54 protein-coding genes, 1 tRNA gene and 1 other RNA gene (1 of these 56 cut by a window edge) are annotated in these 54,997 nt (G+C 66.9%); 24 read left to right on the top strand and 32 right to left on the bottom strand.

Going from position 1 to position 54,997, the window contains the following annotated elements; all coding sequences use genetic code 11:
• Positions 1 to 572, top strand: partial view of a hypothetical protein gene (locus AC1DC5_RS17565; RefSeq protein WP_441405684.1) — the 3' portion only. It extends 343 nt beyond the left edge of the window; only the last 572 of its 915 coding nucleotides appear in the window; the start codon falls outside the window, past its left edge; its stop codon occupies positions 570 to 572.
• Between the two features lie 121 nt (positions 573 to 693).
• The gene (locus tag AC1DC5_RS17560) at positions 694 to 2,328 is read left to right on the top strand and encodes a stealth family protein (RefSeq protein WP_441405685.1); all 1,635 of its coding nucleotides are present in this window, start codon (positions 694 to 696) and stop codon (positions 2,326 to 2,328) included.
• A 31-nt stretch (positions 2,329 to 2,359) separates the two neighbouring features.
• On the opposite strand, the gene AC1DC5_RS17555 is transcribed toward AC1DC5_RS17560, so the two are convergent.
• The 4 genes from AC1DC5_RS17555 to AC1DC5_RS17540 all read right to left on the bottom strand — a co-directional run bounded on the left by AC1DC5_RS17555 (position 2,360) and on the right by AC1DC5_RS17540 (position 6,700).
• The gene (locus AC1DC5_RS17555; protein WP_441405686.1) at positions 2,360 to 3,301 is read right to left on the bottom strand and encodes a phosphodiesterase; all 942 of its coding nucleotides are present in this window, start codon (positions 3,299 to 3,301) and stop codon (positions 2,360 to 2,362) included.
• Positions 3,302 to 3,497: 196 nt separating this feature from the next.
• Positions 3,498 to 4,709 (bottom strand): formaldehyde dehydrogenase, glutathione-independent, encoded by a 1,212-nt coding sequence (fdhA, locus tag AC1DC5_RS17550; RefSeq protein WP_476866001.1) that lies wholly within the window; start codon positions 4,707 to 4,709, stop codon positions 3,498 to 3,500.
• A gap of 224 nt (positions 4,710 to 4,933) precedes the next feature.
• Positions 4,934 to 5,419, bottom strand: a complete 486-nt coding sequence (locus AC1DC5_RS17545; protein ID WP_441405688.1) for a glutathione peroxidase — start codon at positions 5,417 to 5,419, stop codon at positions 4,934 to 4,936.
• A gap of 108 nt (positions 5,420 to 5,527) precedes the next feature.
• Positions 5,528 to 6,700, bottom strand: a complete 1,173-nt coding sequence (locus AC1DC5_RS17540) for a M23 family metallopeptidase (RefSeq protein WP_476866021.1) — start codon at positions 6,698 to 6,700, stop codon at positions 5,528 to 5,530.
• A 564-nt stretch (positions 6,701 to 7,264) separates the two neighbouring features.
• On the opposite strand from AC1DC5_RS17540, the gene AC1DC5_RS17535 reads away from it, so the two are divergent.
• A complete protein-coding gene (locus AC1DC5_RS17535) occupies positions 7,265 to 8,176 on the top strand; it encodes an oxygenase MpaB family protein (protein WP_441405689.1) in 912 nt (303 codons plus the stop codon).
• 106 nt (positions 8,177 to 8,282) lie between these two features.
• Here the strand turns inward: AC1DC5_RS17535 and AC1DC5_RS17530 are convergent.
• Positions 8,283 to 8,367, bottom strand: a tRNA-Ser gene (locus AC1DC5_RS17530).
• A gap of 226 nt (positions 8,368 to 8,593) precedes the next feature.
• Here AC1DC5_RS17530 and ffs point away from each other — a divergent pair.
• The 4 genes from ffs (at position 8,594) to AC1DC5_RS17510 (ending at position 14,253) form a co-directional block, all read left to right on the top strand.
• Positions 8,594 to 8,690: signal recognition particle sRNA small type (gene ffs, locus AC1DC5_RS17525), an RNA gene on the top strand.
• Positions 8,691 to 8,717: 27 nt separating this feature from the next.
• Entirely contained in the window at positions 8,718 to 11,918 is a 3,201-nt protein-coding gene (locus AC1DC5_RS17520; protein WP_476866000.1) for a DNA polymerase III subunit gamma and tau, read from the top strand.
• A 50-nt stretch (positions 11,919 to 11,968) separates the two neighbouring features.
• Positions 11,969 to 12,568, top strand: a complete 600-nt coding sequence (gene recR, locus AC1DC5_RS17515; protein ID WP_069950546.1) for a recombination mediator RecR — start codon at positions 11,969 to 11,971, stop codon at positions 12,566 to 12,568.
• Between the two features lie 326 nt (positions 12,569 to 12,894).
• Complete coding sequence (locus AC1DC5_RS17510; RefSeq protein WP_441405691.1) at positions 12,895 to 14,253, top strand: aspartate kinase; 1,359 nt, start codon at positions 12,895 to 12,897, stop codon at positions 14,251 to 14,253.
• Between the two features lie 121 nt (positions 14,254 to 14,374).
• Here the strand turns inward: AC1DC5_RS17510 and AC1DC5_RS17505 are convergent, their stop codons facing one another.
• Together AC1DC5_RS17505 and AC1DC5_RS17500 are read right to left on the bottom strand one after the other, a co-directional pair.
• The gene (locus AC1DC5_RS17505; RefSeq protein WP_441405692.1) at positions 14,375 to 14,500 is read right to left on the bottom strand and encodes a hypothetical protein; all 126 of its coding nucleotides are present in this window, start codon (positions 14,498 to 14,500) and stop codon (positions 14,375 to 14,377) included.
• Between the two features lie 236 nt (positions 14,501 to 14,736).
• Positions 14,737 to 14,970 (bottom strand): hypothetical protein, encoded by a 234-nt coding sequence (locus tag AC1DC5_RS17500; RefSeq protein WP_441405693.1) that lies wholly within the window; start codon positions 14,968 to 14,970, stop codon positions 14,737 to 14,739.
• An 80-nt stretch (positions 14,971 to 15,050) separates the two neighbouring features.
• On the opposite strand from AC1DC5_RS17500, the gene AC1DC5_RS17495 reads away from it, so the two are divergent.
• From AC1DC5_RS17495 to AC1DC5_RS17480, 4 genes are read left to right on the top strand one after another with little or no spacing between them, the layout of a single operon-like run.
• Positions 15,051 to 15,524 carry a MarR family winged helix-turn-helix transcriptional regulator gene (locus AC1DC5_RS17495; protein ID WP_441405694.1) on the top strand — a complete coding sequence of 158 codons (474 nt, stop codon included), beginning with the start codon at positions 15,051 to 15,053 and terminating at the stop codon, positions 15,522 to 15,524.
• Between the two features lie 27 nt (positions 15,525 to 15,551).
• A complete protein-coding gene (locus tag AC1DC5_RS17490) occupies positions 15,552 to 16,103 on the top strand; it encodes an SSI family serine proteinase inhibitor (RefSeq protein WP_476865999.1) in 552 nt (183 codons plus the stop codon).
• Positions 16,072 to 17,058: a 3-methyladenine DNA glycosylase gene (locus tag AC1DC5_RS17485; RefSeq protein WP_476865998.1), complete on the top strand. Its 987-nt coding sequence runs from the start codon at positions 16,072 to 16,074 to the stop codon at positions 17,056 to 17,058. Before AC1DC5_RS17490 ends, AC1DC5_RS17485 begins: the two co-directional genes overlap by 32 nt.
• The gene (locus AC1DC5_RS17480) at positions 17,055 to 17,435 is read left to right on the top strand and encodes a serine protease inhibitor (RefSeq protein ID WP_476865997.1); all 381 of its coding nucleotides are present in this window, start codon (positions 17,055 to 17,057) and stop codon (positions 17,433 to 17,435) included. Before AC1DC5_RS17485 ends, AC1DC5_RS17480 begins: the two co-directional genes overlap by 4 nt.
• 97 nt (positions 17,436 to 17,532) lie before the next feature.
• Here AC1DC5_RS17480 and AC1DC5_RS17475 read toward each other — a convergent pair whose 3' ends face one another.
• On the bottom strand, positions 17,533 to 20,730 hold the full coding sequence (locus tag AC1DC5_RS17475) for a S8 family serine peptidase (protein WP_476865996.1): 3,198 nt from the start codon (positions 20,728 to 20,730) through the stop codon (positions 17,533 to 17,535).
• A 362-nt stretch (positions 20,731 to 21,092) separates the two neighbouring features.
• The gene (locus tag AC1DC5_RS17470) at positions 21,093 to 21,278 is read right to left on the bottom strand and encodes a hypothetical protein (protein ID WP_441405699.1); all 186 of its coding nucleotides are present in this window, start codon (positions 21,276 to 21,278) and stop codon (positions 21,093 to 21,095) included.
• Positions 21,279 to 21,577: 299 nt separating this feature from the next.
• On the opposite strand from AC1DC5_RS17470, the gene purS reads away from it, so the two are divergent.
• The 3 genes from purS to purL are packed head-to-tail and all read left to right on the top strand — an operon-like array spanning position 21,578 to position 24,925.
• Positions 21,578 to 21,829, top strand: coding sequence for a phosphoribosylformylglycinamidine synthase subunit PurS (gene purS, locus AC1DC5_RS17465; RefSeq protein ID WP_056427643.1), 252 nt, complete (start codon positions 21,578 to 21,580; stop codon positions 21,827 to 21,829).
• A gap of 1 nt (position 21,830) precedes the next feature.
• A complete protein-coding gene (gene purQ / locus AC1DC5_RS17460) occupies positions 21,831 to 22,589 on the top strand; it encodes a phosphoribosylformylglycinamidine synthase subunit PurQ (protein WP_476865995.1) in 759 nt (252 codons plus the stop codon).
• Positions 22,586 to 24,925: a phosphoribosylformylglycinamidine synthase subunit PurL gene (purL, locus tag AC1DC5_RS17455; protein ID WP_476865994.1), complete on the top strand. Its 2,340-nt coding sequence runs from the start codon at positions 22,586 to 22,588 to the stop codon at positions 24,923 to 24,925. Before purQ ends, purL begins: the two co-directional genes overlap by 4 nt.
• Positions 24,926 to 25,008: 83 nt before the next feature.
• Here the strand turns inward: purL and AC1DC5_RS17450 are convergent, their stop codons facing one another.
• The 6 genes from AC1DC5_RS17450 to AC1DC5_RS17425 form a co-directional block, all read right to left on the bottom strand.
• Positions 25,009 to 25,302 (bottom strand): DUF503 domain-containing protein, encoded by a 294-nt coding sequence (locus tag AC1DC5_RS17450; RefSeq protein ID WP_476865993.1) that lies wholly within the window; start codon positions 25,300 to 25,302, stop codon positions 25,009 to 25,011.
• Between the two features lie 21 nt (positions 25,303 to 25,323).
• A complete protein-coding gene (locus AC1DC5_RS17445; RefSeq protein WP_476865992.1) occupies positions 25,324 to 25,641 on the bottom strand; it encodes a putative quinol monooxygenase in 318 nt (105 codons plus the stop codon).
• A 49-nt stretch (positions 25,642 to 25,690) separates the two neighbouring features.
• Positions 25,691 to 26,293, bottom strand: coding sequence for a hypothetical protein (locus tag AC1DC5_RS17440; protein ID WP_476865991.1), 603 nt, complete (start codon positions 26,291 to 26,293; stop codon positions 25,691 to 25,693).
• A gap of 11 nt (positions 26,294 to 26,304) precedes the next feature.
• Positions 26,305 to 26,850 carry a DUF1990 family protein gene (locus AC1DC5_RS17435; RefSeq protein ID WP_476865990.1) on the bottom strand — a complete coding sequence of 182 codons (546 nt, stop codon included), beginning with the start codon at positions 26,848 to 26,850 and terminating at the stop codon, positions 26,305 to 26,307.
• Positions 26,847 to 27,254, bottom strand: a complete 408-nt coding sequence (locus tag AC1DC5_RS17430) for an MmcQ/YjbR family DNA-binding protein (RefSeq protein WP_476865989.1) — start codon at positions 27,252 to 27,254, stop codon at positions 26,847 to 26,849. Before AC1DC5_RS17430 ends, AC1DC5_RS17435 begins: the two co-directional genes overlap by 4 nt.
• Positions 27,255 to 27,318: 64 nt before the next feature.
• Complete coding sequence (locus AC1DC5_RS17425) at positions 27,319 to 27,744, bottom strand: CoA-binding protein (protein ID WP_476865988.1); 426 nt, start codon at positions 27,742 to 27,744, stop codon at positions 27,319 to 27,321.
• Positions 27,745 to 28,129: 385 nt separating this feature from the next.
• Between AC1DC5_RS17425 and AC1DC5_RS17420 the strand changes: the two genes are divergently transcribed.
• From AC1DC5_RS17420 to AC1DC5_RS17390, 7 genes are all read left to right on the top strand, one after another.
• A complete protein-coding gene (locus tag AC1DC5_RS17420) occupies positions 28,130 to 28,990 on the top strand; it encodes an ABC transporter ATP-binding protein (protein ID WP_476865987.1) in 861 nt (286 codons plus the stop codon).
• 130 nt (positions 28,991 to 29,120) lie between these two features.
• Positions 29,121 to 30,164: an aliphatic sulfonate ABC transporter substrate-binding protein gene (locus tag AC1DC5_RS17415; protein WP_476865986.1), complete on the top strand. Its 1,044-nt coding sequence runs from the start codon at positions 29,121 to 29,123 to the stop codon at positions 30,162 to 30,164.
• Complete coding sequence (locus tag AC1DC5_RS17410; protein ID WP_476865985.1) at positions 30,164 to 31,075, top strand: ABC transporter permease; 912 nt, start codon at positions 30,164 to 30,166, stop codon at positions 31,073 to 31,075. Before AC1DC5_RS17415 ends, AC1DC5_RS17410 begins: the two co-directional genes overlap by 1 nt.
• Positions 31,066 to 33,057: an acetate--CoA ligase gene (gene acs, locus AC1DC5_RS17405; RefSeq protein ID WP_476865984.1), complete on the top strand. Its 1,992-nt coding sequence runs from the start codon at positions 31,066 to 31,068 to the stop codon at positions 33,055 to 33,057. Before AC1DC5_RS17410 ends, acs begins: the two co-directional genes overlap by 10 nt.
• Positions 33,054 to 34,241 (top strand): dimethylsulfone monooxygenase SfnG, encoded by a 1,188-nt coding sequence (gene sfnG / locus AC1DC5_RS17400; RefSeq protein WP_476865983.1) that lies wholly within the window; start codon positions 33,054 to 33,056, stop codon positions 34,239 to 34,241. The genes acs and sfnG overlap by 4 nt, the downstream gene beginning before the upstream one ends.
• A complete protein-coding gene (locus AC1DC5_RS17395) occupies positions 34,241 to 35,605 on the top strand; it encodes an O-acetylhomoserine aminocarboxypropyltransferase/cysteine synthase family protein (protein ID WP_476865982.1) in 1,365 nt (454 codons plus the stop codon). The genes sfnG and AC1DC5_RS17395 overlap by 1 nt, the downstream gene beginning before the upstream one ends.
• Positions 35,602 to 36,099, top strand: coding sequence for a CoA-binding protein (locus tag AC1DC5_RS17390; protein ID WP_441406990.1), 498 nt, complete (start codon positions 35,602 to 35,604; stop codon positions 36,097 to 36,099). Before AC1DC5_RS17395 ends, AC1DC5_RS17390 begins: the two co-directional genes overlap by 4 nt.
• An 18-nt stretch (positions 36,100 to 36,117) precedes the next feature.
• Here the strand turns inward: AC1DC5_RS17390 and AC1DC5_RS17385 are convergent, their stop codons facing one another.
• From AC1DC5_RS17385 to AC1DC5_RS17365, 5 genes are all read right to left on the bottom strand, one after another.
• Positions 36,118 to 36,303 carry a hypothetical protein gene (locus AC1DC5_RS17385; protein ID WP_476865981.1) on the bottom strand — a complete coding sequence of 62 codons (186 nt, stop codon included), beginning with the start codon at positions 36,301 to 36,303 and terminating at the stop codon, positions 36,118 to 36,120.
• A gap of 189 nt (positions 36,304 to 36,492) precedes the next feature.
• Positions 36,493 to 37,290 carry a hypothetical protein gene (locus AC1DC5_RS17380; RefSeq protein WP_476865980.1) on the bottom strand — a complete coding sequence of 266 codons (798 nt, stop codon included), beginning with the start codon at positions 37,288 to 37,290 and terminating at the stop codon, positions 36,493 to 36,495.
• Positions 37,287 to 37,835, bottom strand: coding sequence for an RNA polymerase sigma factor (locus AC1DC5_RS17375; protein ID WP_476865979.1), 549 nt, complete (start codon positions 37,833 to 37,835; stop codon positions 37,287 to 37,289). Before AC1DC5_RS17375 ends, AC1DC5_RS17380 begins: the two co-directional genes overlap by 4 nt.
• 87 nt (positions 37,836 to 37,922) lie before the next feature.
• On the bottom strand, positions 37,923 to 38,408 hold the full coding sequence (locus tag AC1DC5_RS17370) for a hypothetical protein (protein ID WP_476865978.1): 486 nt from the start codon (positions 38,406 to 38,408) through the stop codon (positions 37,923 to 37,925).
• Between the two features lie 324 nt (positions 38,409 to 38,732).
• Positions 38,733 to 39,743, bottom strand: coding sequence for a 1-aminocyclopropane-1-carboxylate deaminase (locus AC1DC5_RS17365; RefSeq protein WP_476865977.1), 1,011 nt, complete (start codon positions 39,741 to 39,743; stop codon positions 38,733 to 38,735).
• A gap of 111 nt (positions 39,744 to 39,854) precedes the next feature.
• Between AC1DC5_RS17365 and AC1DC5_RS17360 the strand changes: the two genes are divergently transcribed.
• Positions 39,855 to 40,508, top strand: a complete 654-nt coding sequence (locus AC1DC5_RS17360) for a GntR family transcriptional regulator (protein WP_476865976.1) — start codon at positions 39,855 to 39,857, stop codon at positions 40,506 to 40,508.
• An 84-nt stretch (positions 40,509 to 40,592) separates the two neighbouring features.
• Here the strand turns inward: AC1DC5_RS17360 and AC1DC5_RS17355 are convergent, their stop codons facing one another.
• On the bottom strand, positions 40,593 to 41,882 hold the full coding sequence (locus AC1DC5_RS17355; RefSeq protein ID WP_441406983.1) for an adenylosuccinate synthase: 1,290 nt from the start codon (positions 41,880 to 41,882) through the stop codon (positions 40,593 to 40,595).
• Positions 41,883 to 42,373: 491 nt separating this feature from the next.
• Here AC1DC5_RS17355 and AC1DC5_RS17350 point away from each other — a divergent pair, with 491 nt between their 5' ends.
• Positions 42,374 to 43,006: a uracil-DNA glycosylase family protein gene (locus tag AC1DC5_RS17350; RefSeq protein WP_441406982.1), complete on the top strand. Its 633-nt coding sequence runs from the start codon at positions 42,374 to 42,376 to the stop codon at positions 43,004 to 43,006.
• A gap of 103 nt (positions 43,007 to 43,109) precedes the next feature.
• Here AC1DC5_RS17350 and AC1DC5_RS17345 read toward each other — a convergent pair whose 3' ends face one another.
• The 4 genes from AC1DC5_RS17345 to AC1DC5_RS17330 all read right to left on the bottom strand — a co-directional run bounded on the left by AC1DC5_RS17345 (position 43,110) and on the right by AC1DC5_RS17330 (position 46,454).
• Positions 43,110 to 43,538: a DUF3151 domain-containing protein gene (locus AC1DC5_RS17345; RefSeq protein WP_441406981.1), complete on the bottom strand. Its 429-nt coding sequence runs from the start codon at positions 43,536 to 43,538 to the stop codon at positions 43,110 to 43,112.
• A gap of 2 nt (positions 43,539 to 43,540) precedes the next feature.
• A complete protein-coding gene (gene fbaA / locus AC1DC5_RS17340) occupies positions 43,541 to 44,560 on the bottom strand; it encodes a class II fructose-bisphosphate aldolase (protein WP_476865975.1) in 1,020 nt (339 codons plus the stop codon).
• Positions 44,561 to 44,773: 213 nt separating this feature from the next.
• Entirely contained in the window at positions 44,774 to 45,721 is a 948-nt protein-coding gene (locus tag AC1DC5_RS17335) for a hypothetical protein (RefSeq protein ID WP_476865974.1), read from the bottom strand.
• Positions 45,722 to 45,854: 133 nt separating this feature from the next.
• Complete coding sequence (locus AC1DC5_RS17330) at positions 45,855 to 46,454, bottom strand: TrmH family RNA methyltransferase (protein ID WP_476866020.1); 600 nt, start codon at positions 46,452 to 46,454, stop codon at positions 45,855 to 45,857.
• 151 nt (positions 46,455 to 46,605) lie between these two features.
• On the opposite strand from AC1DC5_RS17330, the gene AC1DC5_RS17325 reads away from it, so the two are divergent.
• The gene (locus tag AC1DC5_RS17325) at positions 46,606 to 47,460 is read left to right on the top strand and encodes an HAD-IIA family hydrolase (protein ID WP_476865973.1); all 855 of its coding nucleotides are present in this window, start codon (positions 46,606 to 46,608) and stop codon (positions 47,458 to 47,460) included.
• Positions 47,461 to 47,476: 16 nt separating this feature from the next.
• On the opposite strand, the gene AC1DC5_RS17320 is transcribed toward AC1DC5_RS17325, so the two are convergent.
• The 7 genes from AC1DC5_RS17320 to AC1DC5_RS17290 form a co-directional block, all read right to left on the bottom strand.
• Entirely contained in the window at positions 47,477 to 48,508 is a 1,032-nt protein-coding gene (locus AC1DC5_RS17320) for a thioesterase domain-containing protein (RefSeq protein WP_476865972.1), read from the bottom strand.
• A gap of 91 nt (positions 48,509 to 48,599) precedes the next feature.
• Complete coding sequence (locus AC1DC5_RS17315) at positions 48,600 to 49,151, bottom strand: hypothetical protein (protein ID WP_476865971.1); 552 nt, start codon at positions 49,149 to 49,151, stop codon at positions 48,600 to 48,602.
• Positions 49,152 to 49,248: 97 nt separating this feature from the next.
• On the bottom strand, positions 49,249 to 50,022 hold the full coding sequence (locus tag AC1DC5_RS17310; RefSeq protein ID WP_441406974.1) for a GAF and ANTAR domain-containing protein: 774 nt from the start codon (positions 50,020 to 50,022) through the stop codon (positions 49,249 to 49,251).
• A 97-nt stretch (positions 50,023 to 50,119) separates the two neighbouring features.
• Complete coding sequence (gene pyrE / locus AC1DC5_RS17305) at positions 50,120 to 50,704, bottom strand: orotate phosphoribosyltransferase (protein WP_476865970.1); 585 nt, start codon at positions 50,702 to 50,704, stop codon at positions 50,120 to 50,122.
• 72 nt (positions 50,705 to 50,776) lie between these two features.
• Complete coding sequence (locus AC1DC5_RS17300; protein ID WP_476865969.1) at positions 50,777 to 52,018, bottom strand: FAD-dependent oxidoreductase; 1,242 nt, start codon at positions 52,016 to 52,018, stop codon at positions 50,777 to 50,779.
• Positions 52,019 to 52,161: 143 nt separating this feature from the next.
• Positions 52,162 to 54,447 (bottom strand): gluconokinase, GntK/IdnK-type, encoded by a 2,286-nt coding sequence (locus tag AC1DC5_RS17295; protein WP_476866019.1) that lies wholly within the window; start codon positions 54,445 to 54,447, stop codon positions 52,162 to 52,164.
• Between the two features lie 67 nt (positions 54,448 to 54,514).
• Positions 54,515 to 54,997: enolase C-terminal domain-like protein (locus tag AC1DC5_RS17290; protein ID WP_476865968.1), on the bottom strand; the 483-nt coding region annotated here is incomplete at its 5' end.

The following is a 54,997-nucleotide window of genomic DNA, read 5'->3' as shown; positions in this document are numbered from 1 at the left end:
CGTTCGGCGACGACGTCCGCCGGCTCGTGGCCGAGGACTACGCCAGCCACATGTTCTTTGACGAGACCAAGCTGGCGATGGTCTCCGTGGAGCAGCACATCTCGGTCGAGAACTCCGACTACCGGGACGAGCAGCAGCTGTTCGACGCCGATGCCATGGAACTGATGGGCCGGCATGGCCTTGGAGTGGTGCGGCTGGACCACCATGCCCCCGATTCCGATGACCGGATCGACTACCGCGTGGATCCGACCATCATCTCCACCGACATCGAATCGGTCCGGCTCGGCAAGGACCTCGGCGCGAGCCGGGCTGTGGAACTGCTGGCGGCCCAGGGCGTCACCCCGCAGGCCTGGCGCACCGTGGGCGACTCCCGCACCGACTACGCCATGGCCGACTGGCTGCACCACAACGACCACCCGGTGAAACACGTCGACGTCCGTCCTGCCGACGGCGTCCCGGTGAAACCATACGAGGTGCTCACCGCGGCAGATCTGGGGCTGGGTGAGGACATCATCCACGACGACGCCGGGGCGGCCTTCCTGCGCGGCTGGCGCACTGCCCTCGCCGGCTGAACCGGCGGGCGGAACCACCCTGCGAACGCAGGGTGGCAGGGCAGGACGAAGGGCCGTTGCGGCCCACACCGGCGGCGTTTCAACCGCGGATTCTCACGGCGATTTTGGAGCGGGCGATATCATGCAAGCAGGGACACATCCACGCAAAGAATCACGGAGAAGCGACATTACAGACTCATTGGTCCAGGACGAGATCTACTACGGCAGCCAGGCATCGGTAGAAGCCCACGATGAGGTCACCTCCGCGGCCGCCGTCGCGAGGTTCCGGACCCGCCAGGACGTTGTGCGCCGGCGCGGCCGGTACGGCCTGATCAATGAGAACCGTACGCCGTACCAGGCCATGGTCGAGGACCTGATGTTCATCCGAGCACTGCTTGATGGCGCCGGCCTCGACTATCTCCTGGTCCGCGGGAACAACCACCGGCCGGTCATTGCCGTGGACTGGAAGGACCGGAAGGAACTCCGCGATGCGCTCGTGGCGGCCTGCCACGACGAGCCTTTCTACTCGATGAGCGTCGACGCGAAAAAGAAGTCCTCGGTGCTGGTGGCCGACGGGGAGCTTTCCCCCAACCGGCAGTCCCGGATCTTCCGGCTGTACCGCCCCCGGGTCGAACCGGAAGGCGGCTTTGAGTTCGGCGCCTCAGCCGGCGTGCAGCTGGAACTGTGGAGTTTCGAAGGCGACCAGCTGATCCTCCCGATCGAGAACTCGCTGACCCGCCGCACGCTCCTGGCCCAGGACGCCGTCCGCGGAACCGTGGAACGCTACGGCAGCACCTGGCCCACCATCGAGAACATGTTCGCGGACCACGCCAGTGACATCAGCTTCGATGTTGATCTCGTGTTCTCCTGGGTCGATGGCAGCTCCCCGGAATACATTGCGGCCCGCCGCGCGCGGATGGCCGGCGTCGTCGTGGGTGAAGGCGACGACCACGAAGCCCGGTTCCGGCAGATCGACGAGCTCAAGTACGCGCTGCGCTCGGTGTACATGTTCGCGCCCTGGATCCGCCGGATCTTCATCGCCACCGACTCCCCCACCCCCTCCTGGCTGGCCGACCACCCGGGCGTCACGATAGTCCGCAGCGAGGAGTTCTTCGCGGACCCCTCCGTGCTGCCCACCCACAACTCGCAGGCCGTGGAGTGCCAGCTCCACCACATCGACGGCCTGTCCGAGCACTTCCTGTACTCGAACGACGACATGTTCTTCGGCCGCGCGGTCGGACCGGACATGTTCTTCACCCCCGGCGGCATCACGAAGTTCATCGAGGCGGAAACCCGGATCGGGCTCGGCGACAACGACGCCGAGCGCAGCGGTTTCGAGAATGCAGCCCGGGTGAACCGCAAACTGCTGTGGAACCGCTTCGGCCGGATCACCACCCGGCACTTGGAACACACGGCCGCCCCGCTGCGCCGCAGCGTCGTGGCCAAGATGGAGCAGGAGTTCCCGGCGGAGTTCGCCAAGACGGCAGCCAGCACGTTCCGCGCGGCGGACAACATCTCGGTGACCAACTCGTTCTACCACTACTACGCGCTGCTGACCGGCCGGGCCGTCACCCAGACGGCGGCCAAGGTGCGTTATGTGGACACCACCGCCAGGGCAGGGCTCAACTACCTGCCCAAACTGCTCGCCAAGCGGAACATGGACTTCTTCTGCCTCAATGACGGCAGCTTCCCCGAGGTCGCGGCCGAGGAAAGGGCCGAGATCGTGACGGACTTCCTGGAGAAGTATTACCCGATCAAGGCGCCCTGGGAAAAGTAGCCTGACAGAGGCAGCCGCCAGCAGCCGGCGGTCAGTTGCTGGCGGTCAGCCGGCGGTTGCCCGGGGTCCTGGCCGGGTCCTCGAGCTTCGCCTTGGAAGGGATCCGGATTCCTGCCGCCGAGATCCTCCGCTGCGTCTCCGCTGCGGTGACGAGCTCGCCGACCGCCGGGGTGTCGCCGAGGAGAACCACGGAATGCACAACCGTGTGCTCGTAGACATGCACGAGGTTGAACGCCTGGCCGCCGTCGCGTCCGCGGGTTCCGCCTACCTCTACGTTAAGGTCCTGCGTGTAACAGGTGGCTGACGCGACGGAGACCGGGATCCCGGCGAAGGTCGCCGTCGTCGAGTAGTGCAGGTGGCCTCCCAGGATGGCCCGGACGTCGGAGTTCCGCAGGACTCCGGCCAGTGCCGACTGGTTTCGCAGCTCCACCAAGACGGCGAGGTCAAGGACCGAGGGTACCGGCGGGTGGTGCAGGGCAAGGATCGTTCCGTCCGGCGCGGGGGTGGCGAGTTCGGCCCCAAGCCACTCCAGCTGTTCAGGGCTCAGCTCGCCGTGGTGGAAGCCCGGGACAGAGGTGTCGAGGGTGATGATCCGCAGCCCGTTGATGAAGTACGTATGGTCCACGGGGGCATCGTCGGCCGGCAGATCCAGCAGGCCGGTGCGGAAGTTCTCCCGGTTGTCGTGGTTTCCCATCGCCCAGATGACCTTCGCGCCCAGCGCCTGGCAGGCGGGCTCCACGATGGCCCGCAGCTTCGCGTAGGCCTCGGGTTCCCCCCGGTCGGCGAGATCGCCGGTGAAGATCACAGCTTCGGGGCGCGCGCCGGAAGCCAGCACTTCGTCGAAGAGTTGTTGGAGCAGGGCGTCGCTGTCGACCACACCATGCAGCGGTGCCGTACCTCCCAGCAGATGGGGGTCACTCAGATGGAGTAGAAAATGACGTGGCCGGGGGTGCTCGGCCTCGATGGGCTCCATTGCTACCTTCCTGGTTGGGTGGGGGCGGTAGCCCCCTGCTTCCCTCTCAGTAATATCTATCCAATCAGACATTCGGCCAACAATGTGCAAACTCCAGTAGGCATGTTTGAAAAAACGGCAACAACGAGTAATCCGGCGGACACATACCTGCCTCGGTATGTGTCCGCCGGAAACTCCTTACTCAGGTACTTGGCGGCTAGTTCAGGTAGCCGTTCGGGTTCAGCACGTACTTCGTGGCCGCGCCGGCGTCGAATTCCGCGTAACCCTTCGGCGCATCCTCCAGCGTGATCGCCTTGGCGTTGACGTTCTTGGCGATGTGGACCTTGTCATGCAGGATGGCCATCATCAGCTGGCGGTTGTACTTCATCACCGGACACTGGCCGGTGGTGAAGCTCAGCGACTTGGCCCAGCCGGTGCCCAGGCTGAGTGAGAGGGCGCCCTTCTTGGCCGCCTCATCGATGCCGCCTGGATCCCCGGTGACGTAGAGCCCGGGGATGCCGAGCGCTCCGCCGGCCGCCGTGATCTCCATCAGCGAGTTGAGCACCGTTGCCGGAGCTTCCTTGGCGTCGTGGCCATGTCCCCTGGCTTCGAATCCGACGGCGTCGACGCCGCAGTCGACTTCCGGAACGCCCAGGATCTGCTCGATCTGCTCGGCGGGCCCGCCCTGGGAAAGGTCGATGGTTTCGCAGCCGAAGCTCCGCGCCTGCTTCAGCCGGTCCGCATTCATGTCGCCGACAATCACGACGGCGGCGCCCAGCAGCTGGGCACTGGTCGCCGCGGCCAGCCCGACCGGGCCGGCTCCCGCGATGTACACGGTGGAGCCGACTCCGATGCCGGCAGTGACGGCGCCGTGGAAGCCGGTCGGAAAGATATCTGACAGCATCGTCAGGTCCATCATCTTCTCGAGGGCCTGGTCCTTGTCCGGGAACTTCAGCAGGTTCCAGTCCGCGTATGGCACCAGGACGTAGTTGGCCTGGCCGCCGACCCACCCGCCCATGTCCACATATCCGTAGGCCGCACCGGGGCGGGCCGGGTTGACGTTCAGGCAAATGCCGGTCTTGCGCTCCTTGCAGTTCCGGCAGCGTCCGCAGGCGATGTTGAAGGGGACGGAACAGATGTCCCCCACCTTGATGAACTCGACGTCCGGCCCGACCTCCACCACTTCACCGGTGATTTCGTGACCGAGCACCAAGTCAGAAGGCGCGGTGGTGCGGCCACGGACCATGTGCTGGTCCGAGCCGCAGATGTTCGTGGCGACGGTTTTGAGGATCACTCCATGGCGCACCGGGCGCCCTACGTTCGCGGGGTTGACCCCCGGGCCGTCTTTAAGTTCGAAGGTGGGGTAGTCAATGTCGATCAGTTCGACCTTGCCCGGCCCCTTGTAGGCAACGGCTTTGTTCCCTGTCATCACTTTCCTCCTGGTTACACGGACCCCCAATAAGAGTGTCCAGTTGTGATTTCCGAAGCGTGCTGATGTACCTTCCCCGGGCGTTCGGCGGCAGTCCGGCCGGCGCGCTGACGCGCGTCGGGGACGTGGGCGTGCCCCATTTACTTGGAAGGTCCGGCCAGTCTAGGCGGGAAGCATGCTTAGGGATAGGGGCCCTTGTCCCCTTGCGGTCTGGGAGTCGGCTCTCAGCTGAGAGCCGACTCAACCGCCTCAATGACGTCCGGCGCGTCCGGCTCCACCGTCGGGGCGAAACGGGCCACTACGACGCCGTCGCGGTTCACGAGGAACTTCTCAAAGTTCCATTTCACCAATCCCGGCAGGACGCCGTTCCTGAATTTGGTGAGCTCGGCGTAGAGCGGGTGCTGCTTCCTGCCGCGGACATTCGCCTTGGTGGTAAGCGGGAAAGTGACGCCGAAGTTCCGTTCGCAGAATTCGGCGATCTCGGAGTCCGCGGCAGGCTCCTGGCCTGCGAACTGGTTGCACGGGACGCCGAGGACCTGGAAGCCCTGATCGCGGAATTTGTTGTGCAGGGCCTCAAGTCCTGCGTACTGCGGAGTGAACCCGCACTGGGACGCGACGTTCACCACCAGCACCACTTCGCCCTTGAAGCGGCCAAAGTCGGTGTCCGTTCCATCTATCAAAGTGAGCGGAATGCTGTGGAGAGAGGTCATGGGCGGGTTCCTCGCGAAGTCGGAGTGAAGATCATGTTCCGGACGGTGTCCGGGGTTAATTTCGATAGTCATTCGATACCAACGCGCGAGTGTATGGGTTTATGCCTGCTACGGTCCGGGTGTCAACGACGGGTCAATGGGCGCCGACGGTTCAGTGGACTGGGTGGGCGGTGCAGGTGCCGACGTGGGCACCGGCGGTGGCGGCGGTGGCGGCGCAGGTATCACGACGGGCGGAGGTGGCGGCGGAGGTATCACGACGGGCGGAGGCGGCGCGGGAATAACGACGGGCGGAGGCGGCGCAGGTATCACAACGGGCGGAGGTGGCGGCGGAGGCGCAGGATCGCCGGTGGGTGCCAACGTGGGCGGTGGCAGCACAGGTTCCTCAACGGGAGGCGGCGGCACGGGTTCCACAACGGACGGGGGCGGCACTGGCGGCGTGGTGGGCTCCGGGGACAGAGTCGGCGTCGGGGTTTCCGCGGGCGGCGGCGTTGTAGTGCCGGGCGGCGGCGTTGTAGTGCCGGGCGGCGGCGTTGTAGTGCCGGGCGGCGGGGGGTTGCTTGCGGAGGGGGTGTCACTCGGAAAATGGAAATCTCCCGGCGCTGTGGTTCCCCCTGGGGATCCGCTCGGCGGCTGGCTGGGTTCAGGCGTGGGCGTGTCCGATCGGGTCTTCGTCGGTGACAGGGCGTCCCCGGTCGGCGAAGTGGGCGCGGCCGCAGGCGAAGACGGCGTGCCAGACCACGCCGAGGCGGGCGATTCGTTGGCTCCGCCGGCCACCACGTGCGTCCTGTCTTCGGACACCGGAATGGCCCAGCCGAGGGACGTGTTGGACGGCTTGCCGGCGTCGGGGGCGTAGCTGATCATGTCGATGGTGCCCAGCTGGTCAGTCTGTGTGATCGGCAACAGCGTCCAGTCGTGGGGGTTCTTGTGGGAACCGTTCAGGATGGTCTCAAAATGCAGGTGGCAGCCGGTGGACGATCCCGTGGTCCCCACCCGGGCAATGACCTCGCCCACCCGAACCGAGTCCCCCTTCTGGACGGCGATCGCTTCCAGGTGATTGTAAGTGGTGATGAGCCCGTTGCCGTGGTCGATTTCTACGCGGTTTCCGCCACCCCACGGGTGCCAGCCGACTGCGCGCACAACTCCGGAGTCTGCTGAATATACCCGGGTGCCACAGGCCGCGGCGTAGTCCTGCCCCCAGTGAAATTCACCCGATGACCCTGTGATTGGGCTGGTCCGCAGCCCGAACGGCGAGGACTCGAAAAGCGATTCTAGGGGCGCCATAAGAAAGCCCTCTGCCGGCCGCCTCAGCCCGGCGGACGCTACGTTGAGTTCACCTGGAACGCCGTCTTTGGAGGTCGTCACGACCGTGGACCGGGTGTAGGCCACGAGCGCCAGGGCGTCTGCCGTGAAAGTTGACGGGGCCACGGCCTCAGCGCCCGGGCCGGTGGGAGCGCCGGTGGTTCCCGGGTCCAGGACGCCGGGTCCCACAACGCCGGAGGCCAGCGCCGGGGTCGGCGTAACCGCGGCTCCGGTGCCGGACAGGCCCTGGACTCCAAAGGTCAGGACCGCCAGCGAAAGGCAGAAACCCCCGGACAAACAGCGCACAGCAACGATGCGCGCTCTGACTGCCTGCTCACTCGATGAGTTTCCCCAGTGTTTTCCCACGACGTGACTCCTGCATTCTGTCCGCCAGTCCCCCTTTTCGCGGACTCACGTTCCTATGGGACCACAATCGGGTGGCACTGGGAACCGTAAAAGCTACCCCTTTCAAACACAAGTGGCGGCCCAGTAGCACTAGGTATCGTGGCAAGTACTGGGCATGGCAGCCGTGGGCGAGAATGGAGTATGCGCAACGTCCTTAGGGAATGGCAGGCCGAACTCAAGCAGACGTTTACCGGGACCCGGGACGCCGTGCCGGAGTGGGTGCCGCGGCTGGCGGAAGGCGACGATCCTGGTTTCCACCGGCCAGGTTCCGCGGTCTGGGCCGTGCATGGGGACATGCCGACGATTGTGGCGGGCATTCGGGCCCTGCTGATGCAGGCGCTCCATCCCGGCGCGCTGGCCGGCGTCCATGACCACTCCCGATTCCGCGAGGATCCGCTGGGCCGGCTTGCGGGAACCATCCGCTGGATCTTCACGGTGTCCTATGGCTCAACCGCCGCGGCCCGGGCAGCCTCCGACTGGGTGCTCCGGCTGCACGAATCGGTGCGCGGGGACTATGTGGACGGGCACGGGATTCCCCGGAGCTACATGGCGAATGATCCGGAACTGCTCCGCTGGGTCCATATCGCATTCACCGACGCGTTCCTCTCGGCGCACAAGATCTGGGGCCGGACGATCCCGGGCGGCCCCGATGCCTACGTGCGCGAGTGGGCGCAAGCCGGCGAATTGATGGGTGTGGAGTCCCCGCCGCGCAGCGAGGAGGCCATGCGCCGTCAGCTGGACCACTGGTACGACGCCGGTGAGCTCCGTTCCGACGCAAGAGTCGCCGAGACGGTGGCGTTCATCCGTAATCCGCCGCTCCACCCCGCGCTGAGGCCGGGCTACCGGGTACTGTTCGCGGCGGCCGTGTTGAGCCTCGAGCCCAAATACCGCGAGCTGCTGGGCCTCCGGACCGCGCGGCTGGGCCCGCTCCCCTTGCCTGTGCGCCTGGCCACCAGGGTGACACTCGGCGTCGTTCATCTTGCACTGGGCCGGATGGGACCGAGCGAGCAGGCTGCCCGGGCCCGGCTCCGCAGGCTGGGCTACCAGGCCTGAGGACTGAACGGTCCCGGTCCGGGGTCGGGCCGGGGTCGGGGAGGGGAGTCCCGGGAACTGCTAGGGGATGCAAAAAGGCCCCGGTCCAAGGGACCGGGGCCAACCGCGGAGAATGGGGGATTTGAACCCCCGAGGGCGTTAACCCAACACGCGTTCCAGGCGTGCGCCATAGGCCGCTAGGCGAATTCTCCAGTAGCTTCTGAATCAAAAGCAGATACTAGACTACCTGAACTTCCCGGCATCGCCCAATTGACCCTCGGCCCCCGCACCAACGGGACATGCCCCGCCCCAGCCGCGACCGACGGACATACTCCTGCCATGCCCACTCCCGGCAGCCAAAAATGGGCATGTCCGCCGGGATTTCCCGGGCCAAAAGTGCACGATTCGGGGCACACTCGATCGTCGGGTAAACTTGCTGACGGCCCCTCATGTGGCGTCATCCTGTTGAACTCCCCCAGGACCGGAAGGTAGCAAGGGTAAATGGGCTCTGGCGGGTGCATGAGGGGTCTTTTATGTCTGTGCCGATTGGTAGGGTTTAGCTGTGACTGTTACTACCGCTCTTTACCGTAGATACCGCCCCGATTCGTTCGCGGACGTTATCGGGCAGGAACACGTCACCGAGCCGTTGATGACGGCCCTGCGCAAGAACCGCGTGAACCACGCCTACCTCTTTTCGGGCCCGCGCGGTTGCGGAAAAACCACATCGGCCCGCATCCTCGCCCGCTGCCTGAACTGCGCCGAAGGCCCCACGGACACACCCTGCGGCAAGTGCCCCAGCTGCGTCGAGCTCGCCCGCGGCGGCTCCGGATCCCTGGACGTCATCGAAATCGACGCCGCCAGCCACGGCGGCGTGGACGACGCCCGCGACCTCCGCGAACGCGCCACCTACGCCCCCGTCCGGGACCGCTACAAAATCTTCATCATTGACGAGGCCCACATGGTCACGTCCGCCGGCTTCAACGCCCTGCTCAAGATCGTCGAAGAACCGCCGGAACACATCAAATTCATCTTCGCCACCACGGAGCCGGACAAGGTCATCGGAACCATCCGCTCCCGCACGCACCACTACCCGTTCCGGCTGGTGCCGCCCGAGCCGCTCATGGCTTACCTTGAGCTGCTCTGCACGCAGGAGAACGTCCCCGTCGCGCCCGGCGTGCTCTCGCTCGTCATCCGCGCCGGCGGCGGTTCCGTCCGTGACTCGCTCTCCGTACTGGACCAGCTCATGGCCGGCGCCGGACCAAACGGCCTGGACTACGAGCTCGCCGTCGCCCTGCTGGGCTACACCCATGCCTCCCTCCTCGACGACGTCGTGGAGGCCGTGGCTGCCTCCGACGCCGCCACCGTGTTCCGCGCAGTGGACCGCGTCATCCAGACCGGACATGATCCCCGCCGTTTCGTGGAGGACCTGCTCGAGCGCTTCCGGGACCTCATCATCGTCCAGGCCATGCCGGAAAGCGCCCAGTCGATCCTCCGCGGCATGCCCGCAGACCAGATCGCGCGCATGCAAAACCAGGCCCACAACCTCGGCGCGGCCGAGCTGTCCCGGGCAGCGGATGTCACCAACACCGCCCTGACCGAGATGACCGGCGCCACTTCCCCTCGGCTGCACCTCGAGCTGCTGTGTGCCCGCATCCTGCTGCCGTCCTCCGAGCAGACTGAGCGCGGAATTGCCGCCCGCATCGACCGCGTGGAACGGCGCCTGAATTACGCCGGGAACGACGTCGGGGCTCCCGCGGCTCCGACGGCTCCGGTCCCGGCGGCGGCAGCCCCGGCGGCTCCGGTTCCGGCAGCGGCAGCTCCGACGGCCGCAACTCCGGCGGCTTCGGTTCCGGCAGCGGCAGCCCCGGCGGCCGCCACCCCTGACTTGGCACCTGAGCGCAACGCCGAACCGGCCCGGGAAACGCTCACCCCGCCGCGTGTCAGCACCGGCGACTGGCCCGTCGATGAGTCCGCCGCAGCCAACCGCGCGGCTTCCGGGCGGCCCACAGCTCCCCAAGCTTCCGCGCCCGCTCCGCCGGCTCCGGCACCCGTTGCGTCACCCGCTCCGGCTCCCTCCGGCACGGCCCCGGCGGCACCTGCCCCGTCCGCGCCCGCCCCGTCCGCGCCCGCTCCGTCCGCGCCCGCTCCGTCCGCACTGGCACCTGCAGCACCGGTCCAGAACCAGCCGGCCCCTTCCGCTCCTGCGGCAGCGCCCGCCGCGGTGTCCGGTTCCGGATCCGGTCCCGACGTCGAGGTCCTCCGCCGTGCCTGGCCGGAGATCCTGCAGACGCTGACCAAGATCAAGCGGAGCACCTGGGCCCTCGTCGAACCGAATGCCCAGGTGGGCCACTTCGAGGACCACGTCCTGACGCTTGCCTTCACCACCTCCGGGCTGGCCGGGGCGTTCGGCCGGGCGGACCACTCCGAGAACCTGCGGCAGGCGATCCACAAGACCATCGGCATCGAATGCCAGATCACCGCAGTGGCCACTGGAAGCAACAGCGCAGCGAGCTCTGAGCCAAACCCAAAAGCACCCGTTAGCCGGGACGTCCCGGCCACGTCCACCGACGCTGACTGGGGTCTGCCCCCGGCGGACGTCGCGGTTCCATCCGTCCCGGTTCAAGCCGCCCCGTCGCACACCGAGGCACCGCAGTCGGGCCCTGCCGCCCAGCCGCCGTCGGCGCCCGCCGCCCAGCCCCCGTCGGCGCCCGCCGCCCAGCCCCCGTCGGCTCCGGCTGCAGCGACCATTGCCGTCACTCCGGCACCTCCAACTGCAGCGACCTCCCCGGTTGCCCAGGCTCCCGCATCTCCGGTGGCTCCGCCCCGGGCACCAGCTACCCAGGCGCCGTCCCCCGCTCCGGGGACTGTTGCCCCTGCGGAAACCCCCGCGCCCGCTCCGGCAAACGAACCGCAGGGCGCGTCGTCTGAGGCCGCCGGATCCTACGCCTACCCGGACGATGACTGGGGCCCGCCGCGCGACGAGGACGCACCGCCACTGGACGAGGAGCCGCCCATGGACTGGGACCCGTCGGCGCCCGCCGTGGTGCGGTCCGTCCAGCCGGCCGCCGCGCCCGCGACCGTCGGAGAGAAGAAGGCCACGCCGGCCCGCTCACGTGCCGCGTCCAAGCCGGCCCCTGCCAGTGGTCCTGCCCCCCAGACGCCGGATACCGCCGACGACCCGTGGGCCCGCGCCGTTGAGGAGGCCCCAGGGATCTGGGCTGTCGGCACGGATTCCAATATCGGGAGCCACCGGCCGGACGAGCCTGTGGCGCCCGAGCCCACCCCTGAGCCGGAACCGCCGCACTACGAACCCGCGGCGGCCCAGGTCCCGCACTACGCCGCAGCAGTGTCGGCGTCCGCTGCTTATGAGCCAGTGGAGACGTCGTCGAACGGCTGGGGAGACTCCGTCGAGTTGGTGCCGGCCGGCGCTGCAGTAGCTTCTGCCTCGGCAAGCGCTTCGCTCGCCACAGCAGCACACTCACCCATTACGGCCCCTGCACCCCCGGCTGAACCAACCACGACGGGCCGGCAAAGCCTCTACCAGCGGCTGTCCAACAGCCCCGAAGCCGAGGCCGGACGCGCCAAGGCTCCAGCCCGCGCCGCGGCCGCCACCGCCACCTACGTCCAGGACATCCCGAGCGCGGACGACGAAACGATCGAGGAATCGGGCGTCTTCGGACGGGCCGCCGTCGAACGTATTCTGGGCGGAAAGCTCGTGGAAGAGCGCTCACTGGACGGAAGCCCGCTGCCGCCGCGCTTCTAGCCACCCCGCCGAACTTCGGCCCGCCATCACCCCCAACGAACGAGGACATTGTGTACGAAGGTGCAGTTCAAGAGCTGATCGACGAGCTCGGACGCCTTCCCGGAGTCGGACCCAAGTCCGCCCAGCGGCTGGCCTTCCACATCCTTGAGGCCGACCCGCAGGACATGAAACGTCTCGTGGACGCCATCACCACGGTCAAGGAACGGGTCAAATTCTGCACGGTGTGCGGCAACGTGACGGAGCAGGAACTCTGCAATATCTGCCGCGACCCGCGCCGGGACCCCTCGATCATCTGCGTCGTCGAGGAATCCAAGGACGTCCTCGCCGTCGAACGCACCCGCTCCTTCCGCGGCCGGTACCATGTGCTGGGCGGGGCCATTAACCCCATCGCCGGCATCGGGCCCGAGCAGCTGCGGATCCGAGAACTGCTCACCCGGCTCAACGACGGCGCCATCCAGGAAATCATCATCGCGACGGACCCCAACCTTGAAGGCGAGGCTACAGCGACCTACCTGGCGCGCATGCTGAAGTCGATCGGCATCGCCGTCACCCGGCTGGCATCGGGCCTGCCCGTGGGAGGAGACCTCGAGTACGCCGACGAGGTCACCCTGGGCCGCGCCTTCGAAGGCCGCCGCAACGCCCTGAGCTGAGCGGGGACCCCGGATCACATCGGTGACATCCACCGCCCCGACGCAACCAAGCCGTGGACATGCCCAGCTCCTGCGCCCAGGGATGGACATAGTGCCGATATGTCCATCCGCCAGCCCTGCCGGAGGGCATGTGCGGACCGGTCGGAGCGCATGTCCGGTCGTGGGCCGCGACGGAGGGCATGTCCCGTGGAGCCGGAGCCCAGGTGTCTGGCATGCGGTCACAATTCAGCAACCGGGGCACCACGGCGATAAACTGGGCGGAGAAGTTACGCCGTCGCGCCGTTTGGTTGCTTGGCCCATAACCCCGATCCAGTGAGGGTGCGCGCATGAGTTTGCCCACTACAGAAGTCCACCCCGGACCGCAGCCACAGGAGCTGCCCGTCTCTGCCACCACCACGAAGCATCTTGTGGTGAAGAAGTTCGGCGGTTCCTCCGTGGCGGACGCGGAGGGCATTAAGCGCGTGGCCCGGCGGATCGTGGATGCCCAGAACGCCGGCGACGAGGTGGTCGTGGTTGTGTCTGCCATGGGCGACACCACCGATGAGCTCCTGGACCTCGCATCGCAGGTCACCGATTCTGCCCCGGCCCGGGAAATGGACATGCTCCTTTCCGCCGGGGAACGCATTTCCATGGCACTGCTCGCCATGGCCATCAACAAGTTCGGCGCCTCGGCCCAGTCCTTTACCGGCTCCCAGGCCGGCATGATCACCGACGGCATCCACGGCAAGGCCCGGATCATCGACGTCGACCCGCACCGCATCCGCACCGCCCTGGACAAGGGGCATGTTGCGATCGTCGCGGGATTCCAGGGCATGAGCCGGACCACCAACGAAGTTACGACCCTGGGCCGCGGCGGCTCGGACACGACGGCGGTGGCGCTGGCCGCCGCCCTCGACGCCGATGTGTGCGAGATCTATACCGACGTCGACGGGATCTACACCGCCGATCCTCGCGTTGTGCCGTCCGCCCGTAAGATTGACCGGATCTCCAGCGAGGAAATGCTCGAGCTCGCGGCGTCCGGCGCCAAGATCCTGCACCTGCGCTGCGTTGAATACGCGCGCCGTTTCGGTGTGCCCCTGCACGTCCGTTCCTCATTCAGTCAGAACGAAGGCACCTGGGTCCTGCCCGGCGCCGACGACAAGATCACAACGCAAGAGGGAGTCGCCTTGGAGCAGCCAATCATCTCCGGAGTTGCACACGACCGTTCCGAGGCCAAGGTCACCGTTGTGGGGGTTCCCGATATCCCCGGCAAGGCCGCCGCGATCTTCCAGGTCATCGCCGATGCGCACTCGAACATCGACATGATCGTCCAGAACGTCTCCACCCACGGCACCGGCCGGACCGACATTTCGTTCACGCTGCCGATCGTGGAAGGCGCCGACGCCCTGGCCGCCCTGCATGCCGCGCAGGACCGGATCGGCTTCGAGAGCATCGAGTACAACGAGAAGATCGGCAAGCTGTCGCTGATCGGAGCCGGCATGCGCTCCCACCCCGGCGTCTCGGCGCGGTTCTTCGCGGCACTTTCGGAGGCCGGGATCAACATCAACATGATTTCCACGTCGGAGATCCGGATTTCCGTCGTCACGCACGCGGACCTTCTGGACGACGCCGTGCGCGCGATTCACCGGGCCTTCGACCTGGACAGTGAAGACGAGGCCACGGTCTATGGCGGCACCGGCCGCTGAGCCGCCCCGCCTGGAGTAGCACCAAGGCTCAACCGGCAAAGGGAGCGGCGTCCGCCGCTCCCTTTGCCATGTCCGCTCTTTGTTGGGCCCCGCGCTTTTTATGTCCCCCGCGGGCCCAGGTTCAGATTTCCTCCTTGGGAAGGTCTTCCTTCCGGACCGCGTAGCGATGTCCCTGCGCGTCGGTCTCCACTTCGAAACCGGCAAGGTCCGTTTCGGAGGCGTGCTCGTAGTCGTCATTTTTGTGCACGACCGGCGCCGCGGTATCTCCCCGCGAGGCAGGGCCGAAAAGGAAGCGTGCCCAGGAGGACGGGTGCAGGTGCTGTCTCAGTGCAGCTTTTCTCAGAGCAAGTGCCACAATTCCCACCCCCTCTCCAGCCTTCGAGTCATGCGGAACGGCCAGTGCCCTCATTTTACGCCCGACGGCGGGAAAAGGAATGGCCGCCGACAGGTGGGAATCTCAGCCTGGGGCCAGGCCGGGTACACCTACCGCAGCGACTTGTCCCCCGGGTCGCGGGGCACGACATAGGTGCTGCCGTCGGGGCGGCGGAGTGTTTCCCACTGCAGGGTTTCGGCTTCGCGCTGGGCCAGCAACTGCCGGTTCTGCTCGGTCATCTCGTGCCCAAGGGCGCTGCGGTTGGCCGGTCCGAAAATCATGCGGAGCTTGCCCATCCTGTGCATGAACCTCTGGGAGGCGTTTGCGGTACTTTCCTCTGCCATCACTATCCACTCCTCTGAACGGGACGTCCCCTTCAGTGTACGCTAATGATTAGTGCACTAACTATCTAGGGAGGGCCCACATGACAGATGTGACCGAAGGAACCCAGGACGACCTCCTGTTGGAACACCAGCTCTGCTTCGCCCTCACTGTGGCCTCGCGCAGCGTGGTCGGCGCGTACAAACCCGTACTGGACAAGCTCGGACTGACCCATCCCCAGTACCTCGTGATGCTGTGCCTCTGGGAATCCAGCCCACGTTCCGTTCGCGACATCAGCGACGCCCTCGCCCAGGAACCGGCGACCATCTCGCCCCTCCTGCGCCGCCTGGAGACGGCCGGTTTCATCACCCGCCAACGTGTGCCCGGCGACGAACGGACCCTTGCCGTGGGCCTGACCCCGGAGGGCGCAGCGCTCCGGCAACAGGCCACGGCCGTGCCGGGAACCATGATGGACCGGCTGGGCCTGACCCGCGAACAGGTCACCCATCTACATGCCGCCATGATGGATCTGATTGCAGCCACGAACACCGTCCCCGGGGGCCCGCCCCGGCGGTAGACTGGGCGAAACACAGGAGGACAGCTAATGCGCAAGCAAGTGAGACACGCGGCCCTGGTTCTGATGGTGGCGGCCGGACTGGCAGCATGCTCACCAGGCGGCGGTCCCGCCCCCACAGCCAGCGCCCCCACTGGCACAGCGAGCCCGTCCGCGACGGGCACCCCGTCACCGGACACCGAAACCAAGACTCCTGCCCCCTCGCCGTCCGCCGCACCGGTAACCTCCGGACCCGGCCAAGGCAACGCCGAACTCGCGATCATGGTCAAGCCTTCCGAGACCGGCACCCCGGAGAACTACACGCTCGTGTGCGTAGACGGCGTCCCTTCAGCTGAAAGCCAGCATCCCGACGCTGCCGCCGCCTGCCTCGCCTTGAAGACCAACGCAGCGATCCTCAGCCCCGCGCCCCGGCCCACGGACCAGGCCTGCACCATGCAGTACGGCGGCCCGCAAGTGGCAACAGTGACCGGCGTCGTGGACGGCCAACCTGTCGAAGTTAACTTCAGCCTGCGCGACGGCTGCGAGATCGCCACCTGGAACGCCGCCAAGGATGTCCTTGGCACCACCGGCGGAGCTGTCTAAGCTGCAACACCTCCCGCAGGACGACTGGTCGACCCGCCAGGCCGCCCATCAGGCGCGCGTCCGGCGCTATGCCGACCCGTACCTCGCCCGGAGGTCGGCGGGCCAGAAACACCCGGTCGAGGACTTCCTCTTCACGTATTACACGCAGAAACCGGGCCAGCTGCTGCGCTGGCACGCAGGCGCCGGCGTCGTGCTCTCCGGTCCTGCCGCGGCAGAGCGCGCGGGCTGGAAATACTACCGCGTGCCCGACGACGGCGAACTCGCCGCCGCCGGGCTGCCCGCGGGCACCCCCGCCGCTACAGTCGACGTCGAAGCGTTCGCGCGGGACCGCCGGGACGCCCTGCAGTTCGCCGGGATCATCCTGGCCGGGACGGCGGCGAGGCCGGCCCAGTTCGGCTGCTTCGGGCTGCACGAATGGGCCATGGTCTACCGGCAGGACAAATTCGAGCTCCGGCACGAATACCTCCGGCTGCGGCTCGGCTCCGAACGGACCGATCAGGTGGTCGAGGACAACCGGATCCGCTGCTCGCACTTCGACGCCTTCCGCTTCTACACCCCGGACGCCGTCCCGCTGAACAGCCTGGAGCCGAGCCGGGAGAACCAACGGACCATGGAACAGCCGGGCTGCCTGCACGCCAACATGGACCTGTACAAGTGGGCCTACAAATTAGCGCCGCTGCTCCCCAGCGAGCTGGTGATGGACTGCTTCGAGCTCTCCTGGCGGATCCGGGCCATGGACATGCAGGCGTCCCCCTACGACTTGAACGCGTGGGGCTATCCCGCCATCCTGGTCGAGACCCCCGAAGGCAAAGCCGAGTACGTCGAGTACCAGCGGGCTTTTTCCGCCGAATCGCAGGAACTGCGGCAGCGTCTCCTGCGGGAGCTGTCGCCCGCGCTCCAGTTGACGGGCTCCGGCCGGAACCCTGCCCCCGATAGCAAGGAAGGACCGCTATGACAGCCGCTCACAACAGTCGCCGCCGCCACGAGATAGACCTGACCGTCCGCCTGACGGAGGCGCCGGAGGCCCCGGAATACGTCTTCCGGCTGGCGGCAAGCGGCGGTGCCCTCGCCGAGGAGTGCACGCTGCCGGATTCCGCGGCCGCCCTCGCGGCCGTGGAGCAGCACGGGGAGGACATCTTCTTCCCCAAGCCCGGTCCGCCGAAGATGTGCACCCAACAGTACGGAGGCCCGCAGGTGGCTGTGGTGACCGGCTGGTTCCTGGGCCGGGAGGTCGCCAGCCAGTTCAGCCGCACCGACGGCTGCGAGATTGCCCGGTGGCGTGCCATGGCGCCGTTACTGGGCGGCATTGCCGGTTCCACCGGAGCAATCTAAGACGACAGCCGCCAACTGGCGGCCCGGGACGTTAAACGGCAATGGCCGGCGGTGGGAGCCGCCGGCCATTGCCGTTGCTGTCAGGCTGGAACCGCGCCTAGATGGCGTTGTTGGGACCGGCAAGCTCCTCGTACTGGATCTTGCCCTTCTCCTGCTTCACCTTCTTGCCCTTTTCCTTCTTTTCTTTCTTGTCCTTCTTGCCGTCGTCGCCGCTGTCACCGGGACCGTTGTTGCTGTCCTGGTCCTCGGATGTCGGCGGAACGACGACTGCGCCAGACGAATTGACCAGCACGCTGACGAACGTCGGCTCACTGGCACCGGCGAAGGTCACCCGGCCGATGTACGAACCGGCCGCCAGGTTCTTCCAGTTCATCGTGACGACGCCGGACTTGCCGTTGGCGAGCCGCAGCGGGCTGGGCGTCAGAGTCGCATTTCCGACGTTGGCGCCCAGGACAGCCGCATCAACGCTTGCCTTGGTGGCCTGGCCGTTGGGGCTGTCGTACAGGTGCACGAAGATCCGGTAGGTTCCCGGGGCCGGGTTGGGGATGGAGAGTGACTCGCTCGCGGACGAGGTTGCCACCTGGATCAGCTGGTTGGCCGGGTTTACCACGTACATGTCGTAGTCGGCGTTCGGGTCCGCGGAGTAGACCGAGAGCTTGGCCAGCGGGCTGCCCGCCGGAACCTTGACATCCTTGGCGAAGTTCGAGGCATTGGTTGCCCCCAGGACTCCCGGGCCGGGAACCAGTTCAATGGCGGAGGAGTCCGCCTTGGACAGGCCGTCGAGGGTCATGTTGATCGGGTTGTTGGTGCCGGAGACAACCTTAAGGTCGCCGGAGCCGGTGCCGCCCGCGGAGGTGAAGGCAACATCATTGGACGTGACCACCGACTGCGGGCGGACCGCGATCGGGGACATGACGTTCTTGTTGGCACCCTGCCAGGTCAGCGAACCCATGGCGAACTTGCCCAGGGCTGCATTCTGGTTTTCGAACGACACCTTGAACGTCTTCTTCTCACCGGCCGCGCCGAAGGTCAGGATGGACGGGGTCACGGTGACCTTGACGCCCGGGACGTCGGTCTTGACCCGGTACGTGCCCGGCGTCAGTGCCGTCAGGGTGCGGGTGACCTCGATCTTGCCGGTCAGGTTGCCCAGCGAGAAGGACGGGACGTTCATGTCGCGGGCCTTCGTGGAGCCGAGCTCCGGAATGCCGAGATCGATTCCGGTGCCCTGGATGAACTTCAGGTAGTCGTCGCTGTTGGCGTCGTAGACCAGGCCCGGATCCAGCACGCGGGCCGGGTCGACCTGGCCGGCGCCGGTGGCGAGGACATCGGTGTTCTTGCTGCCGTCGGCATTCTTGACATCACCAGCGGTGGTCATCATCGCGGACTTGACCGTCGCCGGGGACCAGTTCGGGTTCTTGCCCAGGATCAGGGCGCCGAAGCCGGCCACATGGGGCGCGGCCATGGAGGTGCCGGACATGAATCCGAAGTTGTCCCCGCCCGTGCCGATCGGCGATACGCCGGCCAGGACTGCCACGCCGGGAGCGGAAACGTCGGGCTTCAGCAGGTCGGATCCGGTGGCCAGCAGCGGGCCGCGGGAAGAGAATCCTGCGATCTGCGGCTGGGCTTCAAGCGGCAGGCCGGTGGTGTCCTTGTTGACCAGGGACACGGTGATGGCCGGGTTGGCCGTGACCTTGGCCTTGATGGTCTCGGTTGCCGGCGGGTTCACGTGGACGGTGGGGACGGCGTGCTTGTCGGTGTCCAGCGAGGAGTTGCTGAGGTTCACAAGGATCATGCCGACGCCGCCGCCACGCTTGACCTCGGCGCTCTTGGCCACGCGGTCAAAGACGCCGCGGTCACAAACCACAACCTTGCCGGCGACCTTCGCGGGGTCCAGCGTGTCCGGGCCGCAGAGGGCCGCATTTGCGTTTCCGGCCGTGATGGCCGCATTGGCAGCCAGCACGACGCCGGCACCCTTGACTTCGCGGTTCATGATGCTGGCGCCGCGGAACTTGCTGCCGTCGGAGAATTCAACGGTGCCCTGCAGCTCCTGGGAGAAGCTGCTGGCGGCGACCGTGGTGACCCACGGTGCGCCGTGGTTGACGGTGCTGGCGGTGGGGCCGGAGTTGCCGGCCGAGGCCGCGACGAAGATTCCGGCGGAGGCCGCGGACAGGAACGCCATGGCGACCGGATCCGTGGTGGTGGTCGTGGAGCCGGAGATCGAGTAGTTCAGGACATCGACGCCGTCGTAGATGGCCTGGTCGATTGCGGCAACCGACGAGGAGCTGTAGCAGCCGCCGGTGTTCGGATCGGTATCTTCCCAGCAGACCTTGTAGACAGCCAGCTTGGCCGCGGGGGCGATGCCGCTCGTGAGGCCGAAGCTGCGGCCGTCAACGAAGGTCTCGACATTGGCGTTGCCGACAGCGGTGCTGCCCGTGTGCGTGCCGTGGCTGGCGACGTCGACCGGCGAGATCTTCTCGATCGGGGAGCGCTTGTCCGGGGTCACGTACTTGAGGAAGTCATCGGCGAAGTAGTGCGCAGCCAGGACCTTGGAGTTGCAGGCGGAGCCGTCGAAATCGGCGCCCGTGCCTTCGCCCTTCTGGCACTCACCGACGAACGTGTCGCCGTCGGACTTGAGCATTGCGATCTTGCCGTCGTCGGTGCGGTAGGGCACGCCCACGACAGGGTCGCCGACGAGGGGCTGGACCTGGTTGCCGGCGAAGAAGGGGCTGGAGGGGGTGTAGCCGGTGTCGATGACGCCGACAACGACTCCCTTGCCGGCGGCATCCTGGCCGCCGAACTTCGTGTTCCAGGTGCCGTTGGGGCCGCTGAGCTTCAGGAAGTCGGTGCTGGAGTAGTCCGGAGCGTTTTCCGCGTCAGGGGCAACGACCAGCACGCCGGGGTTCTTGGCCAGTTTGATGGCCTGATCGGCCGTCAGGTTCGCGCTGAAGCCGTTGACGGCCGCGGTGAACTGTCGCTTCATCTGGACGTTCTGCTGGCCGGCAACTTCTGCCTGCTTGTTTTCGAGGTGTGTCTCGTACTTCTTGACTTCGGCCTTGTTCGTGTCGAGCTTCTTGCCCGACTGCGGCTTCGTTGCCGCGAGGCCGGGTGTCCCGCCGTCGTAGGTGGCCGCCGGCTTCTCAGCCAGGACGATAATGTAACGGCCGTCCTTGTAGCTGTTGGGATCCAGATTCTTCTGGGCAACCGCCGCAGGGGCGGAGCCATGTGCCGGGGCCGCGGTGGCGGGCGAGATCGCAACTGTTGACAAGAGCACCGGCAAGCCCAGGGTCAGTGCCACGGCCCTCCGGAGTCCCCCGCTTCGAAGGAAGCTCTTTCCTGGTGTATTCACGTGTGGTTGAACCTTTCATAAGGAACGGTCCCGACGTTGCTGCCGGGTCAAAGGACTGGCGGGACAGAAATAGCTGAGACTCTCAGGGCCCCGACGGATACCAGCCGATTCATACAGTACAGACTGAGAGCTAGATATGACATAGAACACAAAGAGGAAATCAAAATTTGTCATGCAATTCGACAAAACCCCCGCGGTTGACGGCCGAAAGCGGGCGGCGAAGCCCCGTGGAGTCCCCCGCACATATCCCCACGGCCACCCCCAGACGGCCGGGGCCCCTCGGGCCGCCGGCTGCTGCCGCTTACTGCCGCTTACTGCCGGGGCGTCCGGACAACTTCGCTGATCCAGGCGCGGGTCTTCTCATCGACCGGCCCGGCCACGTTACTTTCCCGGGCCTTGCGGTCCGCTTTAATCTTCTGCAGGACCATCCGCCCGAGACCCGCGAAGACGGCGGCGGCAACAACGGGCAACAGCACGGATTTCGATTTCTCAGACATACGCACATGCTACTGACGGGGCACCGGGGTGGCCATAGCGTCGTCGCAGGTCACACCCCGCGCCAGGCCCGTCCGCCGGGGATTCCTCCCGGCCTGCGGCCCCCGGCATCGGGGCGGGCACCGTTCACACTCCCGGCCGAATGCGGCCGGACGCACCGCGGCCGGTAGAATGGGGATGCAAGCTCGCGGAGCGCCCTTTCACGCTGTATTCACCACACTGTCCTCACACACAGCGGACCGGCGTGAGACGGCACCCTCCGCTGCGCCCTTACCCAATGCTCACGCACAGGAGTTGCCGGATGCCCCGGATCGTTGTCGACGTTATGCCCAAGCCCGAAATTCTCGACCCGCAGGGGAAGGCCATCGTGGGAGCACTCCCCCGGCTGGGCTTCACCGCTTTCAGCGCGGTCCGTCAGGGAAAGCGTTTTGAACTCACGGTCGACGGCGAGGTGACCGAGGAAATCCTGGCCCAGGCCCGGAACGCCGCAGAGACCCTGCTGTCCAACCCGGTCATCGAGGACGTCGTCAACGTCGAGGTCGTCGAGGCCTGAAATGACTGAACTCCCCCTGATCGGCGAGGCCATCGCCGTCGCGGCGCACCCGCAGCTCGCTGGTGCCAAGATCGGCGTCGTCACCTTCCCCGGCACCCTGGACGACCGCGACGCCGTCCGTGCCGTCCGCCTGGCCGGCGCCACTCCCGTGGCCCTCTGGCACGCAGACACCACCCTCGGTGACGTCGACGCCGTCGTCATTCCCGGCGGTTTTTCCTACGGCGATTACCTCCGCGCCGGCGCCATCTCCCGGTTCGCGCCGCTGATGTCCAGGATCATCGACGCCGCCAACTCGGACGCCATGCTGCCAGTCCTGGGCATCTGCAACGGCTTCCAGATCCTCACCGAATCGCACCTGCTCCCCGGCTCGATGATCAAGAACGACCACCTGAAGTTCATGTGCCGTGACCAGGTCCTGCGTGTGGAGAACAACTCCACCGCCTGGACCGGGGACTACGCCGCCGGCCAGGAAATCACCGTGCCGCTGAAGAACCAGGACGGCCAGTACATCGCGGACGAGAAGACCCTGGACGCCCTCGAGGCGGAGGGCCGTGTGGTGTTCCGCTACGTCGGCTGGAACCCGAACGGCTCGCGCCGCGACATCGCCGGCATCTCCAACGCCGCGGGCAACGTGGTGGGCCTCATGCCGCACCCGGAGCACGCCGTGGAGGCCGGGTTCGGCCCCGAAGAGGGCTCCGGCACCGAGGGCCTCGGCTTCTTCACCTCTGTACTGAACAAAATCGTGGGAGACAACAAATGACGGAGACGTCGACCGGCCGGACGGCAGGCACCGCCACCGAGACCAAGAAGTTCAATATCGACACCGTCGAGAACGCGGCCAAGACCCCGGACGTGGAGCTCCCCTGGGCCGAGCTGGGCCTGAAGCAGAACGAGTTCGACGAGGTCGTCAAGGTCCTGGGCCGCCGCCCGACCGGCGCCGAGCTCGCCATGTACTCCGTGATGTGGAGCGAGCACTGCTCCTACAAATCCTCCAAGAACCACCTGCGCCAGTTCGGCGACAAGGTGACGGACGAGATGAAGAAGGACATGCTCGTGGGCATCGGCGAAAACGCCGGTGTCACCAACCTGGGCGACGGCTGGGCCGTGACGTTCAAGATCGAGTCCCACAACTCGCCGTCGTTCGTTGAGCCCTACCAGGGCGCCGCGACCGGCATCGGCGGCATTGTCCGCGACATCATCTCCATGGGCGCCCGCCCGGTGGCCGTGATGGATCCGCTGCGTTTCGGCGCCATTGATCACCCGGACACGGCCCGCGTTATGCACGGCGCCGTGGCCGGGATCGGCGGCTACGGGAACTCCCTGGGCCTGCCGAACATCGGCGGCGAGATGGTCTTCGACGCGGTGTACCAGGGCAACCCGCTGGTCAACGCCCTGGCCGTCGGCGTCATGCGGCACGAGGACATCCGGCTCGCCAACGCCTCCGGCAAGGGCAACAAGGTGGTGCTTTTCGGCGCCCGCACCGGCGGCGACGGCATCGGTGGCGCCTCCGTGCTGGCCTCGGAATCATTCGACGCCACCAAACCGTCCAAGCGCCCCGCCGTCCAGGTGGGCGACCCCTTCGCCGAGAAGGTCCTGATCGAGTGCTGCCTTGAGCTGTTCAAGAGCTCGCTGGTTGAGGGCATCCAGGACCTCGGCGCCGCAGGCATCTCCTGCGCCACGTCCGAGCTCGCCTCCAATGGCGACGGCGGCATGGAAGTCGAACTGACCTCCGTCCTGCTGCGCGACCCCACCCTGACCCCTGGCGAAATCCTGATGTCGGAGTCGCAGGAACGCATGATGGCCGTCGTCACCCCCGAGAACATCGCCGCGTTTGAAGCGGTCATGGACAAGTGGGCCGTGGAGTACTCCTGGCTGGGCGAGGTGACCGACACCGGCCGCCTCATCATCACGTGGGAAGGCGAAGTCATCGTCGACGTCGACCCGCGCACCGTGGCGCACGACGGCCCGGTCTACGACCGCCCGTACGCCCGCCCCGAGTGGCAAGACGCAGTCCAGGCCGACTCGTTCACCGGCTCCGTGCAGGACGCCGGCCGCCCCTCCGCCCCCGCGGACCTGGCCGCCGCGATCACCGAGCTCGTGGCCTCGCCGAACATGTGCAGCAAGTCCTGGATCACCAACCAGTACGACCGCTACGTCGGCGGCAACACGGCCATGGCGTTCCCGGACGACGCCGGCGTGGTCCGGGTGGACGAGGAAACCGGCCTGGGCGTGGCCCTGGCCACCGACGCCAACGGCCGCTACACCTACCTCGATCCGTACCACGGCGCGCAGCTGGCCCTGGCCGAGGCGTACCGCAACGTCGCCACCTCCGGCGCCGTGCCGATGGCCGTCAGCGACTGCCTGAACTTCGGCTCCCCCGAGGATCCCGACGTCATGTGGCAGCTCGCCGAAGCCATCCGCGGCCTGTCTGACGCCTGCATGGTCCTGGGAATCCCGGTCACCGGCGGCAACGTCTCGCTGTACAACCAGACCGGCACCACCCCCATCCACCCCTCCCCCGTCGTGGCCGTCCTCGGCAAGTTCGACGACGTCGCGCGCCGCACGCCGTCGGGCTGGAAGGAAGACGGCCAAGCCATCTACCTGCTGGGCACGACGGCGGCGGAACTGGACGGTTCGGAATGGTCCAACATGCGCGGACACCTCGGCGGGCTGCCGCCCAAGGTTGACCTCGCGGCCGAACGCGAACTGGGAGAGATCCTGATCAACGCCTCCCGCGACGGCATGGTGGACGCCGCCCACGACCTCTCCGAAGGCGGCCTCGCGGCGGCCCTCGTGGAGTCATCGCTGCGCTACGGCGTCGGTGCCCGGATCGCCCTGCAGGACGTCCTGGACCGCGACGGCGTGGACCTGTTTACGGCACTGTTCTCCGAGACGCAGGGCCGCGCCATCGTGGCCGTGCCCCGCTCCGAGGAGATCCGCTTCAAGGACATGTGCACCGCGCGCGGCTTCGCACACATCCGGATCGGCGTGGTGGACGCCGAGGGCGGCACGCTGGAGATCAACGGCGTCGAGACCATGAACCTCGAGTCGCTCCGCGAAGCCCACGAGGCCACCCTGCCGAAGTACTTCGGCTAGCGTCCCACCACCGCTCGAAGCAACGCGGGGTCACTTACCGCCCATAAATCCCCTCGGGATGGGCGCTAAGTGACCCCGCGTTCTTAATCGTCGCTGCGGAGTTCTCGCTGGCGGGCGCTGAGCAGTTCCAGTTCCGGCCGCGCCGCCACGAAGCGTTCGACGGCGGTGAGCACCTCCACGAGGTGTGCCCGGTCGGCTGCGACCAGGCCCACGCCAATCAGGGCGCGCCGGTACTGGTCCTGGAGGCCGGCCTCGGCAACGGAGACGTCGAAGCGGCGTTTGAGCTCGGCCAGCACCGGGCGCACCACGGAGCGCTTCTCCTTGAGGCTGTGAACGTCGCCCAGAAGGATGTCGAATTCGATCCATCCGATCCACATGCCCTAAGCCTATCCACGGGGTTAGATGGTGAGTTCGCCCATCCGGTCCCAGCCGTCGCCGTCGAACTGGCGGCTGATGATCCGGGGTGTCTCCAGCAGGGCCTGGGGCATGTCCGCCATGGCCTGCTTGAAGTGGGCGCTGTTGACGTGGTCCCCGGCGGCGTCGTCCTGGAAGGCCTCGACCAGGACGAACTCGTTGGGGTCCTCCACACTGCGGGACCAGTCGAACCAGAGGTTGCCGGGCTCCCGGCGGGTGGCCTGGGTGAAGTCCTCCACGAGGCCGAGCCAGCGTTCTGACCAGTCGGGCTTGACCTTGAATTTGACGACGATGAAGATCACGGGAAGGGCCTTTCGGTGCGGGGGACGGGGTTCCATTCTTGCAGGAGGGTCAGCAGGCCTGGATCGCTTCCCGCGCCAGTTCCTGCTGCCGCGGGGTGCCGACGCGTTCGGCCCACTGCTCCGCGAGCTGGAATTCGACCATCGCCTCCGTGCAGCGGCCTGCGTCGTGAAGGGTCCAGCCCAGGTTGTTGTGCAGGGCCACGAGCCACCGCTTGGTCCGCTCGTCGTGCACAGTGGAGGCGTACTCCAGGGCGCTGCGAGTCCAGGTTTCGGCGTGGGCTGAGTCGGCGATGGCCAGCATGTGCAGGGCATCCACGGCCAGGAATTCCTCGCCCAGATGGTCCGCGAGTTCGGCGGCCTGTTCAAAAAGCGGCACGGCCATTTCCGCGTGGCCGCTGGAGTTCAGCACCCGCCCGCGTTCAAGGAGCACCCGGACGGCCACGGTGGGCTCGTCGCCGTCGACCGCGTCCAGCAGGGCGTCGGCTTCCTCGTACCGGCCCTGCAGCCCGATGGCCCGCCCCAGCTGGGTGGTGAGTTCGGCCCGTTCGTCGGCGTCGTAGCGGTCCTCGGATACTGCCGCGCGGAAGCGGGCTTCCGAAACGGCGGGGTCATCGAAGTTCCATAGTTGGTCAAGGGTCTGTTGATTCAGCATTGTGCCTGCTCTCAGTCCACACCTGCGGCCAGTTCCTGTGCACTCCTAATGTATCGGGAAGTGATGTGGCCCCGAGCCCGCTTCGTCAGGGCGCCGCCCGCCGCGTAGAACCAGTTGGACGGCCCGCCGAAGGCCGTGATGCGGATCAGGACCCGGCCCGTCGCATCGATGGAAACCTCGAACGCTTCCTCACCGCGGACCGGATGCCCGGGGAGGGTCCCATAGCCGAACCCGGCGGACTGCGGGGCGCCGCCTGGCACCGGACGGCGGACCCAGACGACCTCGCAGGGAGCGTTGAGCCGGAACGGCCCGACGCCGAAGCCGCTCACCACGCGCGTGCCGGGGACCACGACGTCGGACTCCGCGCTGACCCGCAGCCCTGCGCGTTTCTGCAGCTGCCAGGTCAGCAGGCCCTGGACCACGCGGCGATACGTGGCCATGCCCTCGCCGACAAAGGCGTGGGTGACCAGGCAGTCGGCGTCTGCGGGAGGCGGGCCATGCTCGGTGGACCCGATCCCTTCATAGTTCAGCTCCCCGGCCGCGATCCGCGCGTTCACCCTTGGCCGCCGGCAAGCCGCGCCCAGCCCAGCTGTTCCTGTTGGCGCCGGCTCAGCGTAGCCACCACGAGGTCGTACGAGTCCTCGACCATGTCCCGCACCATCGAATCGGGCAGGGACCCGTCCAGGCGGACTCCGTTCCAATGTTTTTTGTTCATGTGCCACGCCCCGGTGATTTCCGGGTGGGCGGCGCGCAGCTGCTCGGCCAGGGCAGGCTCGCATTTCAGGCTCACGGCGAAATCGTGGTGGTCCATCGCGGACAGTGCGAACATCTTGGCTGCGTGGCCGGCACTGCCGGAAACTGCGGCCCGCACCTTGAAGACGGACGTCTCCGGTCCGAACGGAAAATCCTCGAAGGCGCCGGGAAAGCCAAGGCAAATTCCCCGGAGTGCAGCTACATCCATGGTCCGAGCCTACTGGCCGGCCCGGACATTTTGCAGGGCTCGTCCTGCTCCAACGGAGGAGCCGTCAGAGGCCGAAGCGCCTGGCGTCCTGCGCCGGGCAGGCGTTCATAATGACATCGAGGCCGGCGGCCTTCGCGCGGGCGGCCGCCGCTTCATCGATGACACCCAGCTGCATCCAGACCGCCTTCGCGCCGACGGCAATCGCCTGATCCACCACGGCCCCCACTTTCTGGGAATTCACAAAACAGTCGACGACGTCGATCGGCTGCTTCTCAGCCGGGATATCGGCCAGGGTGGCGTAGCCGGTCTCCCCGTGCACGGGATCAGCGGGCAGATTCACCGGGATGATCTCCATCCCGAGCCGGTCCCGGATGAACAGGGACGTATCGTAGGCGGCACGCCATTGATTCGTGGACAGGCCGACAATGGCCCACCGCCCCTTGGTGCGCATGAGTTTTTCCAGGACTGCCGGATCGTTGACGTGGGCCATGTGGACAGCCTACCGCCGCGCTTCCGGCCGGCCGGCAAGAGACGGCACGCGGCCCGCCGCGGCATTTCTCCGAACTCAGACCCCCGGTGGAGATCCAATTTCGAACAAGTGACTGGCGTCTGCTCCAAGGGGAGGACAAGTCCGAATATTACGCAGAAAAACCTTCCCATTTGGGAAAAAGTGCCGATTCCGATTTAGTGGGGAACGACCATCCCGAGCGGCCGAGAGACCTGGATCGATGAAGCCGCAGCAACCCTGGTCGCCGTCATCCCTCCCTGGATACCGGCGATAGCAAGGTATGGAGCCAAGGGAACCACCGGACTGACCACCCGGATCAAAGGCTCATTCCGTAGGGTGCTACTGCCAGGACCGATGGAGTATTCCTATGACTGCTGTCCTGTCCTCCTCCGCGGCCGCGGCGTCCCCGAACGCCCCTGCCGGAGCCGCCACCCGCACACCGGCCCTGCCGGTTGCCTTCCGTTCCCTGCGCCGGGCCTTCGGTAACGGAGCAGACGCCCACACCGTCCTGCGCGACGTTGACTTCGAGATCCGTGCCGGCGAGGTTCTGGCCATTCTCGGCACCTCCGGCTGTGGCAAGTCCACGCTGCTCCGGGCCACCGCCGGGCTGGACTCCCCCAGTGCCGGCAGCGTTGATATCAATGGCACGCCCGTCCAGGGGATCGACTCCCGCTGCGCCTTCGCCTTCCAGGAACCGCGCCTCCTGCCGTGGCACACCCTGCGGGCCAATATCGCGATCGGGCTGCCCAAGGGAGTCAGTGCCAGGGACGGCAAGGCAAAAGTGGCCCGGTTACTCGACCTCGTGGGGCTGACCGACTTCGCCGGGCACCGTCCCCGCGAAGTCTCGGGAGGCATGGCACAGCGCGCCTCCCTGGCCAGGGCACTCGCGCGCAACCCCGGCGTCCTGCTCCTCGATGAACCGTTCGGCGCGCTGGACGCGCTGACGCGGATCAAGATGCAGGACCTGCTGCTGGACATTCACCGCGCCGAACCCACCACGGTGCTGCTGGTGACCCACGACGTCGACGAGGCTCTCCAGCTTGCCGACCGCATCATCGTCCTGGGCAAGGAGGCCGACGCCGGTGCGGATTCAGCCGCCGCGTTGCCCGGGGCGACGATCGTCCGCACTGTGAGCGTGCCCGGCGAGCGCCCCCGGGACCGCGGTTCCGTGGAACTCGCCCGGTTGCGGGCGTCGCTCCTGGAGACTCTCGGCGTCGACGGCCATTAGCCGTTACGCCGGCCGGGTCCCAGCATTCCCCAGCCATGAACGCCGCAGCCGCGGCTGCACTCGCCCGCCTTTCCACCCGCCACGCCCGTCCGCCGTTCGCGTCCATCGCTTCATTCCTTAGAGGAGTTCCATGTCATTCGCCCGCAAATCCACCCGCCGGTCCGTCATCGGTGCCGCCGCCGTCTCCGCCGTCCTCGTCCTCACGGGCTGCGTCGCAGGTGAGGGTTCAGGCGGGCAGGCCGCGGCAAGCGCCGGCGTCGAGAGCGGCAAGCTCAACATCGACTTCGCCACGTACAACCCGCTGAGCCTGGTCATCAAAAAGAAGGGCTGGCTTGAAGCCGCCCTGAAGGATCAGGGCGTCACCGTCAATTGGGTCCAGTCCGCCGGATCCAACAAGGCCAATGAGGCGCTGCGCTCCGGCGCTATCGACGTCGGCTCCACGGCCGGTTCCGCGGCACTGCTGGCCCGCGCCAACGGTTCCCCGATCAAGACCATCGACATCTACTCCCAGCCGGAATGGGCGGCGCTGGTGGCGAAAGAGTCCTCCGGCATCACCACCGTGGCTGACCTCAAGGGCAAGTCGGTGGCCGCGACTAAAGGAACGGACCCGTACTTCTTCCTGCTTCAGTCGCTCTCCGAAGCCGGGATCTCCGCCACGGACGTCACAGTGCAGAACCTGCAGCACGCCGACGGCCGTGCCGCGCTGGAAAACGGCTCGGTGGATGCCTGGTCCGGGCTGGACCCGATCATGGCCGGTGCGGAGCAGAAGGGTGCCAAGCTCTTCTACCGGAACCTCTCCTTCAACACCTATGGCTTCCTGAACGCCACGGAATCCTTTCTGAAGGACAAGCCGAAGCTGGCGCAGGCCGTCGTCAACGCCTACGAGAAGGCCCGTGCGTGGGCCGCGGCCAACCCGGACGAGACTGCGCAGATCCTCGCCGAAGCTGCTGGCCTGGACCTCGCCGTCGCGAAGACCGTGGTGCTGGAGCGCAGCAACCTGGACGTCGACCCGGCACCGGGCGAGGCGCAGCGAAAGGTCCTGGAGACGATCGGCCCCACGTTTGTGGAGACCGGCGACGTCAAGAGCCAGCAGCAGATCGACGACGCCGTCGCCTCCCTTCTTGATGACTCGCTGGTGAAGAAGGCGGATGCGTCCGCCATCAAGGATTCCTGATGACACAGCTCGGAAATCCCTACCTCACCGGCAACAGTGTTGCGGACGGGCGCGCTGCAGCCGTCCCCGCAACTCCGGCAGACGCCGCCCAGCCGAACTCCCCCGTTATGGGTGGAGGCGGCTCCCCGGCGAACGGATGGTCCCCCGCCGGGATCCTGGCCAACGGCTGGGCGCGTCTGCTCCTCGGATTGATCATTCCCGCTGCGGTGCTGGCCGCCTGGCAGCTATCCACGGCCGCCGGGGTGTTCAGCGTGGTCCAGCTCCCGCCGCCGGCCATGGTGCTGGAGGCCGGACTCGACCTCCTGCAGCGGGGGCAGCTCGGCCAGCACATCGCAATCTCCACCCAGCGTGTGCTGATCGGCTTCGCCGCCGGAGCAGCGCTGGGGCTGGTTCTCGGATCCCTGGTGGGCCTGTCCCGGTTTGCCGACGCCCTGCTCGCGCCGACGGTCGGCGCCCTCCGCGCGGTACCGTCCCTGGCCTGGGTGCCGCTGCTCATACTCTGGATGAAGATCGGCGAGGATTCCAAGATCACGCTGATCCTGATCGGCGCCTTCTTCCCCGTGTTCACCACCGTCTCCTTGGCGCTGCGCCACGTGGACCGGAACCTGGTGGAAGCCGCGCGCGCGTTCGGACTCAAGGGCGTCAAGCTGCTGACTACGGTGCAGCTTCCGGCCGTGGTGCCGGCCGTCTTCTCCGGCCTCCGGCTCGCTCTGGCCCAGGCGTGGCTGTTCCTCGTAGCCGCGGAGCTCATCGCCTCCTCGATGGGACTCGGGTTCCTGCTCACTGATTCGCAGAACAACGGCCGCACGGACCGGCTCCTGCTGGCCATCGTGCTGCTCGCCGTGATCGGAAAAATCACCGACGCCCTCCTGGGCCTGGCCGAGAAATGGGCGGTGAAACGATGGGCGTAGCCATCCAGACCGTCCCGGCCAACGTCCCGGCCACCGAGGAGGAGCGCCTCGCATTCTGGGAGGAGGCCGCGCTCCGCCTCGACTGGGAGGACGTGCCCGGGCAGGACAAACCGTGGAGCACCACGCACCGCCGTGTCCCGGCCGACGTCGGCGCCGGCATCGGCCCGGACATCACCTGGTTTGAGGGCGGAAAGCTCAACGTTGCCTACAACTGCGTCGACCGCCATGTAGCGGCGGGACGCGGGGACAAGGTGGCCCTGCACTTCGAGGGCGAGCCCGGCGACCGCCGCACCATCAGCTACGCCGACCTGCAGCGCGAGGTGTCCAAGGCAGCCAACGCCCTGCTGAACCTCGGCATCACGAAGGGCGACCGGGTGGTTATCTACCTGCCGGTCATCCCCGAAACCGTGATCATCACGCTCGCCGTTGCCCGCATCGGCGCCATCCACTCGCTGGTCTTCGGCGGCTTCTCCGCCGAGGCGCTCAAGTTCCGGGTCGAGGATACCGGCGCCAAGCTCCTGGTCACCACCGACGGCCAGTTCCGCCGCGGCACCGCCGTGCCGGTCAAGGACAACGCGGATGCCGCCGTGTCCGGGGACAACGCCATCGAGCACGTTTTGGTGGTCAACCGGACCACTCCGGCCAACGAACTCGGCACGGTCCCGATGACCGCAGGCCGCGACGTCTGGTGGCATGACGCCGTCGGGACCGCCTCCGAGGTCCACAACGCCGAAGCGTTCGACGCCGAGACGCCCCTGTTCATCATGTACACCTCCGGCACCACCGGGAAGCCCAAGGGCCTGGTCCACACCTCCGGTGGCTACCTGACGCAGGCGTCCTGGAGCTTCGAGCACCTCTTCAGCAACCCGGATCCGGCGCTCCGCGACCGGGACGTCCACTGGTGCACGGCGGACCTCGCCTGGGTCACCGCGCACACCTACGAGCTCTACGGCCCCCTCTCCAACGGCGCCACCCAGGTGATCTTCGAGGGCACGCCCAACACTCCGCACCCGGGCCGGCATTTCGAGATCATCGAACGCTACGGCGTGACGCAGTACTACACCGCGCCCACCCTGGTCCGCTCGCTGATGGGCTGGTTCCCGGACGGAGTCCCGGCCACGTACGACCTCTCCTCCATCCGCCTGCTCGGCACCGTCGGCGAGGCCGTGAACCCGGAGGCCTGGCGCTGGCTGCGGGCGAACGTCGGAGCCGGCACCGCCCCGGTGGTGGACACCTGGTGGCAGTCTGAAACCGGCGCCACCATCCTCTCCCCTTCCCCGACCGACACCGAGTTCAAGCCGGGTTGCGCGGCCCGGCCACTGCCCGGCGTCGGTACCCGGATTGTGGACGAGGCCGGCAACACGGTCCCGCCCGGCGTCCAGGGCTTCATCGTGGTGGACGCCCCCGGCCCTGCCATTGCCCGCACCGTCTGGGGCAACCCGCAGCGCTACTTCGACTCCTACTGGCGCCAGTACGCGGAGCAGGGCTGGTTCCTCGCCGGCGACGGCGCCAAGTACGACGACGACGGCGACATCTGGATCCTCGGGCGCGTGGATGACACCCTCAACGTTTCGGGACACCTGCTCTCCACGATCGAGATCGAATCGGCCCTCGTCTCCCACCCGGACGTCGTGGAGGCCGGCGTGTGCCCGGTCGCGGACCCCAAGACCGGCCACGCGATCGTCGCGTTCGTTGTGCTGAAGGATTCGGCGGCTACTGCGGACACCGCGGGCGAACTCCGCAACCACGTCGCGAAGGCGATCGGGCCGATCGCCAAGCCGCGCGACGTCGTCGTCGTTCCCGATGTGCCGAAGACACGCAGCGGAAAGATCATGCGCCGGCTGCTGACCCAGCTGTTCGAAGGAACAACACTGGGCGACACCACCTCCCTGCAGAACGAGCCGTGTATCGCCGGCATCCAGACCGTCCTGGACGCGCGCAAGGACAACCAAGAAATACCCCGAAGTAAGGAACTCTCATGACCGACATCAGCAGCGTTGCCCGGCTTTCAGAACCGCTCAAGTTCGCCTATTGGGTTCCGAATGTTTCCGGCGGCCTGGTGGTTTCCACCATCGAACAGCGCACCGGCTGGGACTTCGACTACAACAAGAAGCTCGCCAGGATCGCGGAAAACTCCGGCTTTGAATACGCCCTCACCCAGACGCGCTACGCCGCCTCCTACGGCGCGGACAAGCAGCACGAGGCCACCTCGTTCAGCCTCGCGCTGCTGGCCGCCACCGAGCGGCTCAAGGTAATTTCGGCTGTTCACCCGGGCATGTGGCACCCCGGCGTGCTGGCGAAGTTCATCATCACCGCGGACCACATCTCCAACGGCCGTGCCGCCGTGAACATCGTCTCCGGCTGGCTCAAGGACGAGTTCACCAACTTCGGCCTCGAATGGCTCGAGCACGACGAGCGCTACGTCCGTACCGAGGAATTCATCAAGGTCCTCCGCGGGCTCTGGACCGAGCAGGACTACAGCCAGTCCGGCAAGTACTACAACATCAACAACTTCACCCTGCAGCCTGCCCCGGTGGACGTGCCGGGCCGGGCGCACCCGGAGATCTTCTTCGGCGGCAACTCCACCGCGGCGCAGGCCACCGCCGGCCGCGTGGCCGACTGGTACTTCTCCAACGGCAAGGACCTCGAAGGCTTCAAGGAGAACATCGCCGGTGTTGTGGCCGCGTCCGGCGAGACCAAGCGTGGCACCGCTGGCGCCCTCCCCGCCCCCAGGTTCGGGTTGAACGGCTTCGTCATCGCCCGCGATTCCGAGAAGGAAGCCCGCGACACCCTCCGTGAGGTCGTCGAGAAGGCGCACAAGCCCGCGGTCGAGGGTTTCCGCGCCGCGGTCCAGGAGGCCGGCGCTTCGACCAAGGACGGCAAGGGCATGTGGGCCGACTCGAGCTTCGAGGACCTGGTCCAGTACAACGACGGTTTCAAGACCCAGCTGATCGGCACCCCGGAGCAGATCGCCGAGCGGATTGTAGAGTACAAGAAGATCGGCGTGAACCTGTTCCTCACCGGCTACCTGCACTTCCAGGAGGAAGTTGCAGCGTTCGGCCAGGACATCCTGCCGATCGTCCGCGAACTCGAAGCGGACCTGGCCCGCAAACACGGCACCGAGCTGCTCCCCACCCCGGCAACCAAGATTGAGGTAAACGCATAATGGCTGACCGTAAGTTCGGTTTCCGCACCCGCGCGCTGCACGCCGGCGGCACGCCCGACGCCGAGCACGGCGCCCGTGCCGTGCCGATTTACCAGACAACGTCCTTCGTATTCAAGGACACCCAGGACGCCGCCAACCTCTTCGCGTTGCAGAAGTATGGCAACATCTACTCCCGGATCGGCAACCCCACGGTAGCCGCGTTCGAGGAGCGCATCGCCTCCCTCGAGGGCGGCATCGGCGCGGTGGCCACGTCCTCGGGCATGGCCGCGGAGTTCATCACGTTCGCCGCGCTCACCCAGGCCGGCGACCACATCGTCGCGGCCTCCCAGCTGTACGGCGGCACGGTGACCCAGCTGGACGTCACGCTGCGCCGCTTCGGCGTGGACACCACGTTCGTTCCCGGCACCGACCCCGCCGACTACGCCGCAGCGGTCCGGGAAAACACCAAAGCGATCTTCGTCGAGGTGGTGGCCAACCCGTCCTCGGAAGTCCAGGATCTTGAGGGGCTGGCGAAAGTGGCGCACGACGCCGGCATCCCCCTCGTCGTCGACGCCACCTTGAGCACGCCGTACCTCGTGCGGCCGATCGAGCACGGGGCGGACATTGTGATCCACTCCGCCACCAAGTTCCTCGGCGGGCACGGCACCACCCTCGGCGGCGTGATCGTCGAGAGCGGCCGCTTCAACTGGGGCAACGGCAAGTTCCCCACCATGACCGAACCGGTGGCCTCCTATGGCAACGTCTCCTGGTGGGGCAACTTCGGCGAGTACGGCTTCCTCACCAAGCTCCGCTGCGAGCAGCTGCGCGACATCGGCCCCGCACTGTCCCCGCAGTCGGCCTTCCAGCTGCTGCAGGGCGTCGAGACCCTCCCGCAGCGCCTCGACGAGCATCTGAAGAACGCGAAGGCCGTGGCCGAGTGGCTCGAGGCGGACGAGCGCGTCGCCTACGTGAACTTCTCCGGCTTGCCCTCGCACCCGCACTTCGAGCGGGCGCAGAAGTACTTGCCGCTGGGCCCGGGCTCGGTCTTCTCCTTCGGTGTGAAGGGCGGCCGTGCCGCAGGCCAGAAGTTCATCGAGTCACTGCAGCTGGCTTCGCATCTGGCCAACGTCGGCGACTCACGCACCCTCGTGATCCACCCCGGCTCCACCACCCACCAGCAGCTCAGCCCCGAACAGCTCGAGTCCGCCGGAGTCCCCGAGGACCTGGTCCGCATCTCGATCGGTCTCGAAGACATCGAGGACATTCTCTGGGACCTCGACCAGGCGCTGGACGCCGCCTCGCTGGAGACCTTGGACCCCGACGCGGAGGCACTCCCGGTCGGGTCGGACGAAGCAGCCGCCTGCACGATCGGAGCAAACGCATGAGCAGCGAAGAAACCAGGACCTGGACCGGCCCGTCGGCGCCGGAGCGGCTGAACCTGCTGCGGCAGGCGAAGTCCATCGCGATTGTGGGAGCCTCTGACAAGCCGTCCCGCGCCAGCTACTTCGTGGCGACCTACCTGCAGTCCTCTACGCGCTACAAGGTGTACTTTGTGAACCCGGTGGTCAAGGAGATCCTGGGCGAGCCGACGTACGCCTCGCTCGCTGACCTGCCGGAGAGCCCGGACATCGTGGACGTGTTCCGCAAGCACGACGACCTGCCGGGCGTCCTGGACGAGGCCGTCGCGGCCGGAGCCAAGACGCTCTGGCTGCAGCTCGGTTCGTGGCATGAAGATGTCGCGAAGGAGGCCGAAGCCGCCGGGCTCGACGTCGTGATGGACCGCTGCGTGAAAATTGAGCATGCCCGGTTCCACGGCGGCCTGCACCTGGCCGGCTTCGACACCGGCGTCATTTCGTCCAAGCGGCAGGTCCTGGCCTAAGGCTTCCGCGCGCCGCTGCTATCCCTCGCGGTCCCCGGAGGCAGTTTCCCGGGACCGCGAAGGAATAGGGGCGGCGTCGTCGAAATCTGCGCCCTCCGCCGGGTCCTCGGAATGGACCCGGATCTCCGACACGTCAGCGGTCGGATCCCCCTCGGCCGGAGCCTCGCTGTGGCGGCGTTCGGCTGGATCGGGCGTTTCGCTCATCTCGGGTCCTTTCGCGTGGCGGCCCCAGCCGTTCCCCCAAGCTGCTGCTCGGTGTTTTCATTGGGGGCAACGATTTGCCGGGAGTCCTGCTTCTCTCATCGTGACTTGGAGATGATCCACGGTCAAGATCTCCCGGAACCGGGACAGTCGGCCGGCCGGAACGGTCACCCGGGTCCCGGACGACGGAGTCTACTCGTCCCCGATGACCCCGCCGGGACCGGTGCTCTTGGTGGGTTCCACGCCGGGCAGCGTGGGTGCCGGCAGGGGGTTGCCCGGGAAATTCCGCCCATTGCCCAGGCCCGGGATCGCCGGAATCCCCGGAGTGACCGGGCGGTGCGGCGGCGTCGGAAGGACTCCGCCGCGGCCGACCGCGGGCGGAGTAGCCTCCGGTACCGGAGCGGCTGGGGGTGCAGCCGGCGATTCCGGAGCTTCCGGCTGCCGGTCTGCCGGGGCCGTCTCCGCCGGAACTGGCACGGGAGCCGCCGGAATGTCCGCCGGCGAGGGCTTGGCGGGCTCCGGGGCCATGTCGGGGGTCTCGCCGGAAGGCTGGAAGATGATGCCCACCGTGTGGTTGATACTGTCGCGGAAGTCGCCGCTGGCGGCCGCCACAGCGCCGGCGCCGAGGGTCATGGCACCCACGACGGCGCCGCCGACGATTGCCAGCCTGCGCTTCCGGCCGCGGCGCTCGGCGAGGCTCGTGACGCCGGCCGGCAGCGCCTCGTCGGTATGGTCCGGAGCGGACGCGACAGTCGGCATCGCCGTCGTCGTTGCGGGGGAACCTGCGGCGGCGGAGGTGGAGGCGCTGAGTCCGGGGGCGCCGGCGGCGAGCAGCGCCGCGAGGTCGGCGCGGGGCGCGGGGGCCTGGTCCGGCACCAGTGCGCGGAGCTCCTCCAGCGAGCTGCGGAGCTCGGTGGATCCTTCGAGTCCGGAATCACGGAGCATCGCCTGGATGCTGCCATCCTGCTGGGGTTCGCGTGTTCCGGTCATGATGCTGCGTGGTCCTTTTCGGTGACGAGTTCGCGCAGGGCGCTGAGCCCGCGTCGTTGAAGCTGTTTGATTGCCCCGGGCGTCTTGTCCATGATGCGGGCCACCTGGTCGATGGAGAGGTCCGCGACGATTCGTAGGAGCAGGACTTCCCGTTGCTCGTCATTGAGTAGGGAGAGGGAATCGGAAATGCCGCCCAAGGAACCCAGTGCCTCATCCTCGGCGGACGCGGCGTACCGGGTGTCGTCCCGGGGATCGTATTCGGCCAGGTAGGGCCTGCGTTCGGTCCGCCGGTGGTGATCGACCAGCCTGGCGTGGGCGATGGAGAAGATGAAGGTCCGCAAGCCGCTGTGGCCGCCGGTGACCTTGGCCAGTTTCGGCAGGACATCGACGAAGACGTCCTGGGTGAGCGCCTCGGCGTCGTCCACGCCGCGCGCCCGGAAGTATCCGAGCACCGCGGGTGAAATGACGGTATAGACAGCGCTGAAGCCTGAAGGGTCGCCAGCTAAGGCTGCTGACAATTCGTCATCGCTTAGCTGTTCCGCCAAGAGGCTGTCCTTCCGGTTACTGCTGGGGTGCGGCCCCGGCAAGTTTAGCGGCCGCACCCCCGGTGCCTCCAAAGAGGCGTTCAATGCCTACTTGTTGAGCTCAGGCAGTTCGTTCGACGGCAGGGCCGGAACGGCCGGCGTGCCCGGAACTGCGGGCACGTCCTTGGCGCCCGGCACGGCGGGAACGGCGACGGTCACGCCGGCGTGGGCCTTGGCCTCGGCAGCACCCTTGGCGTTGGCGGCACCTTCAACGGAGACACCGTCCTTGTCAGCTTCGACGGAGCCCTCTGCGGAGCCCTCGGTACCCTCAACGCTGGCGTCACCTGCGGCCGAGCCGTCAGCGGACGGGGAAGCCGGAACGGCGGGGACGCCCGGAACAGCAGGCGCTGCGGGAAGTTCAGGAGTCGCCGGAACCTCGGGGGTTGCCGGGACGGCGGGCGTAGCGTGGTTCACTTCAGCCTGCTGGGTGTTCGAAACCTGGGCCGCGTTGGCCAGGCCGATACCGGAGAATCCTCCAACAGCGAGAATCGCGGCGCCGACAGCAATCTTGGTGGTCTTGCTAACACTCTTCATAAGAAACGTACATCCTTTGTTTTTGTGTGAAGGCTGGCTGAAGCCTGATGGGGGCAGTCAACAGCCCGCTCGTTCAATTGGAAGGCTGGCCAGCGCCCGATGGGGGCGGGCGCCGGCCTGCACTTGCAGTGGAAGGCCGGCCGGATTCCTGGTGGGGGGTCCATCCTCCGGCGGCGCTTACAAAGGAGTAATCGCCGGGGCACGCCAAAAGGTTACGCACCAATCAAAAGTTTTTTTCGGCACCGCTTTCGTCTCACCCGTTGCGCTGTCACTTAATGTCGTTCTCAGCGCTCAGAACGACATTAAGTGACAGCGCAACAGCCTTCAGGAGCGGAAGAGTCCGCTGTAGGCGTTGAGGGCGATCTGGCCACCGAGGTGGGCGTAGAGGACATTGCTGCCGGCCGGGATCTCCCGGCTTTTCACGAGGTCGATCAGTCCGGCGAGGGACTTGCCCTCATAGACGGGGTCCGTGATCATCGCTTCGAGCGAGGCGCCGAGGCGGATGGCTTCGAGGGTGGACTCGACGGGAATTCCGTAGAGGTCCCCGGCCCAGCCCTCCATGACGTTGATTTCTTCATCCCGGAGCTCCCGGCCCAGGCCGATCAGCTCGGCGGTGTTGCGGGCAATGCGTTCCACCTGGTCGCGGGTCTTTTGCAGCGTGGCCGAGGCGTCGATGCCGATCACCCGGCGCGGTTTGTCCTGGCCGGCAAAGCCCGCGATCATCCCGGCGTGGGTGGACCCGGTGACGGTGCAGACGATGATGGTGTCGAAGAAGACGCCGAGCTCTCGCTCCTGCTGTTCCACCTCATAGGCCCAGTTGGCGAAGCCCAGCCCGCCCAGCCGGTGGTCGGAGCCGCCGGCCGGGATGGCGTAAGGCTTGCCGCCGGCGGCCTTCACGTCTTCGATGGCGTTCTCCCAGCTGCTGCGGACGCCGATGTCGAAGCCTGCGCTGTCCAGCCGCACGTCGGCGCCCATAATCCGCGAGAGCAGGATGTTGCCCACACGGTCAGACAGAGGGTCCGGCCAGTCGACCCAGTTTTCCTGGACCAGGCGGGCCTTCAGGCCGAGTTTCGCGGCCACGGCTGCGACCTGGCGGGTGTGGTTGGACTGGTAGCCGCCGATGGAGACGAGGGTGTCGGCGCCCTGGGCCAGGGCATCCGGGACAAAGTACTCCAGCTTCCGGGTCTTGTTGCCGCCAAAGGCGAGGCCGCTGTTGACGTCCTCCCGCTTTGCCCAGATCCGGGCGCCGCCCAGGTGCGCGCTGAGCCGCGGCAGCGGGTGGATGGGGCTCGGCCCAAACATCAGCGGGTAGCGTTCGAAATCGGTGATGGCCATCGACGGTCCTTTGCTCGCGGTGGGGAACTGCTCCTGCACTCCCAAAATGCAATATATTGCATTGTCCGCCAGCGGCCCCCGGATGGGCAAGGGCGATATACGATATGTTGCATGCCAGTTCCCCCTCTCGCCGGAGTCCATAAGCGGCCGCTGCTCCGGGACAACGTCTTTGAATCGCTCCGGAACGCAATCGTGGACGGCACATTCGAGCCCGGCGAGCGGCTGAAGGACACGGAACTGGAAGCTTGGCTGGGCGTCAGCCGCACCCCGATCCGCGAGGCCCTGCTGCGGCTGGAACACGCCGGGCTGGTCATTGCGCTGCCGGGGAAGGCGACCATCGTCGCCCCGTACGACCAGGCCTCAACCCTGAGTTCGCAGCAGGTGGTGGCCGGGCTGCACGAGCTGGCCGCGCGGCTGGCCGTCCCGCTCCTGGCGGAGGACCACCTCTCCGCCATGTCCGAGGCAAATGCGCGCTTCGAACAGGCCCTGCGGGACGCGGACGTCGAAGCGGCGCTCCAGGCCGACGACGACTTCCACGCCGTCTTCGTCACGGTCAGCGGCAACCCCGTCCTCCGGGACCTCCTGGAGCAGACCACCCCCGTCCTGCGCCGCGTGGAGCGGATGCGCTTCGGCTCTTTTGCCGCCCGCGGCTCCGTGGCCCGGCACGCCGAAATCATCAGGCTCGCCCGTCTCGGCGACGCCGACGCTGCCGCCAGGACGTGCCGGGAGAACTGGCTTTCGCTGCGTTTTGCGTCGGCGGACTAGGTCCAACCTCACCACGACTTAAACCACGACGGCGGCGGGCCACCTTTCCAGGTGACCCGCCGCCGTCGTGCGTCAGTTCTTGCGTCAGTCGTTGATCAGGTCGTTGATCACGATGGTCTGGTCGCGGTCCGGGCCGACGCCGATCGCCGAGAAGCGTGTGCCGGAGAGCTTTTCGAGCGCCAGCACGTAGTTCTTGGCGTTCTCCGGGAGATCGTCCAGGGTGCGGGCGCCGGTGATGTCCTCGGTCCAGCCGTCGAAGAACTCAAAGATCGGCTTGGCGTGGTGGAACTCGGTCTGGGTCATCGGCATTTCGTCGTGCCGGACGCCGTCGACGTCGTAGGCCACGCAGACCGGGATCTGCTCGATGCCGGTGAGAACGTCCAGCTTGGTCACGAAGTAGTCCGTGAACCCGTTGACGCGGGAAGCGTGACGGGCCAGCACGGCGTCGTACCAGCCGCAGCGGCGCGGCCGGCCGGTGTTGACGCCGAACTCGCCGCCGGTCTTCTGCAGGTACAGGCCCATCTCATCGAACAGTTCCGTGGGGAACGGCCCTGCGCCCACCCGGGTGGTGTACGCCTTGATGATGCCGATGGAGCGCGAGATGCGGGTGGGGCCGATGCCCGAGCCCACGGAGGCGCCGCCCGCCGTCGGGTTCGAGGAGGTCACGAACGGGTAGGTGCCGTGGTCGACGTCGAGGAAGGTGGCCTGGCCACCCTCCATGAGGACCACCTTGCCCTCGTCCAGCGCCGTGTTCAGGACGAAAGTGCTGTCGATGACCAGCGGGCGAAGGCGTTCGGCGAAGGACAGGAAGTACTCCACGATCTCGTCCACCTCGATGTCGCGGCGGTTGTAGACCTTGACCAGGAGTTCGTTCTTCTGCCGCAGCGAGCCTTCGACCTTCTGCCGCAGGATGGACGCGTCAAAGACGTCCTGCACGCGGATGCCGAGCCGGGCCACCTTGTCCATGTAGGCCGGGCCGATGCCGCGGCCGGTGGTGCCGATGGCGCGGCTGCCGAGGAACCGCTCGGTGACCTTGTCCAGGACCTGGTGGTAGGGCGCCACGAGGTGGGCGTTGGCGGAGATGCGCAGTTTCGAGGTGTCGGCGCCGCGGGCTTCGAGGCCGTCAATTTCCTGGAACAGCGCTTCGAGGTTCACCACGCAGCCGTTGCCGATAATCGGAACCGCGTTGGGGCTCAGGATGCCGGCAGGAAGGAGCTTGAGCTCATACTTCTCACCGCCTACGACGACGGTGTGCCCGGCGTTGTTGCCGCCATTGGGCTTGACGACGTAGTCGACGCGGCCACCAAGCAGGTCAGTGGCCTTGCCTTTGCCTTCGTCGCCCCATTGGGCTCCGACGATCACGATTGCTGGCATGGGATCCTCCCCCATTCGTTCGGGCCGGACTGCGTTTGACCACCAGGTGGCCGCCGCAGCTCAGCGCCGTTCATGAGAATGCCCCGAATCTACCGCTGTGCTCTTACCCAACGCCAGAGTTCCGGGGCTCTTACCACCCAAGTTTAGCCGATTGCGGTGGCGGAGGGTCATTTGACCATCCAATGGACTCATTGCCGGGAGAAATGTGATTGCCTGCACAGACTGCGGCCCCGGCGGCCGCACTCACCCGCACATCGCCTGACCCCAGCAGGATTTCCAGGCAGGAGGCGCCCGCCGCGGCACCGCGCTTCGCCGGGATCCGCGCCTCCGGCAGACATCTCGTTTCGCAGGGCTTGATAGACTAATAAGGATCGATCAGGAATCGGTCCTCACCACATTTTCAAACCACACCGTACTTGGCGCGCCCGGTGCCCGGCGCGCCCGCGTACGGTCTGGCAGCTTTACCAATCCCGCAGGAGACTCAGCAATATATGACAGCCTTGGCCACTGAAAATTCCCGCGAACAGCTTCTGAGCCGCCGCTACGAACCTAGCGTCGCGGCCGTCAACGAGCTGTGCGACACGCTGCAGGCAACCAAAGCTGGCACGAATGTCCCCTACGTGGATCCCATGCACGACGTCGACGAGTGCCGCATCATCAGCCTCTTCTCCAACATCGGAACCGAAGACGAATCGGGTTTCATCACCGCCGGCGACGACGAAGCCGCCGTCCGCCTGCTCGGCGTCCAGTGGAAGCTGGGCCTGCGTCCCGAGTACGTGATGCCGTGGAACGTCCACCCCTGGCACGTCCCGGGCGAGCCCAACGGCAAGTTCACGCCGGACCAGATCTCCGCAGGTCTGAAGCCGCTGCTGAAGTTCCTGGCCCTGGTGCCCCGCGCCTCGGTGATTGTGGCCCACGGCACCGAAGCTAACCGCCTCGCGAACCTGCTCCTCAAGACCGAGGTGCCCATGATCTGGCGCCGCGGCCTCAAGACCTACAAGGTCCGCTCACTCAGCGGCCGCGCCTTCGCCGGCACTCCGGCCCGCCAGGAGCAGTACCTCGATGAAATGGGCACCGTCTACGCGGACGCGATGGCCCGCACGGGCCTGGCCAAAACCAGCTAGCCCTTCTGGTGGCCGCCCGCCGTCGTGCTTTAAAAAGCAACGCGGGGTCACTTCCGGCCCATCCCACGGTGTGGAATGGGCCGGAAGTGACCCCGCGTTGTGGTTAGCGCTTCTCGGCTTCGATGGCTGCCTTGGCGGCGGGGTCGGAGTCCTTGAGGAACTTCTCGATCCGCTCCGGTTCCTCGGCCTCGCCGATCGCCGCTGACGCCCGGCCCAGCGAGTACAGGGCTCGCAGGAAACCGCGGTTGGGTTCGTGCTCCCACGGGATGGGCCCCACGCCGCGCCAGCCGTTGCGGCGCAGCGAATCCAGGCCGCGGTGGTAGCCGACGCGGGAGTAGGCGTAGGAATCGATGGTCCGGCCCTCGGCCCATGCTTCCTCGGCCAGGACGGCCCAGAGCAGCGACGACGTCGGGTGTTTCTCCACCAGGTCCAGGGCCTCCTGGCCGAGCGCTAGGTGCTGGTAAACCTCGGTCTCGGCAGGCAGGAGCGTGGGCTCGGGGCCCATCAGGTTCTTGCGGAACTCGTCTGACATGCCTAGAACGTCTTGCCGGTGGAGCCGAGCTGCTGGGCGGCTTCGACGACGCGGGCCGCGAGGCCGGCCTCGGCGGAGGCGCCCCAGACGCGGGGATCGTACAGCTTCTTGTTGCCGACCTCGCCGTCGACCTTCAGGACGCCGTCGTAGTTGCGGAGCATGTGGTCCACCACCGGGCGGGTGTAGGCGTACTGGGTGTCGGTGTCGATGTTCATCTTGATCACGCCGTAGGAGACGGCGTCGGCGATTTCCTTCTCGGAGGAGCCGGAGCCGCCGTGGAAGACGAGGTCGAACGGGTTGGCCTTGCCGATCTTGGCGCCCACCTGCTCCTGGATGTCCTTGAGGATTTCCGGGCGGAGCTTGACGCCGCCGGGCTTGTAGACGCCGTGCACGTTGCCGAAGGTCAGCGCCGTGATGTAGCGGCCGTTCTCGCCGGAGCCGAGCGCGTCGATCGTGGCCAGGGCGTCCTCGACGGTGGTGTAGAGCTTGTCGTTGATGGCGTTCTCGACGCCGTCTTCCTCGCCGCCGACGGTGCCGATCTCGACCTCGAGGATCATCTTGGCGGCGGCGGTGCGCTCCAGCAGTTCACGGGCGATGCGCAGGTTTTCCTGCAGGGTCTCGGCGGAGCCGTCCCACATGTGCGAGTTGAAGAGCGGGTTGCGGCCGGCCTTGACCTCGGCTTCGGAGGCTGCCAGCAGCGGCAGGACGAAGCCCTCGAGCTTGTCCTTGGGGCAGTGGTCGGTGTGCAGGGCGATGTTGACGCCGTAGTTCTTGGCGACTTCGCGGGCGAACGCGGCGAAGCCGAGCGAGCCGGCCACCATGTCCTTGGTGGACGCGCCGGACCAGTAGGCCGCGCCGCCGGTGGAGACCTGGACGATCCCGTCGGACTCGGCCGCGGCGAAGCCGCGGAGGGCTGCGTTCAGGGTCTGGGAGGAGGTGACGTTGACGGCGGGGAACGCGAAGCCGCCCGTCTTTGCGCGGTCGATCATCTCGGAGTAGATCTCTGGGGTTGCAATGGGCATGCTGACTCCTAAAGTGAATTTCGTCTGCGGGCTGGTGACCCTGGAGTGAACCTCGTCGGCTAGGAACCATCCTAGCCATTCCCGCGCCGGTGGCAGTGGTTCCGGTCACTCGGGCCTGTAATACTCGCTCGCCGCTGGCGGGTCCGGTGTCCCGTCAGCCCCATCGAGTTCGCATTTCGCGGCAGTGTCGCGGGAAAACACTGCCGCGAACTGTCAACTCGAGCGCCAGCCACGGCTCACGAGCGCGTTGCGGACCTTGGCCACGGCTGCAAGATGCCCGCCGGCGAGGTCCAGCCGGGACAGGCGCACCTCAAGCCAGCCGGAGCGCGCCGCAGTATCGGCCCTCCGGATGTCGCGCAGATACTGGTCTTCCCCGTTGTGGTGCGCCCCCTCGTACTGGAGGGCAATCCGCCACTGCGGGTAGGCGGCGTCTGGCCACAGGACGGGACGGGCCGGGCCGCCCCAGGGGTCCTCACCCCGGACAACGTGGTTCAGGACGGGCTCGGGCAGCCCGGCACGGACGAGCAGCAGGCGCAGCCTCGTCTCGGGCGGCGAATCGGCGCCCACCCGGATAAGCTCGACGGCGGTCCGGGCCTTCCGTATGCCGCGGCTTCCCCGGTGCAGCTCCAACATGCACCGCAGTTCCTCGATGCTGCACAGCGATTCCCGGGGGACGGGGAACTCCGGCCCGTGCTCGCAGACCAGAGAATCGCCGACCACCACGAGGTCATCGGAGCTGAGTACCGAGGCAAGATCCAGCCAGGTCCGGGCGGGCGAGGTGAGCCGGACGCCGTCGAGCTCCACCACTTCATCCGGGAGGAGTGCCAGCTGGTGCCCCACGACGTTGACCCGCCGCGGCGTGCTGCGTCCCCGGCGCCGGGCGAGGTGGATGCGCCAGTCCTCCTCCAGCCAGCCGGGAAGGGGCGCGCGCCAGAGGCGTGCCGCCGACCCGAGACTGAGGGTGGCCTCGTCGTCGAGGTCGGTGTAGGCGCGCAGGGCATCGGATCCGGCGGCGGCAGAGCCCGACGGGACCCGGATGCCGCGGGAGACGGTCACCAGGTCGTGCGCCGCGGTGCGCGTGCGGGTGACGCCTGCCTTGTCCGCGGCCCGCAGCGAGAAGGATCCGGTGGTCAGGTGGAGCGGAAGCGGTGCCCTGCGCATGGCCCATTGTGCCTGCTGCCGTCAGATCCCGGCGGGGTTATCCACAGCTCCGCACCCCTCGGCGCATCGAGTACGCATTTCGCGGCAATGTTTCTCGAAAACACTGCCGCGAAGTGCCAACTCGACGCGGGCGCTACCCCGGGAGCTGGTTGAACACGTGCCGCCGGATCCAGGCATGCATCGCGATGGCCGCGGCCGAGGCGGCGTTGATGGAGCGGGTGGAGCCGAACTGTTCGATCGACAGGGTGTCCACCGCCGCCTCGTGGACCTCGGGGCTCAGCCCGGGTCCCTCCTGCCCGAACACGAGCACACAATCGCGGGGCAGTTCATAGGTTTCCAGCGGGACGGAGTCCGGGAAGATGTCGATGCCGATGATCGCCAGGCCCTCCCCCTCCGCCCAGCTCACGAAGTCCGCGACCGTGGGGTGGTGGCGGACGTGCTGGTACCGGTCGGTGACCATGGCGCCGCGGCGGTTCCAGCGGCGCCGTCCGATGATGTGCACTTCCTTGGCCAGGAACGCGTTGGCGCTGCGGACGACGGTGCCGATGTTCATGTCGTGCTGCCAGTTCTCGATCGCGATATGGAAGTTGTGGCGCCGCGAATCGAGCTCGGCCACGATCGCCTCGTGCTTCCAGTAGCGGTACTTGTCCAGCACGTTGCGGCGGTCCCCGTCCGTCAAAAGGTCCGGATCCCAGTGCTCGCCCTCTGGCGTTTCGCCCTCCCAAGGACCCACGCCGACCTCCGCCTTGGGCTCCGCGTCGGCCGCCGCCTCGCTGGCGTTTCCAGCGGGCGGGCCGGAAAGGGTTTCGCTGGGTACCTCTGGTTCAGTCACGACTCAACATTAGACTGGGACTGGCATCGGCACATTATCGGCGGAGGACAGCATGGCGGCGCAGCAGGAAGACCACAGGGACGGCTCGGAGCACGTGCATTCTTCAAAATCGCTGTACCGCAGCGGCCAGGAGATCGAGTGCTGGCTGACCGATATGGACGGAGTCCTGGTCCACGAAAACCAGCCCATCCCGGGCGCCTCGGAACTCATCCAGCGCTGGGTGGACACCTCCAAGCGGTTCCTCGTCCTGACCAACAATTCCATCTTCACGCCCCGGGACCTCGCCGCACGGTTGAAGAGTTCGGGCCTGGAAATCCCCGAGGAGAACATCTGGACCTCGGCCCTGGCCACCGCCCAGTTCCTCAAGGACCAGGTGCACGGCTCGGATTCCGGCAACCGCGCCTACACGATCGGCGAGGCGGGCCTCACGACGGCGCTGCACGAGGCAGGTTTTATCCTCACCGACCAGGACCCGGACTTCGTGGTCCTCGGCGAAACCCGGACCTACTCCTTTGAGGCCATCACCATGGCCATCCGGCTGATCCTGGGCGGTGCCAGGTTCATCGCCACCAACCCGGATGCCACCGGGCCCTCGAAGGACGGCCCGATGCCTGCCACCGGCGCGATCGCGGCGCTCATCACCAAGGCGACCGGCCGGGAGCCCTACATTGTGGGCAAGCCGAACCCGATGATGTTCCGGTCGGCCATGAACCAGATCGACGCGCACTCGGAAACCACCGCCATGATCGGTGACCGGATGGACACCGACATCATCGCCGGCATGGAGGCGGGGCTGCACACGGTGCTGGTGCTCAGCGGGATCACCCACAAGGACGACATTGCCGCCTACCCGTTCCGGCCCAACCAGGTCCTGAACTCCGTCGCGGACCTGAAGAACCAGATCTAGGCACGCAACTGGAACCCTAAAACGCGGTCTTTTTGCCTCCGCCGGAGGGCAGCGGGAAGAGTTCGTCCTCCAGTCCCTCGATGACCGGCCGGTAGACGAACGGACTCCAGCCCGGGCTGGCGTGCGCCGGCCGGGCGCCGTCGGTCCGTTGCGAGTCGGAGGCCATGTTGTCCTTGAAGGTCAGGGACCAGGAGTCGCGGGCCGTGCCGTAGTCCACGGTCTGGTCGCGGGGATTGCCAATAAAAGCCATCTTCGTCCCGCCGAGCTTGCCCGCGAAGCGGGTGGCATCAAAGTGGTAGATGTAAGCGGACTCGGACTGGATCAGGACGCTGGACGGCGCAATCGGCGAGAGCTGTTCCAGGGTCTGGTCCAGGATCTGCCCCCAGCTGCGCTCGTCCTTGTGCAGCATCCGCTCGCCCAGTTCATAGCCGCCGCGCACCACCGTGGGGAACCGGAACCCGCTCTCGTAGAGGAACACAACCCCCTCAAACCAGCTCTGGTCCAGCACGTCGTACTTGCTGTACGGGCTGGAATCCAACAGGATGAACGCCACCTCAATGCCGTGCAGCTCCCTCAGCCGGGCTGCGACCTGGGTGGCCACCATGCCACCGAAGCTGTGCCCGTAGAAGTAGAGCTGGTCGAGCTGGTGGGCCCGGGCGTGCTCCACCACCGCGATCACGATTTCGTCGATGTCCAGGCCCACGTTGGAGTATCCGACGGCGGCGAGCTGGCCGCGCTTGTTCAGCGCCCCGCGCAGAGCGTTCAGGATCCACAGGGCTTCCTCCCAGCTCGTTTTGTAACCGGGAAAGAGGAACCAGCTGGCGTGGGGGAAGTACTTCTCGGCGGTCTCGTCCGGCACGGTGAGGATTTTGTGGACCCGGCGTTCGGCCTGCACCCGCCGGGTGAACAACATATCGGCCGCCAGCACGGAGGCAGCCCCCGTGCCGATCAGGAAGCCCCGCCGGGAGAACCTCGTAAGTTCGGCGGCGTGCCGAAGCACGCGGGCGTCGGCGTCGCCGGCCCCGCCTACATTCTCAAAGTCAGGCACATGCGGCACATCTCTACCGTAGCCACCGGGGCAGGCGGATCAGAAACGGCGCCGGATAACAGCTCAGCCACAGTCCGGCGGCCGGTCCTGCCTACACGGTTTCGGGTTCGCGGCCCACTTCGCGGCGGCTGATCTCCAGGCCGATGTCGTCGTAGGTGGCCAGGAGTCCCGAACGGGCCATATCGGCGGGGTTGTCCAGCAGGCCAAACACGGAATCGCTGGCGGCCAGCAGTTCGTCATCCGAGAAGCCTGCGAGCGGACGCGTACCGGAGGCGTCGATGGAGGCCTTGAATTCCCCGGCCAGATCCAGGGGCTGCAGCGCGGCCGCCGGATCAAAAACCTGCGCGGAAAGCTCCAGCGAAACACCCTTTCCGGTTCTCAGCGCGCCCGCCACGTCCCCGGCGATGGCACCGCCGTCGACCGCGTTAAGGTCGTTGCGGAGTCCGGCCAGCGCCGCTGACTCGACGAAAGGGGCACCCCCGAGTTCAACACGGATGTGTGAGGTGATGCCCATCTGGCGGATGCGCTGGATGGTCTGCATGAGGGAGGGGCGGGAGGCCTGCGTCAGGCTGCCAAGAACGTCGATCCGGACGGTGTCTGAGACGGTATCGATCTTGACGTGGGCATTAAGAGACTGGTCCATAGGTACTCCAGAAATTAAGGAATCTATGGCCGACGGCTCAACCTCACCCAGCGTATAGGCCAACAGCGGGGCGCACAAGTCATATCGCGCTACCGGTTCAGCCGGCTTCTTGCCTGCCGGGCTCCTCGAAGTGGGTACGGGACGCGGTGCCGCCCACGGACTGGACCAGGGAGGTGGCGATGTCACGGAGCTTGACGTTGCCGTTGCTCGACGCGTCCGTCAGGATCCTGACGGCCGTCTCCTGGTTGCAGCGGTTCTGCGCCATAACGATCCCGATGGCCATGTCGATCACGGTGCGGGATTCAAGGGTGGCCCGGAGGTTCGTGGCACTGTCCGTGTGCAAAGAGAATCGGACGGCCAGACGCAGCGCCTGGGAGATTTCGCGGGTGTAGCCGCGCGCCCGGGCGGCGACATCGCCGTCGAACTTGCGCGGCACATCGGAATAGAGGTTGAGCGCTGCCTGGGCTTCGCCCTGCAGGTGGAACGGCACGGAGAGCACCGAGCGCAGTCCGTGCGAGGCGACGGCACTGGCATAGTCCGGGCCCCAGCGGTCCTCTTCAAACAGGTCCGGAACGTAGACTTCACGCTCTTCCTGCGCGGCCGTCAGGCACGGGCCCTGCGAGAGCCGGTACTGGATTTCGTCCACCTCGCGGGCGGAGTCGCTGCTCCAGCCGATGGTCGCGGCCTTGCGGTCGCGCAACAGGGTGATCCCGCACAGCGCATCGTCCCCGGCGCCCGCCACCTGGTGCGCGGAGAACCGGGCAAGTTCGTTGAGGAAGTCCTCGAAATCTGCGCTGTCCAGGATGAGGTTCTGGATCTGGTTTACGGTGCTGAGGGGTTCAGCTCCGAGGAGTTCTTCGGGAAGGAGCATGGCGCGTGGTCTCCGGGGGGCGTGTTCTGGTGGGTGTAAGTCATAATAAATCACGCCACATCCACCGTCTACACGTGTCCGCTAAGGGGTGAACCGCCTAGTTCAGGCCGAGTTCGTCCTTGCCGAAGGCGAAGAGGTAGGGAACACCGGCCTCGGCCTCGATCTTTTCCTTGGCGCCGGTGTCGCGGTCCACGATCACAGCGACGGCGACGACGTTTCCGCCCGCCTTGCGGACGCCCTCGACGGCGGTCAGCGCGGAGCCGCCGGTGGTGGACGTGTCTTCCAGCACCAGCACCTTGCGGCCTTCGACGGAGGGGCCCTCCACCTGGCGGCCCATGCCGTAGGACTTCTGCGCCTTGCGGACCACGAAAGCGTCCACGGGGCGTCCGGCGTCGACGGCGGAGTGCATCACGGCGGTGCCCACGGGGTCGGCGCCCATCGTGAGCCCGCCCGCACACTCAAAGTCGATCCCGGCGTCGTCCAGCAATGAGAGCATGACCTGGCCGACCAGCTTGGAGGCCTCGTGGTGCAGCGTGATCCGGCGCAGGTCGATGTAGTAGTCGGCTTCGGCGCCGCTGGAGAGGATGACCTTACCGCGGACGACGGCCAGCTCCTTGATCAGTTCAAGCAGGCGGGCACGGGCGGCAGCGGCGTCGGCTGCAGGGGCACTGGTGGCAGTCATGGGACCCAGTTTAGTGGCTGGGCGGTACTGGATTCCCCGCCGGCGTCCTACATGTCGGCGGCCGCCGGACGGCTAAGAACGCTGCGGGGCGCGCCGGGCGAAGGCCGGTGCGTGTTCGGGCCGCGGCCCGAAGGCGATGAAGCGGGGAATGATGGTGCGGAACGCCGGAACGTGCCGGGCGACGAAGAGTGCCGCGGCCGGAAACCTTGTCCGTTTCCCGGACATGATCGGGCCGAAGATCGCGCGTTGCATGATCCTTTGGACGGTCTGCACGACGACGGTGGGCAGCCGCCGCCGTCGTTCCACTTTCTCCAGGTCCGCCGTGGTCACCTGGCCCCGGAGCAGGGCGGGGGCCAGGTACTCGGCGGCGGCCGCAGCGTCCTGGATGGCGAGGTTGATTCCGACGCCGCCGGCCGGCGACATCGCATGCGCCGCGTCCCCGATGCACAGCAGCCCGTTGATGTGCCATGAGTGCAGCCGGTTCAGGCGCACATCCAGCCAGTGGAGGTCGTCGAGGGACGCGATGGTGTCAACCCGGTCCGCAAGGTCCGGGCGGAGCGCCGCGACCCGCCGTCGGAAGCCCTCGACGCCTTCCGCGCGGATCCGGGCGTCGGCGCCTTTGGCGGCGAGGTAGCCCATTTGGTAGTAGTCGGTGCGGAACAGTGCCAGCAGCGCCTCGCCGGGACCGAACGCCGGGACGAGTCCCGCTACCTCACCCGTTTCGGAGGGATAGCGGGGCAACCGGAACCACCAGGTGTCGAAGGGCACCGGGAACTCTTGCGGGGCCAGTCCGGCGGCGGTGCGCAGCGCGGAATGGCGGCCGTCTGTGGCAACCACGAGGTCCGCCAGGAGTTCGTCCGGCCTGCCGTCGGGCGTCCGGAAGCGGACTCCGCGGACCCGGCCCCCGTTGCGGACCAGCCCGGTGGCCGTGTGGCTCATAAGCAGCGTGAACCCCGGTTCCTGGGCGGCGGCGTCGGCGAGGAAGCTCAGGAAGTCCCATTGCGGCATCATGGCGACGTAGTTGTACGGCGGCGGCAGGGCGTCAAAATCGCCCATGGTCACCGGCGGCCCGCCCGGGACCGGGAAGACGACATTCTTTAGGCGGCTCTGCGGCAGCCGGCGGAATTCCTGGCCGAGTCCGAGTTCGTCAATGAGCCGGATGGTGGACGGATGCACGGTGTCGCCGCGGAAGTCGCGCAAGAAGTCCGCGTGCTTCTCCAAAACCGTTACCCGTACCCCGGCCCTCGCCAGGAGCAATCCGAGCATCATCCCCGCAGGTCCGCCACCCACCACCGCACATCCGGTCCTCTCCATGGCCATACGCTACGCCTGCAGGCGGCGGCGCGGGAGGGTTTGGATGCGCACGTTTCGGACACGCGCGGCCGTTCCGGACCGGCGCGGCGGGGATCCGCGTAGCGCCGGCCCGAAACCCTGGCGGCAGTCCGAAACCGCAGCCCTCAGAGCCGGGTGTCGAAGGAATCGCAGAAGACGTTCTCGTTGAACGTGCCCTGGAATTCCGACTTGCCCTGGATCTTCTCGATGGTTGCCCGGATGGCTTCCCGGGATCCGGCGTGGGCGTGAATGGCGGTCTTCACCATCGGCACGTCAATCAGGTGGTTGGGCTGGTTGAGCGAGACGAACACGGTGGGGACCTCGGTGACGTACCAGGGGATTTCCGCGGCCATCGGTGTGGACCACTTGATCCGGATGGCAGCCTCCTGGGCGAAGCCCTTGACGTTGGCGAACACGAAGGCGGCATCGTACTTGTCCGCGTAGTCGCCGGTGGCTTCCTCGGAGATGACCGACATGAAGTTCACGCCGGTCTCCCCTGCCGCCTCGCGCTGGTCGGCCGTTTTGAACAGGTGAACCTCGAACCCGGCGCTCTCCAGTTCGGCCTTGACGGTGTCCAGGTAGGCCAGCGGGTCGGCGCGGGTGAAGTCCGAGCCCCCGGAGATGCCGTACAGCCGGATGCGTTTGTGCGTCTCCGGGGTGATGGGCAGGTTGCTGGCGGTGTCCTTGACCAGGGTGACGGTCTTGTCCGCGATCGCCGCCGCCACGGCACGGTGGGCTGCGCTGCCGATGAGCTGCAGAGCCTCGACGGGCGGGACCAGCTCCTGGCGCGCCGTCCGGTGCAGGCCCAGCGAGGCCTTGAGGCCCAGGATCCGGCGCAGCGCGTCGTGCAGGCGCTGTTCGGTGATGACACCGGATTTGTACCCGTCCAGCATGTACTTGAAGTCCTCTGCCGGGTTGCGGAAGAACAGGAACATGTCGCAGCCGGCGGCGATGGTGGCCGGAACCAGGTCCCTGCGCCGCTTTGCCTGGGTCAGCCCGATCATCTGGGAGGCGTCCGTGAGGACCAGGCCGTTGAAGCCCAGCTCGCCGCGGAGCAGGTCCTGGAGCAGTTCCGGCGCCAATGTCGCGGGCAGGATGTCCTTGTCCGCCAGGCCGGGCCGGAAGTGCCGGGACAGCCCGGGCGCCCCGATGTGCCCGATCATGATGGACTGCACGCCGTGCCCGATCATCGCGCGGTACACGTGCCCGTAGCTCCGGTTCCACTCCTCGTAGCCGAGGGTGTTGTAGGAGGTGACCACGTGCTGGTCGCGTTCGTCCATGCCGTCGCCGGGGAAGTGCTTCATGGCGCAGGCGGTGGGTGACTCGCTGATGCCGTCGAAGTATTCCTTGGCGCGCTCCACCACGATTTCCGGGGTGTTGCCGAACGCCCGGGTGGAGATGACGGTATTGCGCCAGTTGTAGTGGATGTCCACGATCGGCGCGAACGCCCAGTTGCAGCCCAGCGCCGCGGTTTCCACGCCGGCCACCTGCCCCATGTGCCGGGCGATGGCTTTGTCCGGGTGCGAGCCGGCCTGCAGGTGCGTCGACACAAACGTTCCGTCGTCGCAGCTTCCGGCGCCGCCCATTTCGGGATTGGAGGCCACCAGGAGCGGGATGCGGGTCTTGGACTGTGCGTAGCGGATGTGTTCCTGTACCGCGGCGGACGGTCCGGGCCGGTAGCGCATGCCGCCGACGTGGAAGTTCTCCAGCACGCCGTCGAGGTACTCCGGTGAGTAGTCGTTGTTGTGGTTGATGAACAGCTGCCCGATTTTTTCCTCGAGGCTCATCCCGGCGATGGTGGAATCCACCCAGGCCACGGCGTCGTCGTCGAGGTTGAACGGTGCGGCCTGAAGGTCGACGTCGAACCGGCGCGGTTGGGTGCCTGCGGCACCGGACGCGTCAGCACCGCCGGTCTCCGCTGCCGCGGCGGAGCCGGCGGCGGCGCCAATGGCGGCCAGCGCTTCGGTCACCACCTGGCTGACCGGGCCGGCGATGTCCACCAGGATCCCGGTTTCGTCGGCCTCGAGCGGTTCCAGCGTTGCCAGCTGGGAGTCAAGCAGCGCGGCAGGCATGAAGTGGCCGGAGCGGCCTTCGAGCCGGGACCCCAGGACCTCTTTGCTGCCGTGCAGGTGCAGGAACACGGTGCCGGGCGCCAGGGCCCGGATGGCGTCCCGGTAGCAGCGCTTAAGCGCGGAGCAGGCGAGCACCAGCCCGCCGTCTCCGGCGTTGGCGAGCTCTGTGCCCACGGTGGCGAGCCAGGGCCAGCGGTCCTCGTCCGTCAGCGGGGTGCCGGCCGCCATCTTGGCGACGTTCTCCACGGGGTGAAGTGAGTCGCCGTCGAGGAAGGGTGCGCCGAGTCCGCGGGCGACGAGGTCGCCGATGGTCGTCTTGCCGCACCCGGAGACGCCCATAACAACGATGGGTGGTCCGGTGTGGCCTGCCGTGACAGGTTCGACGGGGGTCACCTGTTGTGTCCGCTCACCAGTCATGGACGGTGCCGTCGACGAGGCGGTTGTAGGGCAGGTAGGCCTGCTGGTAGGGGAACGCCGCGGCGGCTTCCTCGTTGAACTCGACGCCGATGCCGGGCTTGTCGCCCGGGTGCAGGTACCCGTCCACGAACGTCATGGACTGCTCGAAGACCTCGTTGGTCTTGTCCGAGTGCTGCATGTATTCCTGGATCCCGTAGTTATGGATCGCCAGGCCCACGTGCAGCTGTGCTGCGAACCCGACCGGGGAAATGTCGGTGGGGCCGTGGAAGCCGGACTTGATCTGGTACTGCGCGGCGAAATCCATCACCTTCTTCAACGGGCTGATGCCGCCGAAGTGCGTGGACGCGGCCCGCACGTAGTCGATCAGCTGTTCCTTGATCAGGGTCTGGTAGTCCCAGACGGTGTTGAAGATTTCACCGATCGCCAGCGGCGTGGTGGTGTGCTGGCGGACCAGGCGCAGGCCTTCCTGGTT

The sequence above is a fragment of the Arthrobacter sp. 10L424 genome, from assembly GCF_056395325.1.
Note: the sequence above shows the minus strand (reverse complement) of the source record. Positions and strands in the feature narration are given on the sequence as shown.

Bases quoted from the DNA above. Each gene is read 5' to 3' on its own strand.
- AC1DC5_RS17560 (WP_441405685.1), top strand. From the start codon at position 694: ATGCAAGCAGGGACACATCCACGCAAAGAATCACGGAGAAGCGACATT.
- AC1DC5_RS17555 (WP_441405686.1), bottom strand. From the start codon at position 3,301: ATGGAGCCCATCGAGGCCGAGCACCCCCGGCCACGTCATTTTCTACTC.
- fdhA (WP_476866001.1), bottom strand. From the start codon at position 4,709: ATGACAGGGAACAAAGCCGTTGCCTACAAGGGGCCGGGCAAGGTCGAA.
- AC1DC5_RS17545 (WP_441405688.1), bottom strand. From the start codon at position 5,419: ATGACCTCTCTCCACAGCATTCCGCTCACTTTGATAGATGGAACGGAC.
- AC1DC5_RS17540 (WP_476866021.1), bottom strand. From the start codon at position 6,700: ATGGCGCCCCTAGAATCGCTTTTCGAGTCCTCGCCGTTCGGGCTGCGG.
- AC1DC5_RS17535 (WP_441405689.1), top strand. From the start codon at position 7,265: ATGCGCAACGTCCTTAGGGAATGGCAGGCCGAACTCAAGCAGACGTTT.
- AC1DC5_RS17510 (WP_441405691.1), top strand. From the start codon at position 12,895: ATGAGTTTGCCCACTACAGAAGTCCACCCCGGACCGCAGCCACAGGAG.
- AC1DC5_RS17500 (WP_441405693.1), bottom strand. From the start codon at position 14,970: ATGGCAGAGGAAAGTACCGCAAACGCCTCCCAGAGGTTCATGCACAGG.
- AC1DC5_RS17495 (WP_441405694.1), top strand. From the start codon at position 15,051: ATGACAGATGTGACCGAAGGAACCCAGGACGACCTCCTGTTGGAACAC.
- AC1DC5_RS17490 (WP_476865999.1), top strand. From the start codon at position 15,552: ATGCGCAAGCAAGTGAGACACGCGGCCCTGGTTCTGATGGTGGCGGCC.
- AC1DC5_RS17485 (WP_476865998.1), top strand. From the start codon at position 16,072: ATGTCCTTGGCACCACCGGCGGAGCTGTCTAAGCTGCAACACCTCCCG.
- AC1DC5_RS17480 (WP_476865997.1), top strand. From the start codon at position 17,055: ATGACAGCCGCTCACAACAGTCGCCGCCGCCACGAGATAGACCTGACC.
- AC1DC5_RS17470 (WP_441405699.1), bottom strand. From the start codon at position 21,278: ATGTCTGAGAAATCGAAATCCGTGCTGTTGCCCGTTGTTGCCGCCGCC.
- purS (WP_056427643.1), top strand. From the start codon at position 21,578: ATGCCCCGGATCGTTGTCGACGTTATGCCCAAGCCCGAAATTCTCGAC.
- purQ (WP_476865995.1), top strand. From the start codon at position 21,831: ATGACTGAACTCCCCCTGATCGGCGAGGCCATCGCCGTCGCGGCGCAC.
- purL (WP_476865994.1), top strand. From the start codon at position 22,586: ATGACGGAGACGTCGACCGGCCGGACGGCAGGCACCGCCACCGAGACC.
- AC1DC5_RS17450 (WP_476865993.1), bottom strand. From the start codon at position 25,302: ATGTGGATCGGATGGATCGAATTCGACATCCTTCTGGGCGACGTTCAC.
- AC1DC5_RS17440 (WP_476865991.1), bottom strand. From the start codon at position 26,293: ATGCTGAATCAACAGACCCTTGACCAACTATGGAACTTCGATGACCCC.
- AC1DC5_RS17430 (WP_476865989.1), bottom strand. From the start codon at position 27,254: ATGGATGTAGCTGCACTCCGGGGAATTTGCCTTGGCTTTCCCGGCGCC.
- AC1DC5_RS17425 (WP_476865988.1), bottom strand. From the start codon at position 27,744: ATGGCCCACGTCAACGATCCGGCAGTCCTGGAAAAACTCATGCGCACC.
- AC1DC5_RS17420 (WP_476865987.1), top strand. From the start codon at position 28,130: ATGACTGCTGTCCTGTCCTCCTCCGCGGCCGCGGCGTCCCCGAACGCC.
- AC1DC5_RS17415 (WP_476865986.1), top strand. From the start codon at position 29,121: ATGTCATTCGCCCGCAAATCCACCCGCCGGTCCGTCATCGGTGCCGCC.
- AC1DC5_RS17410 (WP_476865985.1), top strand. From the start codon at position 30,164: ATGACACAGCTCGGAAATCCCTACCTCACCGGCAACAGTGTTGCGGAC.
- acs (WP_476865984.1), top strand. From the start codon at position 31,066: ATGGGCGTAGCCATCCAGACCGTCCCGGCCAACGTCCCGGCCACCGAG.
- sfnG (WP_476865983.1), top strand. From the start codon at position 33,054: ATGACCGACATCAGCAGCGTTGCCCGGCTTTCAGAACCGCTCAAGTTC.
- AC1DC5_RS17395 (WP_476865982.1), top strand. From the start codon at position 34,241: ATGGCTGACCGTAAGTTCGGTTTCCGCACCCGCGCGCTGCACGCCGGC.
- AC1DC5_RS17390 (WP_441406990.1), top strand. From the start codon at position 35,602: ATGAGCAGCGAAGAAACCAGGACCTGGACCGGCCCGTCGGCGCCGGAG.
- AC1DC5_RS17385 (WP_476865981.1), bottom strand. From the start codon at position 36,303: ATGAGCGAAACGCCCGATCCAGCCGAACGCCGCCACAGCGAGGCTCCG.
- AC1DC5_RS17380 (WP_476865980.1), bottom strand. From the start codon at position 37,290: ATGACCGGAACACGCGAACCCCAGCAGGATGGCAGCATCCAGGCGATG.
- AC1DC5_RS17370 (WP_476865978.1), bottom strand. From the start codon at position 38,408: ATGAAGAGTGTTAGCAAGACCACCAAGATTGCTGTCGGCGCCGCGATT.
- AC1DC5_RS17365 (WP_476865977.1), bottom strand. From the start codon at position 39,743: ATGGCCATCACCGATTTCGAACGCTACCCGCTGATGTTTGGGCCGAGC.
- AC1DC5_RS17360 (WP_476865976.1), top strand. From the start codon at position 39,855: ATGCCAGTTCCCCCTCTCGCCGGAGTCCATAAGCGGCCGCTGCTCCGG.
- AC1DC5_RS17355 (WP_441406983.1), bottom strand. From the start codon at position 41,882: ATGCCAGCAATCGTGATCGTCGGAGCCCAATGGGGCGACGAAGGCAAA.
- AC1DC5_RS17350 (WP_441406982.1), top strand. From the start codon at position 42,374: ATGACAGCCTTGGCCACTGAAAATTCCCGCGAACAGCTTCTGAGCCGC.
- AC1DC5_RS17345 (WP_441406981.1), bottom strand. From the start codon at position 43,538: ATGTCAGACGAGTTCCGCAAGAACCTGATGGGCCCCGAGCCCACGCTC.
- fbaA (WP_476865975.1), bottom strand. From the start codon at position 44,560: ATGCCCATTGCAACCCCAGAGATCTACTCCGAGATGATCGACCGCGCA.
- AC1DC5_RS17335 (WP_476865974.1), bottom strand. From the start codon at position 45,721: ATGCGCAGGGCACCGCTTCCGCTCCACCTGACCACCGGATCCTTCTCG.
- AC1DC5_RS17325 (WP_476865973.1), top strand. From the start codon at position 46,606: ATGGCGGCGCAGCAGGAAGACCACAGGGACGGCTCGGAGCACGTGCAT.
- AC1DC5_RS17315 (WP_476865971.1), bottom strand. From the start codon at position 49,151: ATGGACCAGTCTCTTAATGCCCACGTCAAGATCGATACCGTCTCAGAC.
- AC1DC5_RS17310 (WP_441406974.1), bottom strand. From the start codon at position 50,022: ATGCTCCTTCCCGAAGAACTCCTCGGAGCTGAACCCCTCAGCACCGTA.
- pyrE (WP_476865970.1), bottom strand. From the start codon at position 50,704: ATGACTGCCACCAGTGCCCCTGCAGCCGACGCCGCTGCCGCCCGTGCC.
- AC1DC5_RS17300 (WP_476865969.1), bottom strand. From the start codon at position 52,018: ATGGAGAGGACCGGATGTGCGGTGGTGGGTGGCGGACCTGCGGGGATG.
- AC1DC5_RS17295 (WP_476866019.1), bottom strand. From the start codon at position 54,447: ATGGGCGTCTCCGGGTGCGGCAAGACGACCATCGGCGACCTCGTCGCC.